We start from the raw sequence: 57,280 nt of genomic DNA on the forward strand, positions 1-57,280 counted from the left end.
AAAAAGCTACTGGGACACAAAGCCTTCGTAGGGTGCGCACCTGTGCGCACGCGGTCACAGCATGCTGGCTTACGGCTGCTGCTTCTCTACGCTGCCTTCGCGAACCGCGTGCGCACAGGTGCGCACCCTACGCCTTCTGTAAGCCGTGCGGCCCGATCACATCGCTCCGTTCATCTGCCCCGGCGACCGGCCAACTCCCCGTTTATGCGGTTTATCGGATAAGGGTAGCAAGCTGCATGCGGCCCAGCTAAATTAGCACCGTAGCCGAATTTCAGAGGACCTGCCGTGAAACACCCCAAACCCGCCAACTTCGCCACCTTCCTTGACGATCTCCAAGTCGCCTGCATGCATGTCCTTCGCGGACTCGGCCGGGCCGCGCGCACCATCGCCGCCCTGCCCTGGCCCGCCCTGCTGGTTGCCGCGCTGCTGTTCGCGCTCGTGCTCACGGTCGTGCCGCTGGCGCTGTTCATCTTCATCGTTTTCATGGCGGTCAAGTTAGCGGTTGCCGCCATCGTGGTCGATCGCCGCCGCAACCGGAGGGATTGAACATGCAGTCCCACCAGTTCGACCGTCTGCTTGACTTCGTGCGCGCCGCGTTCAACGAAGCGAACACGTTGTGGTGGAAGTTCTTCGACTGGCTCGCGGTGGTCGAGTGGCGCCAGCTGTACCTGACGTGGTTCCTCGTTTTCATGGCGTTAGGTGTCATGCTGCACACGCCCGAGCCCGCGTTCTGGTATATCCTGATCTCGTTCGGGGTCAAGGTCCTGGCCGGCGGCAAGCGCAAGGCCGAGCTGATGGCCCGGGAAGCGACGGTCAAGGCGGACGTGGCCACGCTCGAACGTCGCCTGATGGAAGCGCAGATGGCGACACTGCAGGCACAGATCGAACCGCACTTTTTGTTCAACACGCTCGCGCTGATCGGCCAGCTGATCGAGACTAATCCGCCCGAGGCAGCGCGCATGCACCAGCACCTGATCGACTACCTGCGCTCGACCCTGCCGCAGATGCGCGCGCGCGGCGGCGGCACGCTGGGCAAGCAGCTCGAACTGTCGCGCGCCTACCTCGCGATCATGCAGGCGCGGATGAAGGAGCGTTTGAGCGTCAAGTTCAACGTGCCAGATTTTCTCGGCAGCGCGCCGTTCCCGCCGATGATGCTGCAAACGCTGATCGAAAACGCGATCAAGCACGGGCTGGAGCCCAAGATCGAGGGCGGCACGATCGAGGTGCGCGCGCATGTGGAGGGCGCGACCCTGCACGTGGACGTGTGCGACGACGGCGTCGGCATCGACCCGCATGCCGACGAAGGCGTGGGCTTTTCCAACATCCGCGAGCGCTTGCAGCTGCTGTACGGCACAAGCGCCGAACTGGTGATCGAGGCATTGCCGCTCGGCGGCGCCTGCGCCTCGATCCGCCTGCCCTACAAAATGATGGAGGACGCATGATGGCTGCAGCAGAACGCCCGATCACCGCGCTGATCGCGGACGACGAGGAACCGATGCGCGACCTGCTGCGCGCACGCCTGCAGGCCGTGTGGCCGGAACTGTCGATCGTGGCCGAAGCGGCCAATGGTGTCGAAGCGGTCGCGCTGGCGCAGCAGCACCGTCCCGACATCGCCTTCCTCGACATCCGCATGCCCGGCATGAGCGGCATCGACGCGGCGCGGCAGCTGTACAACCGCTGCCATATCGTGTTCGTGACGGCGTACGACCAGTACGCGCTGGACGCCTTCGAACAGGGCGCGATGGACTACCTCCTCAAGCCGATAACGGCCGAGCGGCTGGCACTGAGCCGCGACCGCCTGCGCACGCGGCTGGCGCAGGCGCCGAAGGACATCGGCGAGCAGCTGTCGCAGCTGGCCACGCTGCTGCAACAGGGCACCGGCACCACCAAGCGCAGCTACCTGCGCTGGATCCAGGCCCAGGTCGGCGGCAGCCTGCGCATGGTGAGCACGCGTGAAGTGCTGTTCTTCCAGTCGGACGAAAAATACACGCGGGTGCAGACCGCGACCGCCGAGCTCCTGATCCGCAAGACGCTCAAGGAGCTTGCGGAAGAGCTCGACCCGGACGAATTCTGGCGGATCCACCGCTCGACCCTGGTGCGCGTGGACGCGATCGCCGAAGTGTCCCGCGACATGCGCGGGCGGCAGATGCTCAAGGTACGCAACTATCCGCAAGAGCTCGAAGTGAGCCGCAACCACGCGCACCTGTTTCAGCAGATGTAGTACAAGGATACCTTCGCCCGGCAATCGAAGGAGGTCCCCATGTCGCGTCCCGTTCACTTCGAAATCCACGCCTCCGATCCGCAGGCGCTGATGGACTTTTACGGCGAGCTGTTCGGCTGGGCCTTCAACAAATGGTCGGGCGGCGAATACTGGATGATCTCAACCGGGCCGGACGACCGGCCCGGCATCAACGGCGGCCTGCTGCCGCGGCACGCGCCCCGGCCGCCGGAGAACGTGACCCCGAATGCGTTCGTGATCACGGTCGACGTCGAAGACCTCGACGCCGCGCTGGACAAGGCGCACGCGATCAGCGACCGCGCAGCCGTGTGCGTTCCCAGGATGGCGGTGGCGGGCATCGGCTGGCTGGCCTACATGCGCGACCCCGACGGCAACGTGTTTGGTATGATGCAGCCGGACCCGAATGCCGCGTGACAGGCTGGAGAATGAGATGAGCAATGACGAACAGGAAATCCGCAACCTCGTCCAGACCTGGCTGCGCGCCACGCGCGAGGGCGACGTCGACACCATCATGTCGCTGATGACCCCGGACGTGGTGTTCCTGATGCCGGGAGCGCCGCCGATGATCGGCCGTGCTGCCTACGGCGACGCGCTGCGCACGGTGCTTGGCAAACATGTGATCGATGCGTCCAGCCAGATCGACGAGGTCGTCGTCAGCGGCGACCTGGCCTATACCCGTGCGCGGCTGAAGATCACGGTGACCACCAAACACGAAGGCACGCCCACGCTCAAGGAAGGACACACGCTGTCGATCATGCGCCGCTGCGACGACGGCAAATGGCGGCTGGCGCGCGACGCCAATTTGATCGCTCCGGGCGGCTGACGGCCTCACTCTTTTGATCGACACCGGAGGTTTCATGCTCGACCTGCGTCCCAACTGCGAGTGCTGCGATGCCGACATCGCGCCCGATTCGCGCGACGCTTTCATCTGCACGTTTGAATGCACCTTCTGCCGCGACTGCGTGGAAGGCGAACTGGGAGGAATGTGCCCGAACTGCGGCGGCGAGTTGGTGCGCCGGCCGGTGCGCAGCCCGGAAATGCTGCTCAAGTACCCGGCGCGCAAGGAGCGCACGGCGGTCAAGCGCAAGACGACCTAGCAACGTGCGCACGTGGTTCGCGAACGCAGCGTAGTGAAGCGGCAGCCGCGAGTCGGCATACGGTGACCGCGTGCGCACAGGTGCGCACCCTACGATGTGCGACGACAGGCCGTAGGGGGCGCGGGGCCGCCGAGGACCTGTGCGCACGCGGTTCGCGAAGGCAACGTAACGCAACCGCCGCCGCAAGTCAGCACGCGGATACCGCGTGCCCAGAAGGTCTTACTGCTTCAGATCCCACCCACCAAACGCATTCGGCAGCTGTCCCGCAGCCGTGGTCTCGAGGATGTCGCCCTTCAAATTGGTCAGCACCACCGGCAGATCATTCCCGCCCAGCTCCAGGACCACCTGGCGGCACGCGCCGCACGGCGCGATCGGGCCTTCGGTCTCGCCGATCACGGCCAGCGCCGTAAAGTCGCCCGGCTGGTAGCCGTGCGCGATGGCCGAGAAGAAGGCAGTACGCTCGGCGCAGTTGCACAGTCCGTACGACGCGTTCTCCACGTTACAGCCGCGGAATACACGCCCGTCCTTGCACTCCAGCGCGGCCCCGACCTTGAATTTGGAATACGGGGTGTACGCCAGCTCGCGCGCCGCACGCGCCTCATCGATCAACTTCGTGTATTTCATCTGCCTTTCCTTCACAAGCGAATGGTCCGGTAAATCATCGGTTCGACCGCAGCCGCAGATGCGCCGATCGCGTAGGCCGCCTGCACCTCGCGCACCGCCCGCTGCGCCGCCGCTTCGGTACGCGCGTGAACCAACGCCAGCGGCTGGCCTTCTTCGATTCTGTCGCCCAGCTGGACCAAATCGGTCAGGCCCACGGCATAGTCGATCGGGTCCTGCGGACGCACTCGTCCACCACCAAGGCCCACTACCGCGAGACCCAGCCCACGGCAATCGGTCGATGCGGCAAAGCCCGAGCCCAGCGCCGGCACCGGCACCACGACCGGCGCCTTGTCGAAGTAGGCATCCGGACGTTCCATCAGGTCAGCCGGTCCACCCAGCGCCGTGACCATGCGCGCAAAGCGCTCTGCCGCCTCGCCGGAATCGAGACCCGCCTGCAGTTTGGCGCGCGCCTCGTCGTCGCTGGCGGCAAGGCCGGACAGGACCAGCATTTCGGCGCACAGCGACATGGTCACCTCGTGCAGGCGTGCCGGACGCGACTTGCCGGTCAGGTAATCGATCGCGCAGCGCACTTCGACCGCATTGCCGGCGCATGGCGCCAGCGACTCGTTCATGCCGGTCAGGATCGCGGAGGTGCGGGTGCCCGCCCCGTTGCCGACCTTGACGATGCTCTCGGCCAGTTCCACCGACTTGTCATAGGTCGGCATGAATGCGCCGCTGCCGACCTTCACGTCCATCACCAGCGCGTCCAGGCCCGCCGCCAGCTTCTTGGACAGGATCGAGCCGGTGATCATCGCCACCGATTCGACGGTCGCGGTGGTGTCGCGGATGCCGTAGAAGCGCTTGTCGGCCGGCGCCAGTTGCGCGGTCTGGCCGATGATGGCCACGCCGACGTGGCGTACCACCTTGCGGAACAATTCCGGATCGGGGACGGTGCAGTAGCCGGGAATCGAATCGAACTTGTCGAGCGTGCCGCCGGTGTGACCCAGGCCGCGGCCGGAAATCATCGGCACGTAGCCGCCGCAAGCGGCGATCATCGGGCCGAGCATCAGCGACACGACGTCGCCCACGCCGCCAGTGGAGTGCTTGTCGACCACCGGGCCCGGCAGGTCCAGCGACTTCCACTCCAGGACCTGGCCCGAGTCGCGCATCGCCAGCGTGAAGGCGACGCGTTCGTCCATGTTCATGTCGTTGAAGTAAACGGCCATGGCGAGGGCCGCGATCTGGCCTTCGGTGACGCTGCCGTCGGGGATGCCGCGCACGAAAAATTCGATTTCGTCCGCCGTGAGCGTGCCGCCGTCACGCTTTTTGCGGACGATCTCTTGGGGTAAAAACATGGGCGTATTCCGCTTCCAAAAAGGCTAAAAAGGTAGCTCTCAAAAAGCCGTTCCCGCCTGGAGCGGGAACGACGAATTACTGCATTTGTTGTGGTTGAACCGTGCTGCTTACACGCCGTACGGAATCCAGACGTTCTTCACCTGGCTCGCATGCTGCAGCACCGCGCGGCCGCAGGCCTGCTGCGCGCTGAACCAGTCGCGGCCACGGCCGCCGCCGGTCCAGGTGCGCTTGAGCGATTCGGCCGACAGGCGCTCGACTTCGGCGCAGCCTTCCGCCGAACCGTCGTGGCGCCAGATCGCGTCCACGTCAAAGTGCGTGGCCAGCGTGCGCGCCAGTTCGTCGGCGCTGCCGGTGACGATGTTCAGCGCGCCGCCCGGCAGGTCCGAGGTGTCGAGCACCTGGTACAGGTCGGTCGCCGACAGCGGAGCGGTTTGCGAGGGCACCGCAATCACGCGGTTACCCAGCGCCAGCGCCGGTGCCACCAGCGAGATGAAGCCCAGCAGCGGGTTCTCGTTCGGGCAGATGACGCCGATCACGCCAACCGGCTCGTTCAGCGCCACCGTGATGCCATGCATCGGCGGCTGGTGCGCCAGGCCGTCGTACTTGTCGGCCCACGCAGCCCAGTAGAACAGGCGCTCGATCGACGCCTGCACTTCGCGCTCGGCGTTCTTGGCGCCGGTCTGCGCGGCGATGCGGGCGGCGAATTCATCGGCACGCGCCGCCAGGTTTTCGGCGATGTAGTACAGCACCTGGGCGCGGTTGTGCGCCGTGGTCTTGGCCCAGCCGGATGCCTTGTGCGCCGCCTCGACGGCGTTACGGATGTCCTTGCGGTTGCCCTCGCCCACGTCGGCCAGGAAGGCGCCGTTGGCGCCGGCGATCGCGCGGCTGTAGCCGCTGTCCGGGCGCGCCTGCTTGCCGCCGATGTACAGCTTGGCGGTGCGGTCGATCGCGAACGGGTTACCGTCCGTGGCCGGCTTGACCTTGCCCTTGTCCGCAGCGTTCGGCGCAGGCGGACGCGCATCTTCCGCCAGCGGCGTCAGGTACTCGTACATGCCTTCCTTGCCGCCTTCGCGGCCGAAGCCCGATTCCTTGTAGCCGCCGAAGCCGCAGGCTGCGTCGAACTGGTTGGCGGTGTTGATCCACACGACGCCGGCCTTGATCTGGGGAGCCATGTCCAGCGCCAGGCTGATCGACTCGGTCCACACGCAGGTGGCCAGGCCGTACACGGTGTTGTTGGCCAGCTGGACCGCCTCGCCCGGGGTGCGGAAGCTCATCGCGACCAGCACCGGGCCGAAGATTTCGGCCTGGGCGACAGTGGCCGTGGTCGAGGCGCCAGTGATCAGGGTCGGCGGGAACCACGAACCGGTTGCCGGAATTTCGCATGCCGGTTGCCAGACTTCGCAGCCCTCGGCGCGCGCCGATTCCACCAGGCCGTGGATGCGTTGCTGCTGCACCGGGTCGACCAGCGCACCGACGTCGTTCGACTTGTCCAGCGGCGAGCCGACGCGCAGGTTCTGCATGCGCGCCTTGACCTTGGCGATGAAGCGGTCGTACACCGATTCCTGCACCAGCAGGCGCGAGCCTGCGCAGCACACCTGGCCCTGGTTGAACCAGATCGAATCGACCAGGCCTTCGACCGCGGCGTCCAGGTCGGCGTCCGCGAACACGATGAACGGCGACTTGCCGCCCAGTTCCAGCGACAGCTTCTTGCCGCTGCCGGCGGTCGCCTTGCGAATGATGCGGCCCACTTCGGTCGAGCCGGTGAACGCCAGCTTGTCGATGCCCGCGTGGTTGACGATTGCCTCGCCCACGCTGCCGTCGCCGGTGACGACGTTGACCACGCCTGCCGGCACGCCGGCCTGCTGGCAAATCTCGGCGAACAGCAGCGCGGTGAGCGAAGTGAATTCGGCCGGCTTGAAGACGATCGTGTTACCGGCGGCCAGTGCAGGCGCCACTTTCCACGCCAGCATCAGCAGCGGGAAATTCCACGGCACGATCTGGCCGACCACGCCCACGGCGCGGTAATCGGCGAATTCTTCGGACTGCAGTTGAGCCCAGCCAGCGTGGTGGTAGAAGTGGCGCGCGGCCAGCGGAATGTCGGCGTCGCGCGTTTCGCGGATGGTCTTGCCGTTGTCGAGGGTTTCGACGACGGCGAACAGGCGCGAGTGCTTCTGCAGCAGGCGCGCCAGCGCGTACAGGATCTTGGCGCGGCCGTGGCCGCCCATCGCCACCCAGCCCGGCTGGGCGCGGCGCGCGGCTTCGACTGCGCGATCGACGTCGGCACTCGTACCTTGCGTCACCTGCGCCAGTTCGCTGCCGTCAGCGGGGTTGAACGAGGCGAAGGTCTCGCCCGGCTCGGTCCAGGCGTTGTCGATGAAGAGGCCGAAACGGCGCCCATGCTGCTCCAGCCACGCGTTCGCTTCTTTGGTGCTCTCGGGAGCGGGGCCGTAGTCCATAGTTTGCAGAATCTCTTGAATTGTTGGCATGACGGGTCCGTTCGGTATTTATGGTTGCGCGTGGCGGTGGGCAGCGGAGTAGCTGCCGGTCACGAAGTGCTCGATCTGGCGCTCGATGTCGGTGAGCAGGCTCGAAGCACCAATGCGGAACAGGTGCGGCTCCAGCCATTCGTTGCCCAGCTCTTCCTTCATCACGGTCAGGTACTGCAGCGCGGACTTGGCCGTGCTGACGCCGCCGGCAGGCTTGTAGCCGACCATGAAACCAGTTTGTTCGTAGTATTCGCGGATCGCGCGCACCATCACCAGCGACACAGGAATGGTCGCGTTCACGCCTTCCTTGCCGGTCGAGGTCTTGATGAAGTCGGCGCCGGCCATCATGCACACCCACGAAGCCTTGGCCACGTTTTCCAGCGTGATCAGGTCGCCGGTGGCGAGAATCGCCTTCACGTGCGCTTCGCCGCAAGCCTGGCGGTAGGCCACCATTTCGTCGTACAGCGCCTGCCAGTTACCGGTCAGGACGTGCTGGCGGGTGATCACGATGTCGATCTCGGTTGCGCCTGCGGCCACCGACAGCTCGATCTCGCGCAGCTTGGTTTCCATGCTCGACAGGCCGGCCGGGAACGCGGTCGACACCGCGGCGATCGGCAGGCGGCCTTGCAGCACCTGCGCTGCCGGCTGGATCATTTCGTGGTACACGCAGACGGCGCCGGTGGACAGGTTGGAGAGGCCCAGGGCCTGCATCAGGTCGGCGCGCAGCGGGCGCATCGCCTTTTTGCACAGGCGCTCGACGCGGCCCGGGGTGTCATCGCCCGCCAGGGTGGTCAGGTCGATGCACTGGACCGCCTTGATCAGCCATGCGGCCTGGTATTCTTTTTTCACAGTGCGTCGCGCGGCCAAGCTGGCGGCACGACGGTCGGCCGCGTTACGGTTGACCTTGAGGTGGTTGACCCAACCGAGGTCCAGGCCGACGGCTGTGTTGCGTTTGAAGTCCGGGTTCTGGGTCATAGCAGTGCAGTTCCGTTCGAGAGGGGTTTGACGCCGAGATGCTTGGCCAGCGTGGCGCCGATATCCGAGAAGGTGTTCGAAATCGGCAGCTCGCGCGGGGTAACAGCAGGGCCGAAGAAAATCATCGGGATGTGTTCCCGGGTGTGGTCCGAGCCGTTCCAGCTCGGGTCGCAGCCATGGTCGGCGGTGATGACGGCGATGTCGCCTTCCTTCATCTTGGCGATGAACTCGGGCAGGCGCGCGTCCAGTTCATGCAGCGCGTTCGAGTAGCCCGGGATGTCGCGGCGATGGCCGAACAGCTGGTCGAAGTCGACGAAGTTGACGAACGTGAGCGAGTTGTCCGGCGCCTCGTCGGCGGTGCTCAAGAGCGCGTCGAACAGGGCCATGTTGTCCGGGCCCTTGATCAGGCGCGTGACGCCCTGCCCCGCGAAGATGTCGCTGATCTTGCCCAGCGCGATAACCTCGCCGCCGGCCTCTTTGACGTGATCGAGCAGCGTGGGCGAAGGTGGCGGCACCGCGTAGTCGTGGCGGTTGCTGGTGCGCTTGTAGTCGCCGTTCGCGCCGACGAACGGGCGGGCGATCACGCGGCCGATGTTGTACGGCTTGACCAGTTCGTAGGCCGCCTCGCACACCTGGTACAGGCGCTCCAGCCCAAAGTGCTCCTCGTGCGCGGCGATCTGCAGCACCGAGTCGGCCGAGGTGTAGAGGATCGGTTTGCCGCTGGCAACGTGCTCGTCACCGAGCTCGTTGATGATCGTGGTGCCGGAGGCGTGGCAGTTGCCCAGCCAGCCGGCGACGCCCGTGATCTCCTGCAGCTTGTCGGTCAGCTCCTGGGGGAACGACGGCACCGTGCGCGGGAAGTAGCCCCAGTCGAACAGCACCGGCACACCGGCGATCTCCCAGTGGCCACTCTGCGTGTCCTTGCCGGTCGACTGCTCGCGCGCGGCGCCCCATGCGCCGGCAAAGCCGTCGCGCTGGTTAAAGCCCACCGGCCACTCGCCGCTGGCCTTGTGTGCGGCCGCCGCCAGGCCCAGGCGCTCCAGGTTGGGCAGGCGCATCGGCTTGCCCTGGCTGGCGGCCCAGGCCGCGATGTGGCCGAGGGTGTTGGCGCCTGCGTCGCCGTACTTGTCGGCGTCGGGCAGCGCGCCCAAACCGAACGAGTCAAGCAGGAGGATGAATGCACGGGACATGTCTATGCTCGATAAAAATCAGGCCGCGCGCGGCACTTGAGCCAAGCGCGCGATGAAAGCCTGGATCAGCGCGACCAGATCCTTGGCGCCGATCGCGGCGTACTTCAGGGTCTGCTCGTGCGACAGGGGGAACGGGGTCAGGCCTTCGGCCAGGTTGGTGATGACCGACACGCCCGCCACCTTCAGGCCGCAGTGGCGCGCCGAGATCACTTCCGGCACCACCGACATGCCGACCACGTCGGCGCCGAGCGTCTTGAACGCGCGGATTTCGGCGGCGGTCTCGAAGTGCGGGCCTGGAGCTGCCAGGTACACGCCTTCGTGCAGCGTGATGCCGCTTGCGGCCGCGGTGTCCTTGATCAGGTTGCGGATGTCGGCGTCGTAGGCGTTGGCCATGCTGAAAAAGCGCGGGCCAAAGCGTTCGTCGTTGGGGCCGGCCGTCGGGCTGGCGGGCAGGAAGTTGATGTGGTCGTTCAGCACGACCAGGCTGCCGGCGTCCACTTCCTGGCGCAGCGAACCGGCCGCGTTGGTCACGAACAGCATCTCGCAGCCGAGCAGCTTCATCGTGCGCACCGCCGAGGTCATCACGCCCCCACCGTAGCCTTCGTAGAAGTGGCCGCGGCCCTTCATGCACACCACCTGCACCCCGGCCAGCGTGCCGAGCACCAGTTCGCCCGCGTGGCCGTGCACGGTGCTGACCGGGAAGCCGGGCAGCTCGGTGTAGCTGATCGATACCGCGTCATCCATCTGCTCGGCCAGCACGCCGAGGCCGGAACCGAGGATCAGCGCTACGCGTGGCGCGAAGTCCGGCTTGCGGGCGCGAATAATGTCGGCGGCTTCGAATGGGGTATTGCTGGACATGCGTTTTTCCTTCTTGTGTTATGTCATGAGGCCGACGGCGGCGCGGGACGTGCGCCAGGTGTTCGCAGGGTTGCGGGGCCTTTCCTAGGGAATATGAGAACTATGCATTATCCCGGATATGTAGGGCAAATACCATTTTTCTTGCCGATTTATACGATCGGTGTATAAATGCAGGGTGGTTCGAGTCGTTGCGAAAATACAGTTGGCAATCGGTCCACTATCTTCATCGCCGGCCAGCTGATGATTGACCTCGATAAAACAATTGTTTAATATTGCCAAACATTTGTTTGACTGGCGGCGCCGTGATTGAAACCTCGAAAAAAGAACAGCTGTACGAACTGATCAGGGCCAACCCGTTCATTTCGCAACAGGACCTGGCAAGCCGCCTGGGCCTGTCGCGCTCGGCGGTGGCCGGCTACATCGCCGGCCTGATCCGCGAGCGGCGCCTGCTCGGGCGCGCCTACGTGCTGCCCGATCGCCGGCCGGTCCTGTGCATCGGCGCGGCCAACATCGACCGCAAGCTGCGCGCGGAAGATAGCCTCGCGATGGGCACCTCCAACCCCGCGCGCCAGAGCGAATCGTTCGGCGGCGTCGCACGCAACATCGCCGAAAACCTGGCCCGGCTCGGCGCGCCGGTGGCCTTGACCACCGCAGTGGGCATTGATGCGGCCGGCGCTGCCCTGCTCGCGCACGCACACAAGCTCGGCATCGATACCGGCGCCACACTCAAGCTGCCAGGCGCCAGCAGCGGCACCTACACCGCGGTCCTTGACCATGACGGCGAAATGGCTGTGGCGCTGGCCGACATGGCGCTCTACGACGCATTGACCCCCGACTTTTTCGCCGTCAGCCAGCAGCAGCGCGCCAACGCCGCGCTGGTGGTGGCCGACCTTAACCTGCCGCTCGATGCGGTCCAAGCGCTGATCACGGAAGCGGCGCAGGGCGAGGTGCAGCTTGTAATCGTGGCGGTATCCGAACCGAAGATGAACCGCTTGCCGGCTTCGCTGCATGGCGTGCGCCTGCTGATCCTTAACGAAGGCGAGCTCGCGGCGCGCGCCGGACGCGTACTGGAAAGCGATGCGGACATCGCCGCGGCCTGCCAGGAGCTGCGGGCACAAGGCGCACAAGACCTGATCGTCACCCGTGGCGCGCGCGGCGTGCTCTATACAATTGGCGACGGAATCGAACACCTGCCCGTCCCGGCAACAAGCGTGGTCGACGTGACCGGCGCCGGCGACGCCTTCGCGGCGGCCGTCTGCTGGTCGCTGCATCGCGGCGACGGCGATCTGGCTTTAGCCTGCCGCCGCGGCGTGCGGCTCTCAACGCTCACCCTCGGCTGCAATCACACGGTATGCCCGGACCTGACACCAAACAGCCTGGACGACATCGCCGGCGGCCCTTCCACCCTCATTCACCAGGACTGATCATGCAATCATTTCTCCTCTTTTCGCCTGAAGTCGCCAACGCCCGCGCGGCCGGCAAGCCGATCGTCGCGCTCGAATCGACCATCATTTCGCACGGCATGCCCTATCCCCAGAACGTGCAAACCGCGCGCGAAGTCGAACAGGTAATCCGCGATGCCGGCGCGGTGCCGGCCACGATCGCGATCATTGGCGGCAGGATCTGTATCGGCCTGTCGGACGAACAGCTCGAACTGCTGGGCACCTCGCAAGATGCGATGAAAGTGAGCCGGCGCGACCTGCCCTACGTGCTCGCACAAGGCAAGCTTGGCGCCACCACCGTGGCCGCGACCATGATCTGCGCGGACCTGGCCGGCATCGACGTGTTCGTCACCGGCGGCATCGGCGGCGTGCACCGCGGAGCCGAAACCAGCTTCGACATCTCGGCCGACCTGCAGGAACTGGCGCACACCAGCGTGGCCGTGGTCTGCGCCGGGGTCAAGTCGATCCTCGACATCGGGCTGACGCTGGAATACTTGGAGACGCACGGCGTGCCGGTAGTGAGCGTCGGCCAGCCGGGCTTTCCCGCGTTCTTCACCCGCGACAGCGGATTTACGGCCGACTTCCAGCTCGACACGCCGGAAGAACAGGCCAAGTTCATTCACACCAAGTGGCAGCTTGGCCTGGCGGGGGGCGTGGTGGTGGCCAATCCGGTGCCACACGAATCGGCGATGCTAAGCGCCGAGATCGACGGCATCATCGAACAGGCATTGAAGGAGGCAGGCCAGCAGGGCGTCACCGGCAAGTCGGTTACCCCGTTCCTGCTCGACCGGATCAAGCAACTGACTGCAGGCCGCAGCCTTGAGACCAATATCGCGCTGATCAAGCACAACGCGGTGGTTGGCGCGCGGCTGGCCGTGGCGATGAACGGACAATCTGCCTGACCCAAGCGAGCGCCCCATGTCGATCGACCTCAAACAGCTGAAGTACTTCCTCGCGGTGGCCGAAGAAAAAAGCTTCAGCCGCGCGGCCGAACGGCTGCACATTTCGCAGCCGCCGCTATCGCAGCAAATCATGAAGCTCGAAAGCGAGCTAGGTGTGCGCCTGTTCGCACGCACCACCCGCAGCTTCGAACTCACCGTCGCCGGCAAGGCGCTGATGGCCGAAGCGGCGGAACTGCTGGCCAAGATGCGCATGACGATCGACACCATTCGCCAGATCGACCGCGGCGAAGTCGGACGTCTGCGGGTGGGCATCGTCGGCTCGGCGATGTGGGGGCCGATCCCTGGCCTGCTGGAGCAGTTCCAGAGCCAATTCCCACGCGTGACCTGGACGCTGCACGAACTCGGTCCGAACGACCAGTACGAAGCGCTGCGCGGCAAGCAGATCGACGTCGGCTTCTGGCGCGAACCGCGGCTGGACCGGGACGAGCTCAAATTCGTGGGCCTGCGCCAGGACCTGTGCTTCCGCGAGAACTTCTGCGTGGCGATGCATGAACAGCATCCGCTGGCCAAGCAAAAGCAGATCGAACTGATCGACATCGCGAACGAGCCCATGCTCACCCTGCACCTGGACCAGTCGGCCGAACCGCGCTACCTGATCCAGTGCTGCGTCAACGCGGGCTTTCACCCGACGATCTTCCAGCAGGCGACCGAGCCGCAGACGCTGCTGGCGATGGTGGGCGCCGGGCTGGGCGTGGCGCTGATGCCGCAGACCACCAGTCGGATCGGCTGGCCCGGCGTGAAGTTCGTTCCGATCAAGACCAATCCGCCGTCGGCGAACCTGTATATCGCCTACCCGGTGCAGGACGACGCGCCGGTGGTGCGGGCGTTTCTGAATATTTTGAATCCTGAGGCGGAGTGACCCGTAGGGTGCGCACCCCGTGCGCACGCGGTCACGGCGTGCTGACTTGCGGCTGCTGCTTCACAACGCTGCTTTCGCGAACCGCGTGCGCACAGGTGCGCACCCTACGAAAAATTCTGGTTAATGCGTCGCGCCGCCGACTTCCACCACATCTGCTTCCACCGCCAACGCCACCTCGACCGCCGCGCGCAGTCCTTCCACGATATCCTCGAGCGCCATACTCGGCATTCCCGGAAAAGCCAGCGCCTGCTCCGGCAGGTAAGGCACGTGGATGAACCCTGCGCGCGCCCCGGCCCCGGCCATGTGGTGCATCAGCCCATAAAACACGTGGTTGCAGACGAACGTCCCGGCCGTCTGCGACACGCCGGCCACCAGCCCCCGCGCGCGCATCTCGCGCACGATGGCCTTGATCGGCAGCGTCGCAAAATACGCGGCCGGCCCGCCGTCTACAATCGTGCGGTCCACCGGCTGCTGCCCGGCGTTATCCAGAATCGCCGCATCGTCGACGTTGATCGCCACCCGCTCCACCGACAGCTCGGCGCGCCCGCCGGCCTGCCCTACCGCGATCACGAGATCGGGCTTAAGCAGGTCGACCGCGTCCCGGACAACCTGGTTGGCCAGCCCGAACACGCATGGCAGCTGGCGTACCTCGACGGTGAAGCCTTCGCCCCTCCATCCCTGGAGCGCGCGTACGGCTTCCCATGCGGGATTGATCGTCGCCTCGTTAAAGGGCTCGAACCCGGTCAGCAGAACGGTCCTGGTCATGGTTACTGGTGCATCAAGAAGTAGAGAAGGAAGATATTCGCGACCAGCAGCGGCAGGGCTGTCGGCACCTGCGCCTTGATCACGGCATGCCTGTCCGGCAGCTCGAGGAGCGCCGCGGGCACGACATTAAAGTTGGCCGCCATCGGCGTCAGCAGGGTTCCGCAATAAGCGCTGAACATGCCAATCGCCGCCATCACTGCCGGATTGGCGTGATAGACGCCGACCAGCACCGGAATGCCGACCCCGCCCGCCACCACCGGAAAGGCCGCAAAGCCGTTGCCCATCACGATCGTGAACAACGCCATTCCCAGGCAGTAGACGGCGCAGGCCACGAAACGCGAATCCATGTTGATGTACGAGGTCGTGATGTAGGCCACCGCCTTGCCCACGCCAGTTTCGGTGAACAGCAGCCCGAGCACGGCCAGCAGGTGCGGCAGCACCAGCGCCCAGCCGATCGCATCGAGCAGGCGGCGGAATTCGCGCACGCCCTGCACGGGGGTGGAGCGCGTGAGCAAGCATGCGGCCAACAGCGCCAGCACGGCGGCCACGCCCAGGCTCACCAGGGTCAGGTTCTTGGGATCGAGGACGAACAGCCCGCCGAGCTTTACGTCCTTGAGCAGGGTGGAACCGGCGATGGTCACGAGCGGAATCAGTAACGCCGGCAGGAACAGCTTGTGGCCCAGGCGTGCGGCGCTCGTGCGCCGTTCTTGCTCGGGCAGCGCCTGGTGCCGGCCGTGGCCGACGCCGCCAAGGCCAGCGATCAGCGCCATCGCGATCATCATGGCGCCCGCAATGGCCGGCGGCAGCCGCTCGCCAGCCAGGTAGGCCAGGGCGTACAGTCCCCAGAACAGCGCCGTGGTGAAGCGCCGCGGGTTGGCGCGGTCAAACGCGGACAGCAGCGCCATCGCGGCCAGCAGCAGCCCGATCAGCAGGTAGAAAATCTCGAGGGAGAAGATCACTCGGCCTTCCCTTCATCCCGGATGTGCACATCGAGCCGCCGCAAATTCCAGCTGTGGATGACGAATGCGCAGATCGCGGTCGGCAGGCCCCACAAGGCCATGTGCAGCGGGCTGACCTCGATGCCTTCGGCGCGCAGGATGGTCTGCATCAGGACGATGGCGCCGAACGCGACGAAGATGTCCTCGCCGAAGAACAGGCCGACGTTATCCGTGGCCGCGGCCATCGCGCGGATGCGGTGGCGCAGCCGGTCGGAGAGCTTGCCGGCGGCGCGCGCCTCGGCCGCTCCTTCAGCCATCGGCGCGATCATCGGGCGTACCATCGAGGCGTGCCCGCCCAGGCTGGTGAGGCCAAACGCGGCGGACAGTTCGCGCACGAACAGGTAGACCACCAGCAGGCGGCCGGTGGTGGCCGAACGTATTTTCGCGATACTGGCCTGAGCGTGTTCCTTCAGGCCGAAGCGCTCCAGAAGGCCGATCGCGGCCAGCGGCAGCAGATAGATGAGCGGCAGGTTGCGGGTCTTGATGAAAGCCGCGCCGAGCGACTCGAGGATGGCCTGCACCGGCATCGCGGCCGCAAAGCCGGTGACGCCGCAGGCCGCAATCACCACCAGGGCCGGGTTCGCGCGCAGCACGAAGCCGGCGATGATGACCGCCACGCCGGCGAGCGGCCACAGATTCACTGCCGCCATGCCTTAGTCGGGCTTGACAGGCGTGAAGGCGTCGTTCCCGACCACCGTGTTCCACTGGCGTACGCGCCAGCTCGTCACCAGGCCATGCCTGACGTACGGATCGGCCGCGGCAAAGCGTTCGGCCGGTTCCGGGGACTGGCTGGAGAACAGCAGCACGGCCATGTCCGAAGGTTCGGCCAGCGCTCCGGCCAGCACCATCTCGCCGCGCTCCTGTGCCTGCCACGCAAGCTTGAGGTGTTCAGTGCGAAATTCACCGCGCCGCTCCAGGTAGTCGGGAGCGAGCTCATACATCAGCAAGTAATGCATTGTGCGTCCAGGTAATCAATCGATCCGGCAATGTTACCCGATCCTCGGGCAGTTACAACTTGCCGTTTCGGAAAACTTTACAATGAGTGCTTTGCTTCGGTTCCTTATGCCGCCTTCAGTCGACATCCGCCGTGCGCTGGCCGAGGATGCTCCTGCCCTCACCGCACTGATGCACGCCAGCGCCGCCTATCGTGGGGCGTACGCCGCGATTCTCGACGGCTATGCGGTCACTCCCGCCCAGATCGGGCGCGACCTGCTGTATGTCGCTCTCAAGGACGGGCAGCCGCTCGGCTTCTATTCCCTCGTGCACGCCACCTGCGAGCCGGAGCTGGACCTGATGTTTGTCTCCGATACGGCCCAAGGGTGCGGCGTGGGCGCACTGCTGTTCCAGCACATGCAGGAAAGCGCCCGGTCGCTTGGCATCGGCCGCGTGAAGATCGTCTCGCATCCGCCAGCCGAAGCATTTTACCTGCGCATGGGCGCCCAACGCATCGGCTCGATCCTGCCGGCCGGCCGCGTGACATGGGCGCGGCCCTTGTTGAGCCTGCCGGTCGAGCCTGGTCAAAGTCAGCAATAACGCGGCCAGTCCACACGGCTTTCAGCGATCCCGTCACTTCCGCGCAGCAGTCGTAACGCTGCCTTGATCGTGCTCATGGGCGGCGGTCGGTGCGCCCCTAAGCTTCGTGGCGTATTCGACCACGGAGACGACTATGATGCGCCGACCCGCCCTGCCCTCACGATTCACGCGCGTGACCAGATGGGTTCTGCCTGCCCTGCTGGCGCTTGCCGCGCCCGGTTGCGGCGGAGGATTTGTGGCGATCGGTTACTACGACGATGGCGACGGCTACCATGAGCATGACCATAACCATGACCAGCCCCCGCCAAAACAGCCGGACCCGGCGCCATCCGGCACCGGCCTGTTCCTGTTCGCGGGAGATGTCTGCCAGTGCGACGGCACGCTGGACGGTACCGGCCCGAGCGCGCGCCTGGACGGGCCTGCGGGAATGACCACGGACAGCCAGGGCAACTTGTTCGTTGCCGAACGCAACAGCTCCACCATCCGCAAGGTCACGCCGCAGGCGGTGGTGACGACGGTTGCCGGCGCCGCCGGCACGCAGGGCAGCAGCGACGGCGTCGGCCAGGGCGCGCGCTTTAATGGCCCAACCAAGCTGCAGGTGGACCGCAACGGGGTCCTGTACGTGGCCGATGCCGGCAACTCGACGATCCGCCGGGTCTCGCCGGAAGGCGTGGTGACCACGATTGCCGGTACGGCAGGCGTGTGCGGCAGCGTCGACGGCATCGCCAGCCGCGCCCAGTTCTGCAATCCGCAAGGCATCGCGCTCGACCAGCGCGGCAATATGTACGTGGCTGACACCCAGAACAATACCGTGCGCAAAATCGACGCCGCCGGCAACGTCACCACCATTGCCGGCGCGCCGGGCCTGTGCGGCAGCGCGGATGGCCGGGGCACCGCCGCCCGGTTCTGCCAGCCGCAGGCCATTGCGCTGGACGCGCTGGGCTACCTTTACGTGGCGGATACGGCCAATTCGACCATCCGCATCATCAGCCCGCGCGGCGACGTCAGCACCCTGGGTGGCCGCCCGAACGACTGCGGCAGCGCCGACGGCAATGCGGTCACGTCGCGCTTCTGCCGCCCGGGCGATGTCGAGGTCGATGCCGCGGGCAACCTGTATGTGGCCGATACCGGCAATGCAACGATCCGGAAAATCAGCACGCGCGGGACGGTGAGCACCGTGGCCGGCGTGGCGGGCCGCAACGGCACCGTGCTGGGGCCGTTGCCGGGCGGCCTGGACAAGCCGCAGGGCATGGCGGTGACGGGCAAGAACACGCTCGTGGTCACGTCGAACAACCTGCTGTTGAAACTCGTCCTGGCGCCCTGACCGGCCGGCGCCCCGAACTGAGCATGGCTGCGTTGCGGCTCCTGGCCGCGCAACTGCCCCCGCCGCGCCTTGCCCTGCTCATATTGAAAAAACGCTTACTTCCGCTGCATGATGCGATAAGTTTCCTTGCTCAGCCGTTGTAAAGACACGACTGCAGGCACCAAACCGACCAACCCTTGCGCCGTTTGCTATCTGGCGCACGGAGCAAATTCCATTGCCGAGGTAGACTGGTGTCATGAACACCACGTCCAAAAAGGTCGCTGCGGGCATGGCTGGCTTTGCCAGCGTGCTGTGGCTTGGCTTGACGGCCGCGGTGGCCGCCAGCCAGCGGCGGCTGGTGTTCAATCCCACCGTCAAGCGCGAAGTGCAAAGCCCGCGCAGCAGCGGCCACCGCACCCGTCCGGTGGTGCTGCGCGCCAAGGACGGCACCCGCCTGTGCGGCTGGCTGATGACGCCGCCGCTGCCCGGCCCGCAGCCGGCAGTGCTGTATTTCGGCGGCCGCTCCGAGGAAGTGTCGTGGGTTGCGCGCGACGCCGGCAAGTTATTCCCGGGCATGACCGTGCTCGCGATGAACTACCGCGGCTACGGCGCGTCGCAGGGCGACCCGGCCGAAACGCACATGGTCGACGATGGCTGCATGCTGTTTGACTGGCTGGCCGCGCGCGCCCATGTCGATCCGCGCCGCATCGCGGTGGTCGGGCGCAGCCTCGGCTCCGGGGTTGCGGTCCAGGTCGCCAAGGAACGGGCGGTCCATTCGGTCGTGCTCATCACGCCCTACGACTCGATCCTGGCCATCGCCAAGCGGCGCTTTCGCGCCATGCCGATCGAATACATGCTGCGCCACCGTTTCGAATCGATCAAGTACGCGCCCTCGCTCACGGCGCCCACCTATGTGCTGCGCGCCGCGGTCGACGACGTGATCCCGCACTCGCACACCGACCAGCTGGTGGCCAAGCTCGCCCAGCTCAAGGGCGACGACATCATCCCCGACTCGGACCACCTGAACATCCCCTACCTCGAGGCGACCCAGCAGCGGATCGCCACCTTCCTGCACGGCCAGTTCAGCCTGCCGGCGATGATCGCGGCGGAGCACCGGCTGCCCGGCTGAACTGCCCCCGCACGGCTGTTCCGTAGCCGGCACGCGACACAAAATCCGGAAAGTTGTCTCAATTTATATTTGCTCGAAATAAATTGCGAAGTAAAATCGTATTTGCCATACATAATCGGGCTGATGCATAGTGGCAAGGCTGAGCTGCGAAAGGCTGTCAGCGCGACCACGATATCAATCGTCGAGGCCTCACCAAACTGGCCTGACAGCATCCGCACGGCGAGCCGACGGCGGCACCGCGCTTGCTTGGCAGTGGCGATAAAGCTTGAGCAGTCCCACCCAAGCGGCTATTGCGGCAGGTACAATATCGGATATTCCAGGAGCCAACTCATGAAATTTAAGCAACTCAGCATGGCGGTCGCGGCGCTGTGCATCGCCGGCAGCGCAATGGCGGCAGCCGCGCCGAAACTGGGCATCGTGTACGACGCCGGCGGCAAGTTCGACAAGTCGTTCAACCAGTCCGCCTACGAAGGCGCGGAACGCTTCAAGAAAGAGACCGGCATTTCGTACCTGGAAGTCCAGGCCAACAGCGACACCCAGGCCGAGCAGATGCTGCGCAACCTGGCGCGCAAGAAGCTGGACCTGATCGCCGCCATCGGCTTCTCGCAGACCCAGGCCGTGCAGAAGGTCGCTGCGGAATTCCCGAACGTGCGCTTCGTGATCATCGATAGCATCGCCAAGGGCAATAACGTCAACTCCGTGATGTTCAAGGAACAGGAAGGTTCCTACCTGGTCGGCGTGGCGGCGGCGATGGCATCGAAGAGCAAAAAGCTCGGCTTTGTCGGCGGCATGGATATTCCCCTGATCCGCGCCTTCGCCTGCGGCTACGCCCAGGGCGCCAAGGCCGAAGACAAGAAGGTTGAAATCCTGCAGAACATGGTGGGCACCACCAGCGCGGCCTGGAACGACCCGGCCAAGGGCGGCGAACTGGCGCGTGCGCAGTTCGACCGCGGCGTGGACGTGGTGTTCGCAGTGGCCGGCGGCAGCGGCATGGGCACGCTGCAGCAAGCCAAGGAAAAGGGCAAGCTGGCGATCGGCGTGGACTCGAACCAGAACTACCTGCACCCGGGCACGATGCTGACCTCGATGGTCAAGCACGTCGACGTCGCCATCTACGACGCGTTCATGCAGGTGAAGAACGGCACCTGGAAGCCGGGCATCACCTACAAGGGCCTGGCCGAAGGCGGCGTGGACTGGGTGCTCGACAAGGACAACCGTGCCGTGGTGACCCCGGCCATTGAAAAGCGCGTCAACGCCATCCGCGCCGACATCATCAACGGCAAGATCAAGGTCGTGGATTACCGCGCCAACAGTTCCTGCCCGATCTGATCCCTTTTGTAGCCTGAGGGGTAGCCTGACGACGGGCCACCAAAGCCAAAAACCCACCGCGCCGGTACTTGCCGGCGCGGTGCGCTTTTGAATGAATGGTTTTTATATTTACTACTGATCGCAATGCAGCCAGCCGTAGAATTTCGCAACATAAGCAAGGCCTTCGGGCCGGTGCAAGCGAACGCTGACGTCAGCTTCTCGATCGCCAAGGGCTCGATCCACGGCGTGATCGGCGAGAACGGCGCCGGCAAATCCACCCTGATGAGCATCCTGTACGGCTATTACAACGCCGACAGCGGCCAGCTCCTGATCGACGGCCAGGAGCGCACCATCCGCACCAGCCAGGAAGCGATCGCGCTTGGCATCGGCATGGTGCACCAGCACTTCATGCTGGTCGAGAACATGACCGTGCTCGACAACGTGATGCTGGGCGCCGAAGGCGGCTTCAAGCTCGCCGGCCAGCGCGCGCAAACCGAAGCGAAGCTGCGCGAAATCTGCGAGCGTTATCGCCTGGACGTCGATCCGCTGGCCACGATCTCGGACCTGTCGGTGGGCGCGCAGCAGCGCGTCGAGATCCTCAAGCAGATCTACCGCAGCGCCAACATCCTGATCCTCGACGAGCCGACCGCGGTCCTGACCGCGCAGGAAACCGCGTCGCTGTTCGAAATCCTGCGCCTCTTCAAGGAACAGGGCAAGACCATCATCCTGATCACCCACAAGCTGCAGGAGATCATGGACATCACCGACCAGGTGACCGTGATGCGCGCCGGCCGCGTGGTGGGCGCGGTGGCCACCGCCGACACCTCCCGCGAGCAGCTGGCCGGCATGATGGTCGGCCGCCCGATCCAGAGCGAACTGCCGCGCGCGCCCTACAATCCGGGCGCCGCAGTGCTCCAGGTCTCCGGCCTGCAGCTGGAAGACAAGAACAAGGTCAGACTGCTGGCCGACATCGACCTCACCGTGCGCGCCGGCGAAATCGTCGCGATCGCGGGCGTCTCGGGCAACGGCCAGAGCGAACTGATGGAGATCCTGTCCGGCATGCGCCTGCCCAGCAGCGGCCGGGTCGACTTCCTGGGCAAAGAGCTGCCGTTCGACGGCCGCTCCAACGCCGACGGCCTGCCCGCCACATTCCGCAACCTGGGCATCGGCCACGTGCCGGAAGACCGCCTGCGCGATGGCGTGATCAAGGACTTCTCGGTCATGCACAACACCGTGTTCGGCTACCACGACCGCGTCACCAACGGCTGGGGCCTGTTCAACTTCGACGCGATCGCCAAGCGCTGCGCGCACCTGATCGAAGCGTTCGACGTGCGCCCGAAAAACGCGGACATGCGCATTGGCCTGCTCTCCGGCGGCAACCAGCAGAAGGTCGTGATCGCGCGCGAAGTGTCGGCGCAGCCGAAGCTGCTGCTGGTCGGCCAGCCGACGCGCGGCGTGGACATCGGCACCATCGAAAGCATCCACACCCAGCTCCTGCGCCTGCGCGACGAAGGCGTGGCGATCCTGCTGGTGTCAGTGGAACTGGAGGAAGTACGCGCGCTGGCCGACCGCATCGTCGTGATGTCGGGCGGCCGCATCACGGGCGAGCTGCAGATTGACGAATTCGACACCACCCGCATTGGTCTGTTGATGGGCGGGATGCACAAATCATGAAAACGACTGAACTCCCACGCTGGGCCACTGGCGTTGTCCTGCCCCTCCTGAATTTGCTGTCGGCGCTGCTGGTGGCCGCGCTGGTGATCCACCTGCTCGGCGAAAGCCCGGTCGAATCGCTCGGCATCCTGTTCGATAGCGCCGTTCTCAACCCGGAAGGCCTGTCCTATACGCTGTTCTACGCCAGCACCTTCATCTTCACTGGCCTGGCGGTTTCGGTGGCGATGAAAGCGGGCCTGTTCAACATCGGCGCCGAAGGCCAGATGTACTTCGGCGGCCTGGGGCTGACGCTGGCCATGCTCGCGTTCGACCACACCCTGTCCGCCTGGCTCCTGATCCCGGCGGCGATGCTCGGCGCCGCCCTGTTCGGCGCGCTGTGGGCCTTCATCCCCGGCTACCTGCAGGCCAAGCGCGGCAGCCACGTGGTGGTCACGACCATCATGTTCAACTTCATCGCCGCGAGCCTGATGAACTTCATCATCGTCAAGTACCTGATTCCGGACGGCGAGCAGAACCCCGCCTCGCGCGTGTTCACCCACGCCGCCGAGATGCCGCGCCTGTCGAGCTGGTTCCCGGTCCTGGGCGATACGCCGCTGAACGTCAGCTTCCTGATCGCGATCGCCGCGCTGGCGATCTACGGCGTGATGGTATGGCGCTCGTCGTGGGGCTACCAGCTGCGCGCCACCGGCCTGAACCAGCATGCCGCCCACTACGCGGGCGTGAAGATCAGCCGCATGATCGTCAATGCCATGCTCATTTCCGGCGCGCTGGCGGGCCTGGCCGCGGTCAACTCGATCCTCGGCTCGACCCACTACCTGTCGCTGAACTTCCCGGCCGGCGCCGGCTTCATCGGCATCGCGATCGCGCTCATGGGGCGCCAGCACCCGATCGGCATCTTCCTCTCGTCGGTGCTGTTCGGCGCGCTGATCCAGGGCGGCTTCGACCTGTCGCTCGAAAAACCGAACATTCCGCAGGAGACCTTCATCTTCATCCAGGGCCTGATCATCCTGTTCTGCGGGGCGATGGAAAACCTCTACGCGCCAGCCATCCTTAAACTGATCAACGTAACACGCAAGGGATAAGCCATGCTGGAAGACCTTCATATCGCCAGTATCGTGGTCTCCACGATCCGCAACGCGCCGGTGCTGATGTTCGCAGCCATGGCCGGCCTGTTCGCGGAAAGGAGCGGCGTCGTCGACATTGGCCTCGAGGGCAAGATCCTCGCCTCGGCCTTCGTCTCGGCAGCCGTCGCCTACGTCACCAAGAATCCTTACTACGGGGTGCTCGCGGCGATCCTGGTATCGAGCGCGCTCGCCATGATCCAGGCCTTCGTCTCGATCACCCAGAAGGGCAACCAGCTGGTGGCCGGCATCGCGATCAACATCGCCATGAGCGGCCTGACCTTCGTGGTGGCGCAATTCTTCTTCCAGCAAGGCGGCCGCACGCCGGAGCTGGGCGACGCGCGCCTGCCCGAGGTGATCCTGCCCGGCGCCGCGGCGCTGGAAAACGTGCCGTTCATCGGCTGGTTCTACGGCCATGTGATCGGCGGGCACTCGATCCTGGTGTACCTGGCGTTCCTGCTGCTGCCGATCGTGCACTGGGTGCTCTACCACAGCCGCTTCGGCCTGCGCCTGCGCGCCTGCGGCGAGAACCCGCACGCGGCCGACGCGGCCGGCGTATCGGTCGAGCGCACGCGTTACATGGCCATGCTGGTGGCCGGCGTCCTGTGCTCGTTCTCGGGCGCCTACCTGGCGATCGTCCAGAGCGGCTTCTTCCTGCGCGACATGTCGGCCGGCGCCGGCTACCTGGCGCTGACCGCGCTCGTGTTCGGTAACTGGCGTCCGCTGCAAACGGTGCTCGGCTGCCTGATGTTCGGCTTCTTCTCCGCAGTGCAGATCCAGATCGAAGGTGTCGACCTGCCGGTCGTGGGACGCATTCCGGGTTCGCTGATCCAGATGATCCCGTACGTCGTGACCGTGGTCGTGCTGGCCGGCCTGATGGCCAAGTCGGTGGCGCCGAAGGCGATCGGCAAGCCGTTCGTCAAATCCCGCTAAGCCGCGGTATTGGCCAGGGTGCGCTTTTTCTGAGCGCACCCTGGGCGCAGCCTGTCCTACCTCTCCTGCCCTGCCGTTGTAATCTCTTCCGATCTTCTTGCCGCTCACGCCCATCGCGTGCAGCACATGCTCGTTGCCGCTTTTGCAGGACCCACTTCTGCTAGGCGTGGACCTTATTGGCGGACGCGTCCCAGCCGCCCATTGTGCTGCCGCCAGCACCGCCGCCGATCTTCTGTTGCGTGTACGTGGATTTGATCCTGGCGTAAGCCAAGTGAACCGTCTCAGCAAGCGTTCCGCCGTTGCCGCTGTTCGGATGGAACTTGGAAATCATCACGTTCTCCAGTTCCAGCTTGAAGTAGCAGATCGGCTTGCCTTCGCCATCGGCCCGATAGAACTCGAACACTGCCTTGGGGATCGTCTTGCCCATCGCGCAGTGCTGGAACAGAATCGGGGAAGCCAAGTCGGCCAGCTTGTCGAAACTGACCACGGACAGGTCAGCCTTGGCGTTGGTGTGACCGCCGGCTGTCGAAATGGACGTGGCCCGCGGCTGGTTCACGCTCCAGTCCACGTTCCTGACCTCGATCCATCCCTTGTGCTTCTCGTCGTTCGATTCGCCCTTGATGTCTGCGATTTGCAGGTATGCGTCGATTGCCATTGCTGTCTCCAATTGAAGTAATGGGAACAACAATGTTGCCAACTTGGCCAGCCTCCCGTTTGATGTTAATCATCTTCTACGGGGAAAAAAGGACAAGGGGACTAGACTGGCAGTGGCGGCATTCTTGGGGACCGCTCACGTAACGTGAATCAACCGCATGTCGAAGGCGTGACTATGCCTCGCCGAAACATGCGATAAAGAAACGCAAAACGCGATGCAATGTTGGCCAAGCGCCACCGCTGGCGCCTCTAACCGTGAATTGCGCTGCGTTTTGCGTGATTCATCCTACGGGGCGGCACGTCGCTTTGCAATGCCCGTTAGGGTGGGCGGGTTTCCCGCCCACGCGTTCAACTAACAGGGAAACTGTTCGGATATGGCCGGTGATCGCTGAACGCGTGGGCAGGAAACCTGCCCACCCTACAACGGCGCATAGACCAGAAGGAGCGAGTCGTTGGGGGCTTCGCGCGCAGTTCATGGGGACGCCAAAACGCCCCCAGGCACACGCACAAATATTACGGCCAGATCGCCTTGAGCACGTCGGCCAGGTGATAGCCGCCCTTGATCAGCTGGGTCTTGGCGATCGCGGAGCTGGGCACCGGATAATCGTTCGGCACTTCCAGGTTCCACGTGTAGTAGGTGTCGCCCTTCTTGCTCGTCTGCTTGGTCAGCTTGCCCGCGGTGACGCCGGCGTAAGCATGCTTCGACACAGCCAGCGCATCGTCAGCCCACTGGTACGGCCAGGTCGAAACGTCGCCCGTGTTCTTGGCAAACTCCGGCTGGCTGGCGATCGCGGCTTGCGCGAACTTCTCCGGGGTCTTGGTACGGATGCGGCGGAAAGCATAGTCGACCGTGGTGCTGTCCCAATACGAGTGGAACGGCTTGGTCAGTGCCGCAGGCACGCCTTCCTTGATCGGCTTCGGTTCGCCCGGCGGGATCAGGGCTGCGCTCGTTTGCTCGAGCTTGGCGTTATCCATCAGGAAGTTGTTGCCGCCGCGCGAGTCGAACACCGCGAGCTCGTCCACTTCCGCCTGTTTCTTCGGCACCACGAACTGGCCTTCCTTGTTGACGAAGGCCGCGCCCACGTGCAGCGGCTGGTGGATGTCGCCGGTCATGTGGGTGATCAGGATCAGCGCCTGGCGCTTGGTGAACTTGTGCGGATTGGTCTCTGGCGTGTCCTTGCCCTGCAGGACCGCGATGCACTGCTTGAGCGTCTGCACAATATCGTCTTCGGCAGTGCCGACGTCGTGGTCGTGGTAGTGCTCCAGCTGGAACGGCACGTCGGTGTAGTGGTACTCATGGTGCTTCGGATTGGCGTTCACGTAGTCGACCATCTCCTGCGACTGCGGGCCGCAGTAGTTGCCCTTCACGCAGTCCGGCCAGTTAGCGATCGATTCGAGCGTTTCGCCCGGCTGCAGCAGCGCGGCGACCTGCTTGCCGGCGTTGGTGCCCTTGAGCAGTTGGTCCGCGATCGCGCCGACCGCGCGGTGACCGTCGTTACCCCACGCCAGCGCGTCCATCGACACGAAGGCGGCGGACAGCGCGAGTACACAAGCTAGTTTCTTCATACAGTTCCCTTGTTATGGAGGTTGTCGTTCAGCGCACTTTCTGGATGCGCACGGACGGGGCAAGCGAGGCGTTTGGCGCGCCCACGCCCGGGTTTTTGGCGAGGTAATCGATCAGCGCGTCGAGGTCATAGATCTTGGTTTCGATGCGCTTCGTCCCTTTGGCAAACTCGGCGAAATGGTCGCCGCCTTCGGCCAGGAAGTTATTCACGGCTATGCGATAAGTCTGGGCATCCTCGAGCGGCACACCGTTCAGCTTAACGCTGCCGGGCACCACGCGGCTACCCGCCGGCTTGCTGCTGTCCCAGGCATAGGAAAAGCCGTTCGAAACTTGCAACACAATCGGGTCCGATGCGGCCGGACGATCCCACTGCTGCTCGATCAGACGGTGAAGCTGTGCGCCGGTCAGGTCCATGACCACCAGCGTGTTCCCGAACGGAAGCACTGCCTGCGCCTGGCCGAAGCTGGCGACCAGGTCGGCGCCGGCTTCCAGGTCCTTGCGGATGCCGGTGCCGTTCATGAAGCCGATCTGCACGCCTTGCGCGCGGGTCGCCGCGACCACCGCATCGGCGACCACGTCGCCCAGCGGCGATTCGCCGGCTTCGTTCTGGTGGCGCAGGATCGGGGCGGCGCCCAGGCGCGCAACCGGTCGCGCCAGCGCGGCCTGGCTGCGCTCCTTGACGCTGGCCACGTACTCCGTGAGCCTGGTGTCGGGCGCAAAGTCGCCCTCCTTCATCACCACGTTGCGCACGTCGATGCCCTGCACGCCGCCGGTGGCCGGATCAACAGTCATCTTGATGCGCGAGAGCAGGTGGCCGAAGGACGCAGCCTGCGTCACCACGCGGCCATCCACATTGCACAGGTAGCCCTGGTGCGAATGGCCGGTGATTATCAGGCGGATCGCCGGGTCAAGCTTTTGCACGATCGGGACGATCGCGCCCTCCAGCCGCTCGCAGCCGACCTTGTCAGGCGACTCGTCGGTCTTGCCGCCCTCGTGGATCAAGACCACGAACACCTGCGCGCCTTGCTTGCGCATTTCGGGAATGACCTTGTTGATCGACTCCGCCTCGTCGTGGAACGACAGGCCCGCGACCGCTGATGCGACCGCCACCGAGGGCGTCCCCTGCAGCACCGCGCCGACGAAGCCGACCTTCACGCCCTTGACGGACTCGATGCGGTACGCCGGTACCAGCAGCTTGCCGGTCGCGCTGTCGGTGACGTTCGCGGCCAGGTAGCCGAATTTGGCGCCGCCGAAATTCGGCGCCAGCTGGCAGGCCTTGGACGGACGCGGCGAATCGCAGCCGCCATGCTGCTGGCGCAGCAGCTCCTTGCGGCCGCCGTCAAATTCGTGGTTGCCCAGCGAGCTGACGGACAGGCCCAGCATGTTCAATGCGGAGATGGTCGGCTCGTCCGCCCACATCGACGATACCGCGGGGCTGGCGCCGATCAGGTCACCGGCGGCGACCAGCAGCAGGTCCTTGTCTTCGCGCCGCCATGCGGCCAGCGCGCCGCCCAGCGTGTCGATGCCGCCGGCACGCAGCGACTCCTTCTTGCCGGTGACGGCGTCGGTATAGGTGTACTTGCTCGGCTCCAGGTTGCCGTGGAAGTCGTTGAGCGCGACCAGGTTGATGTCAATGGGAGCGCGCTGCTGCACGCTGGCGCAGCCGGCCAGTGCCAGCGCGACAGCCAACGCGGGAATGCTTGCCCGAAGGGGGCGCGGGACGATCATCGTCAGGATACCTTTTGAAGAATGCAAACTCTAAAGCCAACTGAGGCGAGGCGCATTATTGCATCAACGGGTAGCAATCGGGTCTTTACAGTTGCCGTTACGCCTCACTACCCACTCACCCGTAAACGAAAAAACGGCCGGTGTCGCCACCGGCCGTTTTCATGTCAAGCAGACGAACTCAGGAAATTAGAATTCGTACTTGGCGGTCATCTGGATTGCCCACTGCGATTCGCCCTTGTTCTGGCGGATATCGTAAGGCTTGACCTGGTTGCGCATCGAGTACACGTAACGGCCCTGCGCATCGATACCGGCGTAGTCGACGAAGTTACGCACCTGGCCGCCGTTCGAGGTGAACACCATCTCGTTGATATGGCCCCACTTCTTGTTCAGCAGGTTGCCGACGTTGAAGATGTCCAGGCTCAGGAAGCCCTTGTTACGCTTGAACAGGCCCGGGATTTCCTGGGAAAGGCGCATGTCGAAGCTGTTGGTCCACGGCGAGAAGTCGCTGTTGCGACCCACCACGCCACCGGCAGCATTACGCAGCACCTTGTTGGCGTTGACGATGTCCCAGAACTTCTGCTCGTTGGCGTGGCTGGTCGCGGTGTCGCCTGCGAACACAACTTCACCCGAACCGAATGCCTTCGGGATGTACATCAGGTCGTTGCCGGCAGAGCCGTCGCCGTTCATGTCGTTGGCAAACGTCCAGCTGTACGGCTTGCCCGAGCGGCCTTCGTAGAACAGGCCAAAGGTGGTCTTGTAACCTTCGAAGAAATTGTGCTTCCAGTCGACCTTGGCGTTGACACGGTTCTTGACCAGGTAGGCCGAGTTGGCGGCCACGTCTTCGTTCGGGTTGAACACCGAACGGGCAGCCCAGTTCGAGTTCGCCACCGACGAAGTCAGCGGCGACACTTCGGTTGCGCTGGTGTGGCTATAGGCGACCGACCAGCCGTAACCCTTGGTGAGCGGACGGGTCAGCGACATGGTCAGCACGTTCGAGCCGCCTTCGCTGGTGCGCTTGGCCATCTGCACGTTGCCGTAGCTGTTGTTGCTCAGCGCCTTGTTGGTATTGGTGCAGCCTGCCGTGGTGCTTACCGAACCATTACCGATCGTGTAGCAAGCCGCGGACAGGCCATTGGCGTTCCAGAACAGCTGGCGGCCGTCCGGACCGATCTTGGTCGGCGCGCCCAGGTTCATGTTCTCGTAGTAGAGGCCGTCCTTGGTCTTGATGGTCAGCGCCTCGGCGCCGAAGACCAGGCCGTACCACGGCAGTTCGCTTTCGAACGCCAGGTTACCCTTCCACACCGACGGCTGACGCAGTTCAGACGACAGGTAGTCGACGTTCGCGGCCGGGATCGCGCCGTTGACGGTCTTCTGCTTGTCCGGATCGGGGCTGAAGGTGCCGTCCGTGGTCGGGCACTGGGTCGCGCCGGAACCGCTGCAGCTGATCACGCGGGTGGCCACGCCCGGGTTCGAGAACGGGTTGGACAGCCAGACCGACATCGCCGCGCCCTGGAACAGGCCGGCGCCGCCGCGCAGTTGCATCGCACGTTCGGTGTCGAAGCGGTAGTTGAAGCCCACGCGCGGCTGGAACAGCTTGGTGCCATCCAGGGTCACGGTGTTGTCGTAGCCGAAGCCGCCGGTCGCGCGCACGAAGGTTGCCGCGTTGCCTGCGATGACCGGCTGTGCAGCGGCAGTGTTTGCGATCGGCTTGTTGCCGACATTGAGCAGATCGAGGCGAACGCCATAGCTCAGCGTCAGGTTCTTGTTGAAGCTCCAGGTGTCCTGCAGGAACAGGCCGGTGGTCTTCATCGTGAACTGGGAAACCCCATCATTGAGCGCATACCCGGCCGCCGGCACCTGGACACTGTACGACGACGGACGGCCACGCTTGAAGTTCTCGTACACCGCGCTTTCCACGTCGGCGAGGGTCGCCTTGTTGCAGTCGGCGATTTTGCCGCCCTTGAGGAAATCGTACGTGAAGCGGTTGTCGCACTGGAACGTGTAGTTGCCGAACACGTTCTGCAGGTAGGCGTTGTAGATCGAGTTCTTGTTGTAGTCCGCACCGAACTTGATCTCGTGGTCGCCCACGGTCCAGTTGGCGCCGCCATACAGGTCGGTGGTTTCGGTGCCCAGCACGTTCATCTGGCGTGCATACTCGGTACCCGAGTTGATGAAGCGGCTACCGGTGCGGGTGCCGGCCGGTGCGTCGGCCGGCAACGGGCCGCCAAAGCCGAACGAGATCGACGGCATGCGCGCGCTGTTTTCCGGGACCGAGCTGTAGTTACGCTGCGAAGCCTTGAATTCGGTCGAGAAGGTCGGGGTCCAGTCCGAGAATACCTGGGCCACGGTGGTCTCGATGCTCTTCACGTTCTTGTAGAACTGGGAGTCGAGCGTGACGCCGGTGGCCGAGAAGGACGGGAACACCGGATCGCTCTGCGAGGTCTTGGCGTAACGGACGTTGGCGCGGTGGTTGTCGTTGATGTTCCAGTCGACCTTGAGCATCTGCTCGCGCGAGACGAACTGCGAACCGGCCGGCACGTCGGTGCTGCCCAGGTTCAGGTTGTAGGAGCTCTTGGCGATGTCCTGGAGCTTGGCGATTTCGGCCTGGGTGATGCCCACGGTGGTGCCGGCGTTGCTGCCGATCACGCCGAAATCAGGCGTTGCGCGCGAGCTCTTGCTCTCTTCCAGCAGGGCGAAGAAGAACAGCTTGTCCTGGATCAGCGGGCCGCTGACCCATGCGCCCTTGGTGTTTTCCTTGAACGCCGGCGCGCTGCTGTAGGTGTCGGCGGCGGTGTTGTAGCGCTTGCCGACCAGGTTGTCGTCACGGGTCACGAAGTACGCCGTGCTCTTCCACTGGTTGGTACCGGACTTGGTGACGGCGTTGATGTTGCCGCCGGTATAGCCCTTCTGGGTCACGTCGTAGTTGGCAACGTTCACCTGGACCGACTGGATCGCTTCGATCGAGATCGGCTGGCGTGCGGTCGGGCTGCCGTTGGCTTCCAGGCCGAAGGTGTCGTTCACGTTCACGCCGTCGATGGTCATCGAGTTAAAGCGCGAGTTCTGGCCGGCCACCGACATCTCGCCGCGCTCCTTGTCGGTCTGCGACACGCGCGGGTCGGCGCGGGCGTAGTCCTGCAGGTTACGCTGGATCGACGCCTGGCTCGCCAGTTCGCTGGCGCTGATGCTGGTGCCCGTGCCCATGTTGTTGCGCGAGAAGACTTCGGAACGGGAGGCGCTGCCGGTCACCGTCACGGTCTGCATCTGCTGGCCCAGGGTGGCGTCGACCGAAGCGGTCTCGGCGAGCTGGAGGAAGACGTTTTCACGTTTCTCCGAGACACCGTTCTTGGTGATAATGATCGTGTACGGGCCGCCTGCGCGCAGGCCGCGGGCCACATAGCGGCCTTCCGCGTCGGTCGTGACGTTGCTGACAGAACCGGACTCGGTGTGGATGACTTGAACGCTTGCGCCGGCTGCCGGAGCGCCGTCAGCGTTGGTGATGCGTCCGCCGACGGCCGACGTGGTGTTCTGCGCGAAGGTCGGCGCCGCCGACAACGCAATCGACAAAGCCAGCGCCAGCTTGGTGAGCCGGATCTGTTGTTGAGTGATCATTATATAACCCCAATTTGACTTAATTGTTATTGGTCGCCCCGAAGGACTTCCCTCTTACAGTACTGCAACCCTGTTTTGCTGCATGCGACGCTACCCCGGCACACCGCAGGTGCCGGAATTGTAAGTGCTCAATATGTCAGGAACGTTACGTATCGGAAAAACAACATCAACGGCCCGGATGTTGAAATCGAATATGACATTAGCGTTACCAAGATGACAAATACCTTTTCTCTTCCGGATTTATAGCTTGTGGATATAAATCCACCCGAAAAACCGTCCGGCGCGCACCTCGTGCGTGGGTCTCCCCAGCAAAATCTTAAGGCGCGATTATAAAGGAGGCATTCTTAGACGAAATCCATTCGGGAAATATTTCTCCAAAGGACCCGGTCGGAAGGAAGATTTGTCGCAGGAAGGCCACACATGAGGCCAAATGTGAAGGATTTCCGCCGAAGGTTTGCGATTTATCAAAGCAAAATCTGCAACATCGAGGAGCGCACGGCCAGCCCGGCGGACGGGCCGTGCGAAATTGGCGGGATGCTATTTGGAGCTTGCCTTTTTTACCACGCCGCGCGCCGCAGGCTTGTCCAGCGTGGCGATCTCCGCCTCGAAACGGGCGAAGCGTTCATCGAGCTGGCGCGTCAGGCGCGCCTTGTCGGCGTCGGCCAGGAACGAATAGCGGATGCTGTTGTACGAGGCCTTCTTCACCTCCGCATAATCCGGCTTGTAGCGGCTCGCGAACAGCACGTACTCGTTGGCCAGAGTGTGGCGGGTGACGCCGGCGTCGTCGGTCGAGATCACGTACGGCACCCCATACCTGCGGTACAGCGTGATCGGATGGTTCTCGCCCCGGACCCCGTTGATGAAGCCGTTCGAAGTCAGGTTGATCTCGACCGGAATGCCCTTCTCCTTCATCGTCTTCATGATCCCGATCGCATTCGTCTCGTGCGCCAGGTCGATGCCGTGGCCGATGCGGTCGGCGTGACCGAGCATGAGCGCCTGGTCGATGTGGAACTGCAGGCCTTCCGGCGGCACGTCGCCCAGCGCCAGCTCACCCGCATGCAGCGCCACCTTCACGTTCGGATAGCGCGCCTTCAGGAAGCGGAACATCTTCATGTGCAGCGTGTAGTCGCGCATCGACACCATCTGGCTTTCCTGGCCGACGATGTTCACGCCCACGATCTTGTCGCTGGCCTGTGCCGCCTTGAAGCCGGCCACCATCGACGAGAACACCTGCGACGGGTTCAACAGGCGCAGCACATAGGTCTGGTAGCGCATGGTGAAGCGCTCGTCGTCGATGCCCTTGGCCGCGTCGTCGATCTTGGCGACGAACTCGGTGATCGAACGGAGGTACGCCGGGTCCTGCTCCAGTTGCGCCATCCAGCTGCGCATCTGCGCGTCGAACGCGGCGTCGTCGTTGGCGTTCTGCCAGGCCGCCTTGTCGAAGTCGGGATTGGTCACGAACGGCGACATCTTGAACATCGTCTCGATGTAGGCCACGTTGCTCGCGATCGCGCGCTCTTTCAGCGTCAGCAGGCCTTCATGGAAGTTGGTGTTCGAGACCGCGCCGAAGTAGCCGAAGGTCTGGAAGAACTGGCGGTCCGGCGGCGGCTGGATCGTGCCGTGGTTGTCGAAGTCCTTGCTCGACCAGCGCTTGAGCAGTTCGCGGTAAGTGTGGTCGTCGGCATACACGTCGCCGCTCACCAGGCAGCTGCGCTGCGCGGGTGGTTTGGCGCTCTCCGCCTCGACCACCGCCTTGTCGGTCACGATCCGGAAGCTCTGCTTGTCCACGCACCAGCCCTGCTTGTCGAGCCAGTCGACATACTGCTCGGCGTACAGCGCGCCCGAATAGTGGTGGTGCAGGTCGCCGCCCTTGGGCATCTGCGAGAAGAACAGCGTGAGCTCGGCCAGTTTCGGTTGTGCTCCGGCGATCAGCGCCGCGTAGTGGCGTGCGGTGGCGGCCTCGTTGGCCCGGCCGGCCGCGCCCGGCGTGGCAGCTTGCGCGCTGCCGGCAAGGGCGAGCGCGATCAGGAGGCTGTGGCGAAGTAGCGTGTGCATGGCTTGTGGTTCTCTCGGTGAGGTTAAGACGGCAGGCGGCTGTGCACCAGGTTACCGGCCGCGTAGGTGGCGCGGATGGCGCGGTCGTCGCCCAGCAGCGCCAGCGCAAACAGCAACTCCTCGAGAGAATTGGCATGCGACGTGCGCCGCGCCAGCAGCGGCGTCGCCTTCGGATCGATCACGATAAAGTCGGCCTCCGCGCCGGGAGCGAAGCTGCCGATCGTCCCCTCGAGTTGCATGCTGCGTGCCGCGCCGAGCGTCGCCAGGTAGAACATGCGCAGCGCCGGCAGGTAGCTGCCTTTCAATCGCGCAACTTTATACGCTTCATTCATCGTTTGCAACATCGAGAACGAGGTCCCCCCGCCGACGTCGGTACCCAGCGAGAGCAGCGCGCCCGCGCCGTCGGCCGTCTCGAAATCGAACAGGCCACTGCCGAGGAACAGGTTGGAAGTCGGGCAGACCGCGGTCGCGGACTGCGTGTCGGCCATGCGCGCCCAGTCTTCGCCGTCGAGCCATACGCAGTGGCCGAACATGGTGCGCTGGCGCATCAGGCCATAGTGTTCGTACACCGACAGGTAACTGCGATGGTTGGGGAACAGCTCGCGCACCCAGCGGCACTCGTCGACGTTTTCCGAGACGTGAGTCTGGATGAAGGTGTCCGGGTAGCTGCGCGCCAGTTCGCCCGCCAGGGCAAGCTGCTCCTCGGTCGAGGTGGGCGCGAAACGCGGCGTGATCGCGTACAGCTGGCGGCCGTGCTTGTGCCACTTGTTGATCAGCTCTTCGCTGTCGCGCACGCCCTCAACACAGGTGTCGCGCAGGAACGGCGGGCAGTGACGGTCCATCAGCACTTTGCCCGCGACCATGCGCAGGTTGCGCGCATGGCTCGCTTCAAAGAACCCGTCCACCGACTCGCGGTGCACGCTGCAGTAGACCATTGCCGTGGTGGTGCCGTTCCTGAGCAGCTCGTCGACGAAGAACTCAGCGACGGAGCGCGCATGGGCCAAGTCCTCGAACCTGCGCTCAGTGGGGAAGGTATAGGTTTCCAGCCATGGCAAAAGGCCGGGCCCGGGCGAGGCGATCATGTCCGTCTGCGGGAAATGCAGGTGGGTGTCGATGAAACCCGGGGTGATCACATGGCCGCGATAATCGGCGACCGCAACGCCGGGCGGCAGGGCCGAAGCGAGCGACGCGTAGTCGCCGGCTGCCTTGACCTTGCCGTCTTCGACCAGCAGCAGGCCGTCTTCAATCCAGGAATGGGCATCGCTTGACAGGGCCGGATCGGCGTGAAAATGCAGCAAGCTCGCTCGGTAGGCTTGCATGGGCTGTGTTACGGTCGACATTAGATTCTTTCTGAGGCTACTAGTCTGAAACTGGGGGCCGAGGGCTCGGATGCGGCGCCGGCCGCGTCCCGGGATTCCCACAACTGGAGAAGCTGCGCCGCCACCGAGGCGGCGATCACGGCTGGCGCCTTGCCGGCAATCCCAGGCACGCCGATCGGGCAAACCATGCCGTCGATGCGCGCCGGGTCGATGCCGCGTGCGCGCAGCCGGTGCTCGAACTGCTTGCGCTTGGTGTGCGATCCGATCAGGCCGAACCAGTCCGCGCCGGGACGCGACAGTATCGCGTCCGCCAGCCGCTGGTCAAGTGCATGGCTGTGCGTCATCACCAGAAAGCAGGTTCCCGCAGGGGCGCGCGCCGCCAGCGCTTCCGGCATGTCGGTCGCTTCCACGCTGACGTTGGCCGGCACACTGGCCGGGAACTGTTCATCGCGCTCGTCGACCCAGGTGACGCGGCACGGCAAATCGGCCAGCGCGCGCACGATCGCCGCGCCGACGTGGCCGGCGCCGAACAGCATCAGGTGCGCGCCCGGCGGCGTTACCGGATCGACCAGCCAGCGGCGGCCGTCCTGTTCCTGCATCACGTGGGTGCCGCGGTGGCGCGCGAACATGGGCGCGCCCTCGCCCGCCAGCTGGCGCGCGTTGGCGTCGAACAGGGCGGTGTGCGGCGCGCCATCCAGCGCCGACAGGCGCCACACGTCTTCGTGCCGGTGCCGCGCGAGCAGCGCGGCATGCGCGGGCTCGAGCAGTTCGAACGCAAGATGCACCACCCCGCCGCAGCACTGGCCGAGGCTGGGGCCGAGCGCGAAACGCTCCAGGCGCCGCGGCTGGCCGTCTTTCAACATGTCGCGTGCGATTGCTATCGCGCGCAGCTCGAGGTGGCCGCCGCCGATGGTGCCGTTCAGCGCATCGGCGCTAACCAACATCTTCGCGCCCGGCTCGCGCGGACCCGATCCTTCAACCATGGCGACCGTGACCAGCACGGCCGGCCCCTCTGTCAGCCAGCCGTCCATGTCACGCCGTCCGCGCGCACGCCGCCCGCACGGCGGCAATCGAATTGACGATTTCTTCGCAGGTCGCAGGCGCATTCAACGGCGGATTGACCCGGTGATCGCCGACGCTGGAAATCGCGTCGCGGATCGCAAAGAACACCGAGAACGGCAACAGCAGCGGCGGCTCGCCCACCGCCTTGGAACGGTGGATGCTGTCCTCGACGTTGCGGTTGTCGAACAGGCGCACGCGGAAGTCTTCCGGGCAGTCCGAAACTGTCGGGATCTTGTACGTCGACGGCGCATGGGTCATCAGCTTGCCCGCCGGATTCCACCACAACTGCTCGGTGGTTAGCCAGCCCATGCCCTGGATGAAGGCGCCCTCGACCTGGCCGATGTCGATCGCGGGGTTCAGCGAATTGCCCGCGTCGTACAGCGCGTCGGCGCGCAGCAGCTTCCATTCGCCCGTCAGGGTATCCACCACCACTTCCGACACCGCCGCGCCATAGGCGAAATAAGAGAACGGACGGCCGGTCATGCTCTTCGGGTCCCAGCTGAGGCCTGGCGTGGCGTAGTAGCCGTCGGACCAGAGCTGCACGCGCGCCAGATACGCCTTGGCCACCAGCTGGGCGAACGCAATCTCGTGGCCGCCCACGAACACCGTGTCCGCCGCAAAGGACACCTCGTGCGCCTGGCCGCCGTACTGCGCGGCCGCAAACTGCGCCAGCCGCTCGCGGATCTGGCGCGCCGCATCCTGCGCCGCCTTGCCGTTCAGGTCCGCGCCGGTGGAGGCGGCGGTGGCCGAGGTGTTGGCCACCTTGCCGGTGTTGGTGGCCGTGGCGCGCACCCGCGCGATGTCCACGCCCAGTTCGTGCGCCACCACCTGCATCACTTTGGTATTGAGGCCCTGCCCCATCTCGGTGCCGCCGTGGTTGACGATGATCGAGCCGTCCACGTACACATGCACCAGCGCGCCGGCCTGGTTCAGGTGGGTCACGTTGAACGCGATGCCGAACTTGACCGGCGTGAGCGCCAGCCCTTTCTTGAGCACCGGGCTGGTGCGGTTGAAGTCCTCGATCGCCTGGCGCCGCGCGCGGTATTCGCTCGACGCCTCCAGCTGCGCCACCAGCTCGTGGATCACGTTGTCCACCACCTCCTGACCGTAAGGCGTCACGTTGCGTTCCTGCCGCCCGTAGAAGTTCAGGCGCCGGATGTCCAGCGAATCGCGCCCGAGGTTGCGCGCGATCTCGTCGATCACGTACTCGATGGCGATCGCGCCCTGCGGACCGCCGAAGCCGCGGAACGCGGTGTTGGACTGGGTGTTGGTCTTGCCGCAGGCGGCCAGGATCTCGACGTCGGACAGGTAATAGGCATTGTCGAAGTGGCAGACGGCGCGCGTGGCCACCGGCCCGGACAGGTCGGCCGAAAAGCCGGCGCGGCTGACCATGTCGACCTTCGCCGCCACGATCCGGCCCTCGTCGTCGTAGCCGACTTCGTATTCGTAATGGAAGCAGTGGCGCTTGCCGGTGACGAGCATGTCGTCGTCGCGGTCCGCGCGCAGCTTGACCGGGCGCTTGAGGCGCGCCGCCGCGATCGCCGCCGATGCCGCCCACAAGGCCGACTGCGACTCCTTGCCGCCGAAGCCGCCGCCCATGCGCCGGCATTCGACCACCACGTGATGCGAATGCAGGCCAAGCGCGTGCGCCACCACATGCTGCATCTCGCTCGGGTGCTGGGTCGAGCAGTACACCAGCATGCCGCGATCCTCACCGGGAATCGCGTAGGCGATCTGGCCTTCAAGGTAGAACTGCTCCTGCCCGCCGACGTGCAGCTCGCCCTTGACCCGGTGCGGTGCGCGCTCGAACGCTGCTTGCGAATCGCCGCGCGCAAGGCGCATCGGCGGCAGCACGTAGGATTGCGCGGCGCGCGCCGCCTGCGGAGTCAGGATCGCCGGCAGTTCCTCGTAGCTCACCTGCGCCAGGCGCGCCGCCCGGCGCGCGTTGTCGTGGGTGTCGGCCACCACGATGAAGACCGGCTGGCCCACGTACTGGACCAGCCCATCGGCCAGGATCGGATCGTCGTGGATGATCGGGCCGCAATCGTTCAAGCCGGGGATGTCGGCGGCGGTGAACACCGCAACCACGCCCCGGCTGGCCCGCACGGCGGTCAGGTCGATGGCCGTGATCCTGGCGTGCGCCTTGGTCGATAACCCAAGCGCGGCATGGAGCGTGCCCTGCACTTGCGCGATGTCGTCCGTGTACGTGGCCTGGCCACGCACATGCAGATCGGCCGATTCGTGCGGACGGGACAGGCCGACCGCGGTCCACGCGGCCTGGCTCAGCTCTGGTACGCCTGCGTCGTTCATGTCAGCCTCCCTCATGCCCGCACCGCGAATGCATTCAATGCCTGGGCCGGTAGCGGATCCTCAAGGCGTGTCTCGAACCAGAAGCGGCGCAGCAGGTTCTGCGCGGCCTGCAGCCGGTAATTGTTCGTGGCGCGCATGTCGGACAGCGGGGCGTAATCCTGGGCCAGCGCCGCTGTTGCCATGTCCAGCGTCTCCTCGCTCCAGCGGCGCCCTGCCAGCAGTGCCTCCGCCGCGGCGGCGCGTTTCGGTGTCGCGGCCATGCCGCCAAAGGCGATGCGTGCGGAACGGATGACGTCCCCGTCGAGTTCAAAAGCGAACGCGGCGCACACCGCCGAGATGTCCTGGTCAAAGCGCTTGGCAAGCTTGTAGGTACGGAACCGCACGCCGGCGCGCGGCAACGGCACGCGCACGGACTGCACGAATTCATCCGGCCGCAGGTCCTTGCGCTGGTAGGCCAGGTAAAAGTCTTCCAGCGCCAGCACCCGCTCGCCGCCGGCGCCACGCAGCACCACCTGGCTGCCCAGCGCGATCAGCCACGGCATCGAGTCGCCGATCGGCGAGCCGTTGGCCACGTTCCCGCCCAGCGTGCCGGCATTGCGCACCGGGAGCGAAGCGAAACGCTGCCACAGTTCCGACAGCTCGCCCGGATAATGGCGGCACAAGGCGGCGTAGGCATCGTTCAGCGAAACGCCGGCGCCGATCTCGATCATGCCGTCCGACTCGGTGACCAGCTTGAGCGCATCCACATTGCCGAGGTAGATGATCTGACCCAGTTCGCGCATCTGCTTGGTGACCCACAGCCCGACGTCGGTCGAACCGGCGAGCAGCAGCGCGTCCGGGTGTTCGGCGCGCAGACGCACCAGTTCTTCCAGGGTGCGCGGCGCGTAGAAGCGTTGTTCGCCGCGCCCGTGCGTGGCCAGCTGGTCGCGCGCCAGTTCGCGCAGTTGTTCGGCCAGCGCGTCGCGGTCGAATTGGACGCGCGGCAGCTCGCACATGCGGTGCGCGGCGTCGATGATCGGCCGGTAGCCGGTGCAGCGGCACAGGTTGCCCGAGAGGGCGTCATCGATGTCGCGCCGGGTCGGGGCCTGCCCGTCCTGCCCGAGGTACATGCCCCACAGGGACATCGCGAACCCCGGCGTGCAAAAGCCGCACTGCGAGCCGTGGCACTCGACCAGCGCCTGCTGCACCGGGTGCAGCGCGCCGTCCGGCTGCTGCAAGTCCTCCACCGTGAACAGCGCACGGCCGTCGAGCGTGGGCGTAAACTGGATGCAGGAATTGACCGCCTTCAGCTCCACCTTGCCGTGTTCGAGCGATCCGATCACGACCGTGCAGGCGCCGCAGTCGCCCTCGGCGCAGCCTTCCTTGGTGCCCGTGCAATGCAAATCCTCCCGCAGGTGCTGCAGGATGGTCTGCGTGGGCGCGGCATCGGCCACTTCATGCACTGCGCCACGGTAATAAAAACGAATCGGATCTGGCATCATTATCTCGGATTTAACCCAGCATAAAGGCTAACACTCAGCAACCGGACAATTATAATCAACGGCTTATATTGCTCATCATAAATTTACCATACTACTCACCAGCGGAACGCGGCCCCACGACCAAACTTGCTATGCTTGACCCATGGCGTCAGGAGAGAAAATGTCATTGCACATCGTTCACTTCATCGGTCCGATCAACCACACCTCGGCCTGCACGGTCCGCAACCTGTGCCTGCAGGCGCTGCAAAGCGGCGCCAGCGAGATCGCACTGCACATGTCCAGCGAAGGCGGCAACATGACGGCCGGTTTCGCGCTGCACTTCTTCCTCAAGTCGCTGCCGCTGCCGCTCACCACCCACAACATCGGCAGCGTGGAATCGGTCGCCGTCGTGATCTTCCTCGCCGGGCAGAAACGCTACGCCTGCCCTGGCACGCGCTTTCTCGTGCACCCGCTGCACTGGGGCTTTGGCAACCTGGTGGCGGCCGACCACGCCCGCGTGTCCGAGTGGCGCGACTGCCTCGACTTCGACGCCGAGCGCTATGCCGCCATTTTTGAAGAAGCCACCCGCGGCGCCCGGGTCGGCACCGACATCCGGTTCCACCTGACCGGCAATGCCCGCATCTACACCGCCGACCAGGCGGTCGACGCCGGCATCATCCACCAGGCGATCCAGGCCCGGCTGCCCCAGGCAGGCACCACCTCGCACTGGTGGAATTGAGGCAGCCGGCGAGGCGCGGCCGGCGAGGCGAAACTTGCAAGGGAAATAAGCTTGCCTTAGAATCGGCCTCTGCTGTCGCGAAAATCCGCGGCGGCACCGCGCTGGCCTGCGCCAGCACCCCTTTCAAGCATCTTTACGGTGAGCCTTGGATACCGTACCCCTTTGGGTGCTCTTTTCCGCACTCGTCCTGCTGATCCTCTGCTCGGCCTTTTTCGCGATGGCGGAAACCGCGCTGATGGCAGCCAACAAGTACCGCCTGCGCCACCTTGCAAAACGTGGCAACCGCGGCGCCATCACCACCCTGTGGCTGCTCGAACGCACCGACAAGCTGCTGTCGCTGGTGCTGATCGCCAATACGCTGATCAATGCGATGGCCACCGCGCTGGTCACCACCATCGCGATCCTGTTCTTCGGGCGTGAAGAAAGCGTGATCACGATTGCAACAGCGGTCGTCGCTTTCCTGCTCATCGTGTTCGCCGAGATCACGCCCAAGGTGATCGGCGCCACTTACCCCGAACGGATTTCGCTCGGCACCAGCCTCGTGCTCAAGCCGCTGATGGCCGTGGCCAAGCCGGTGATCTGGTTCGTCAACCTGTTCGTGTCGGGCGTGCTCAAGCTGCTGCGCATCCGCGCCGGCAGCAGCGAGCACCAGCACCGCCTGTCGCCGGAGGAGCTGCGCTCGATCGTGCTCGAAGGCGGCAATTTCATCCCGCAAAAGCACAAGAGCATCCTGCTCAACCTGTTCGACCTGGAAACCATCTCGGTCGAAGACATCATGACGCCGCGCGCCCAGATCGAGGCACTGAACCTGGCCCTGCCGGTGGCGGCGATCAAGAACGAGCTGGCCACCTGCTACCACAACAAGCTGCCCGTCTACGAAGGCGAGATCAACCGGATCGTCGGCATCCTGCATGTGCGCAAGGCCGTGGCGCTCCTGAACCAGGACGACGACTTGACGATCGAGCATTTCCGCGAGCTGCTCACCGAGCCTTACTTCATCCCGCAAGACACCGGCGTCTTTACCCAGCTTCAGTATTTCCAGGAAAACCGGGAGCGGCTCGGCATCATCGTCGACGAATACGGCGAGGTCCAAGGACTGGTCACGCTGGAAGACATCATCGAAGAGATGATCGGCGACTTCACCACCTCGATGCCGGGCGCGAAACGGAGCGACACCTTCGGCTGGAACGCCAACGGCGAATGCCTGCTGGAAGGCTCGACGCCGCTGCGCGACATCAACAAGCGGCTCGACCTCGACCTGCCGCTGGACGGGCCCAAGACCGTCAACGGCTTGCTTCTCGAACAACTCCAGGACATTCCCGATTCGCCAATCTCCCTGAAGATCGGAAACTGTATAGTAGAAGTGGTGCAGGTACAAAACCAGGCCATCAAGGTCGTCAAACTGTTGCGCCCGCCGGGAGCCCGGCGTGCCCAGGCAGCCTGATATCCTGCGCGTGGCGTGGTATGAACGCCTCTGCCGAGCGCGACACGCTTTACAAATTTGATGCCCAGAGGCATCATCCAGACAATCCGGACGGGCTGGCTATCCCCTGCCCGGCGTTTTTGTTGTTCTCCTGGCACTTAATCCACGGCTCATATGGCAGCAGTCCTACCCAACGCGACTTCAGGCACGCCGATGGCCGGTCTGGCGCGTGCGCTGGTGCAGGCGGGACGGCTGGACATGACCCAGGCCGACACCATCCAGAAAAAGGCGGCCGCCGAGAAGAAACCCTTCATTGACGCGCTGCTCGCCAGCGGCGGCATCGACGCCCGCGCCCTGTCCGTGTTCTGCGCCGAAACCTTCGGCTATCCACTGCTCGACCTGTCGGCCTGCTCGGCCGAGGCCCTGCCCGCCGGCGTGATCGACATGCGCCTGATGCAGGCGCAGCGCGTGATTGCGCTCGCCAAGCGCGGCAACAAGCTGTCGGTCGCGATTTCGGACCCCACCAACACCCCGGCCCTGGACCAGATCAAGTTCCAGAGCGAGGCCGCGGTCGAACCGGTGATCGTCGCCCACGACGCGCTGTTGAACCTGTTGGCCGCGCTGGGCAAGAGCGCCGAACAGAGCCTGAACGACCTGGTCGGCGACGAGGGCGAGATCGAGTTCGCCGAAGACGAGCCGGCGCAGGCGACAATGGAGTCGGCCAACGAGGTCGAAGACGCGCCGATCGTCAAGTTCCTCAACAAGATCCTGATGGATGCGGTCTCGATCGGCGCCTCGGACATCCACTTCGAGCCGTACGAGAAGACCTACCGGATCCGGATGCGCATCGACGGCGTGCTGCGCGACCACGCCGCGCCGCCGGTATCGATCCGCGAGAAACTGGTCTCGCGCATCAAGGTGCTGGCCAAGCTCGACATTTCGGAAAAGCGCGTGCCGCAGGACGGGCGCATGCGCCTGATCCTGTCGCCCACGCGCACCATCGATTTCCGCGTCAGCACCCTGCCCACCCTGTTCGGCGAAAAGACGGTGATGCGTATCCTGGACGCGACCCAGGCCCAGATGGGCATCGACGCGCTCGGCTACGACCCGGATCAAAAGGCGCTGCTGCTGGACGCGATCCAGCGTCCCTACGGCATGGTGCTGGTGACCGGCCCGACCGGCTCGGGCAAGACGGTGTCGCTGTACAGCTGCCTGAACGTGATCAACAAACCGGGCATTAACATCTCGACCGCGGAAGACCCGGCCGAGATCAACCTGCCCGGCGTGAACCAGGTCAACGTCAACGACAAGGCCGGCCTGACCTTCGCCGCCGCGCTCAAATCCTTCCTGCGCCAGGACCCGGACGTCATCATGGTCGGCGAGATTCGCGACCTGGAAACCGCCGACATCGCGATCAAGGCCGCCCAGACTGGCCACATGGTGTTTTCCACGCTGCACACCAACGACGCGCCGTCGACCCTGACGCGCCTGATGAACATGGGCGTGGCGCCGTTCAACATCGCCTCGTCGGTCATCCTGATCACCGCGCAGCGCCTGGCGCGGCGCCTGTGCAGCTGCAAGCAGCCGCTCGACATCAGCCGCGACGCGCTGCTGTCTGCGGGATTTCGCGCCAGCGACTTGGAAGACGAGTGGCAGCCCTACGGCCCGGTCGGCTGCGAACGTTGCATGGGTACCGGCTACAAGGGCCGGGTCGGCATCTACCAGATCATGCCGATCACCCCCGCCATCGAAAAACTGATCCTTGCCAACGGCAACGCGATGGAGATTGCCGCCCAGGCCGAGCAAGAAGGCGTGAACTCGCTGCGCCGCTCCGGCCTGCTCAAAGTAAAACAGGGCATGACCAGCCTCGAAGAAGTGCTTGGCTGCACCAACGAATAGGAAGCATATGGCAACCTCCGCATCCTCCAGGAACACCGGCGGCGTCCAGGTCAAGGAATCGGTCTACGCCTGGGAAGGCAAGGACAAATTCGGCAAGACCGTGCGCGGCGAATTGCGTGCGGCCGGCGAGGCGATCGTCACCGTGACCCTGCGCCGCCAGGGCATCATGGTCACCAAGGTCAAGAAAAAGGCCTACCGCGGCGGCAAAAAGGTGAGCGAAAAGGACCTGACCCTGTTCACCCGCCAGCTGGCGACCATGATGAAGGCCGGCGTGCCGCTGCTGCAGTCGTTCGACATCGTCGGCAAGGGCCATGCCAACCCGTCGGTGTCCAAGCTGATCATGGAACTGCGCGCCGACATCGAGACTGGCACCAGCCTGAACAACGCATTTCGCAAGTACCCGCTGTATTTCGACCCGCTGTTCTGCAACCTGGTGGCGGCGGGCGAACAGGCCGGCATCCTCGAAGACCTGCTCACGCGCCTGGCCGTCTACAAGGAAAAGACGCTCGCCATCAAGGGCAAGATCAAGTCTGCACTGATGTACCCCTGCGCCATTTTGGCGATCGCCTTCATCGTCACGGCGGTCATCATGATCTGGGTGGTGCCGGCTTTCAAATCCGTGTTCGAGAGCTTCGGCGCCAGCCTGCCGGCGCCGACGGTCCTGGTCATGAACATGTCCGAATTCTTCGTCGACTACTGGTTGCTCATCTTCGGCACGGTGGGCGGCAGCCTCTATTTCTTTTTCCAGGCCTGGCGCCGCTCGCTCAAGGTGCAGCACTTCATGGACCGCCTGCTGCTCAAGGTGCCGGTGTTCGGCCCCGTCATCCGCAAGGCCACCATTGCGCGCTGGACCCGCACGCTGGCGACCATGTTCGCGGCCGGCGTGCCGCTGGTCGAGGCGCTCGATTCGGTCGGCGGCGCCGCCGGCAACGTGGTCTACCTCGATGCGACCAAAAAGATCCAGACCGAGGTCAGCACTGGCACCAGCCTGACCACCTCGATGGTCGCCTCCAACGTGTTCCCCAACATGGTCACCCAGATGGTGGCGATCGGCGAGGAATCGGGCGCGCTCGACGCGATGCTGGGCAAGGTCGCCGACTTCTTCGAGGATGAGGTCGACGAGGCGGTGGCCGCATTGTCGTCGCTGATGGAACCGCTGATCATGGTCGTGCTGGGCGTGCTGATCGGCGGCCTGGTGATTGCGATGTATTTGCCGATCTTTAAGCTGGGGTCGGTGGTGTAACGCCACCAAATGTAGCTTTTCAGAAAAAATTCGCAGTGACTCGGAGAACTTGGCAGTAAAGTCGCAGTGTTCTCATATAGCTTGCAGTAGATTCGCAGGGCAAGGGGTAGGCAAAACCTTGCCCAGTTGCCTCGTCCCGAGAAACAAAGTCCGGCCCGCGACAGGCAGCCACCGCCCGAGAATGGGCATCCCAGCCTTCTGCCGAGTCCGTAAAGCCTGTGACCTTGCAAAAAGTGCGGCCTCAAATGCGCATGAGTGCGGAACTTGGCTACTCAAGACCAAACGGGCTGCGGTAACGGTACCTCACTCTTCTTCCTCTCGATACACGCTCTAAGCGTCGAGGCGTCTGGGTCACATCAGCATCACCGCTATCGCCACGACACCTGATCGAATTCAATTCCTCCCAACCTGAAAGCCCGACAATGGCTCAGTTCGCTTCACGGCCCTCTTCCGGCTCATAAACGAAAACTTGCCTCAAACCATACAGCAAAAAAATCGATCATGCTCCAGATCACGAAAACCCAGATGGAGTTTCTTACCCGTCAGGCTTTCGGGCAAACCGTGCTGGATTTGGCCGACGCTTTATCCGAGCATTTTGACCGGGAAGATCGACACCCGGCAGTCAACTGGCCAGCTCTGACGCGGGAGGATCGGGTGCGCTTAGTGGATCAAATTGCGACAATTGGTGCAAAGCATGGGTTTGCGCTGCGTGGGGAGCTATATGCACTAGCTGAAGCCTGTGTCACAGTCGGGCCACGAGGCCTGTTGGTGGACACAGTTCTTGAGCATCCAAACCTGACACCACGGGAGAAGGTCAATGTCATGCTTGACCTCTACAACCAATGGGGCGCACCCTTCCGGGGACCAAACTAATGGCTGCCGGAATTACCAGCCCAAATAGTTCTGCAGGCGCCGTTCAACCCTGCGCGCAGGCGGCTTCCAAACCGTGCCAGGGCCAGGGAATGTCTGCCGAAGCTCAAATAAATGGTTTTTCCAGCGGCATGGCGGCTCTGCAAAAAGACTGGCCAAAGCTGAAACCTGCGCAACGGCAACAAAGGCTACAAGCTCTTGCATCCGCACAAGCGCAAGCCAACGGATCCCCTTCGCCTAGATTGGTGAAAATGACCGAGAAGGAATTGAAGGATGATCCGCAGAAGAATGGCATATTCAGCTATAAGGAATGGCAAATCAAGGTTAACCCGAATCTACTGCAGCACAACGAGCTGAGCGCGCAACAAGCCGCCGCGCTCGGCGACACTATTTATCATGAAACGCGCCACGCGGAACAATGGTACCTGATCGCCAGGCGCCAAGCCGAAACTGAGGGGAAAGCGTCTACCATCCTGAAAACATTCCCTCCGCCCGTCGCAAAAAAGGCCGCCTCACAGCCTCTCGGAGCATCCGATTGCCGTCGTCTATGTGCGGACCAACTGTACACGAGCGTATGGGGTGCAGGCTCACAATCCCGCAACACGACGCTCCACAATCTGGGCCCGCAAACGAAGGCATATTTAGAGGCGAAAAAAGCGCATGAAGCGGCGACAAAGTCGGGCGACCAAGCGAAAATAGCGCAAGCAGCGGCCCGGTTGGCAGCTACTCAGCAAACGTATGTGGCGACTTACGCGGCTTACCGCGCCCTTCCGGAGGAAGCGGACGCCTGGGACTGCGGTGGCCGGGCAAAGAAGGGCATCGAGGACGCTTTGAAGCCGAAGGGTAATCATTGATGAGTACACTAGCTGCGCGGGCTTTAGTCGTCCTTTTTGCAGTCGCCACGGCATTCGCCTGCGATATGGCTCCTACTGAGAGATCGGGAAAAATGATGCAGGATTCAACGAAAATCGAAAGTTTGGTTAAGCAACTTGGCCTTGGTAATCACAGCCCAAGGGCAGTGGCTCAGTTGCTGGGCGGAAGGGTTACGGAAGACGAAGGGGAATATACAGTTGATATTGGAAGGCATCCGTTCAAATCCGCCGTCGTTAGCCGTTTCGGGGATCAGATTGATATCGAATTCACTCTCTCGGCTGACTCGCTACCTTTATGTGACATAACTGGTGATGTTCAGGCTTGGGAGGGCGGCCCGCTATCGCCGGACTCCAGCCATCGGGATCTGCACCGCGATTGGGAGTGGAGGACCGTTACAGTCCGGTGCGTCGCCCGCATGGCTCGAATGAGTGGACCACAGCCAGTCAAAGACGATTTGGTACAGAGCGTAGGCTGCCACATATATCCCAAGTAGCAGTTTGGAACAGCTGTTCCAGTCGCATCGCCAGACAGTCGCCGGCAGTAAGCTGCCACCGACCATCGGTGGCAACGCGACGGTCACGCCTGGAAGACATTTCCCACAATGTCGACCATGGCTGGTTCCCCCTCAGCACTGATTCGTACATGAGGGCCTGCTGCGCCAGCAATGAAAGCTTAACTATCGACCTTTAGCTGTTTTGGTCTGCAGTGTGATGCGGCGTACGCCTTCGATCGAATGAAGCTTTGCAGCAAGCGAAGCCATCGTCTCCTGGGGCGCGCCACGTACGAAGCTGAGGTTGATCCAATCCACAGTATCGCCGTGCGTCAGCGTCATTTGTTGCACCGCGAGTCCTGCGGCTGCAATCTCGGACTCGATTCGCTCCAGCGGCAGCGATCCCCGATCGGCTTCGATCCGAAAATGGCGGTGTTGATTGCGGAAAAGTCGCCGCTCCAGCGGCTTGACCAGTGCAAGAATGATCAGGATAAGCGCCGTGGTCGCGACGGCCGCGACATATAAACCGCCGCCGACGGCCAGGCCAACGGCCGCAACGGTCCAAAGGCTGGCTGCGGTGGTCAGGCCACGAATCACTTCCTGACGAAGGAAAAGGATCGTTCCCGCTCCGAGAAAGCCGATCCCGCTGACGACTTGGGCAGCCACCCGTGAAGGGTCGAGTACAACGTGACTGCCGACCAGAGCGTCGGAGAAACCGTATGCCGAGACCAGCATGACCAGCGCGGAACCCAGGCCCACCAGCATGTGCGTGCGCAGGCCTGCGACCGATTCGAGGCGTTCGCGCTCCAGCCCGACCACTCCGCCGAGAATGGCCGCGATCACCAAACGAAGCACGACTTCCCCATGACTTAGCATCAGGGTTGCCAGTCAACTGTAATTATGGGAGTCCTATTGTAGCCTGCTTCGATAACTGGCTGCGGCACCCGTGCAAGCACTTACAAGGCTGATTTGGCAGCCCCGCCGGGATCGCTGTCGCGGATTTCATGGGCACCCGCCGTGGGATTACCGGCGTCGTCGGTCGGCACAAGCTGCTGTGTGAACGCCGTAAAATATGCCGCCCAGTTGTCTAGTCCAAGATCGACCAGCACGGCGCCGTCCTGCCACACGTCATTGTGGTCAATGCGGTCGTTGCCATTGTTGAGAAAGTGCGGCCCGGTCGACCCCTGGTTCATGTGAATGTCGTGAATTCCCGGCTCCCCGTCCCGATAGGTGCGGCCGAACAGATAGACGTCGCAGCCACCCTCCTGCGCCCGGTGCAACAGGCGCGAGAGCGAGGCTGGCGGCTCAGCATACGCGGTGCCATCCATGACATCGCTGTCGCGCCAATGGCCGGTTCCGTTCAGGATGTCCGAACGCAGAAAATCCAGTGCGGGAAGCTGTCGCGCCCGCAATTCGAGAAAGCCGGAATCCATCGCGCGCAGGTTTTGGCATATTTCGTGATGGAAGTCATACGCCAGCCGATAGCGCAGCAAATCATCGGCATCGTCCGTGCCGACGTTGACGGCGCTGTCCCACTGCTCCGAACCGGCCTGCAACCTGACATGCATGTGGTATTGCGTTTCATGCTGCGCCTGCAGGAATTTTGCTTTCATTACCGGCGCGCCAATGACTTTCGCCTTTACTACCCCATAGGTCAGAGCCATGATTCCCTCCAATAAAAGCATGCGTCTTGAGAGTAGTTCCTGGCCTGGCCCCACCACAAGTGAGACCTTGGTGCTGCCCGCGGCGCCCCGCGATGGGAGCTCTGGCGGCCACACGGCGAACGCCCGGCTGGCACGGTGCTTCGCCAAAACGGATAAAGCGCCTAAAATATGTTGATCTAGGGAATGTCCTCACACCGAACAACAGGAGAGCTATGTCACCCGAATCACTCTTATTCGCAGCACCGGGCTCGCTCGGCGCGACGATTGTCGCCTGCGTATTCGGCTTACTCATCGGCAGCTTCCTGAATGTGGTGATCTACCGGATTCCGAAGATGATGCAGCGCGAGTCCGACAATTACGTCGCGCACGAGCTGGGCAAGGAGCTGCCGCACACGGACCGCTTCAACCTGGCGGTGCCGCGCAGCGCCTGTCCACACTGCGGACACCAGATCACTGCACTGGAGAACATTCCAGTCATCAGCTGGCTGGTGCTTGGCGGGAAATGCAGCGCCTGCAAGGCGCCGATCCCGGCGCGCTACCCGGCCATCGAACTGCTCACCGGCCTGCTGTCGGCGCTGTTGGTGTGGTCCTTCGGCAGCGGCTGGACCGGGCTGGCGGTGCTGCTGTTCGCCTACCTGCTGCTGGCGATGACCTTCATCGACTTCGACACCCAGCTGCTGCCCGACGACCTCACCTATCCGCTGCTGTGGGCAGGCTTGCTGGTCAACCTGAATGGCATGTTCGTGCCGTTGCATGACGCCGTGATCGGCGCGACGGCCGGCTACCTGGCGCTGTGGTCGGTCTATTGGCTGTTCAAGCTAGCGACGGGCAAGGAAGGAATGGGCTATGGTGATTTCAAGCTGCTGGCGGCGCTCGGCGCCTGGCTCGGCTGGCAGATGCTGCCCACGATTATCCTGCTGTCGTCGGTGGTCGGCGCGCTGGTCGGCATCAGCCTGATCGTGTTTGCCAAGCGCGCACGCGACAAGCCGATCCCATTCGGCCCCTACCTCGCGGCCGCCGGCCTGATCGCCATGCTGTATGGCGCACCGATCAGCCGCTACGCACAAACCCTGATCGCACAAGGCTGAACCTAGTGTCCTGAATTGCAGATTCGTTGAATAAATATGGCGACAATCAAACTGATACCGCGTCACAAATGCGCGCAATGCCTCGGCCTTGCTGTGCTTTGTTCCTTGTCTCAGCTCGATTTCGCCACATTTATTACTCAACGAACTAGCAATTCAGGACACTAGCCGGGAGGAGCGCATGGAACAAGCCAGGGCAAACGCATTCACGGTCGGCCTGACGGGCGGCATCGGTTCCGGCAAGTCCACGGTGGCCGATATGTTCGCCGAACGGGGCGCCACGGTGATCGACACCGACGTGATCGCGCACTCGCTGACTGCGCCCGGCGGCGCGGCCATGCCCGCCCTGGTTGCCGAGTTCGGCCCCGAATTTGCCACGCCTGACGGCGCGCTCGACCGCGCACGCATGCGCCAGCTGGTATTTGCCGACCCCGGCGCACGCACCCGCCTCGAAGCCATCCTGCACCCGCGTATCCGCGAAGCGACCAATGCCGCCGCCGCGCTGGCGACTGGCCCCTACACGATCTTTGTCGTGCCCCTGCTGGTCGAATCCGGCGACTGGCGCGAGCGCGTCACGCGCGTGCTGGCGGTCGACACCCCGGAGGCGCTGCAAGTGCAGCGGGTGATGGCCCGAAACAGCTTTCCCGAAGCGCAGGTGCACGCGATTATGGCGGCGCAGGCGAGCCGCCAACAGCGGCTGGCGGTGGCCGACGACGTGGTGCTTAATGACGACGGGTTAGAGGCGCTGGTGCCCCAGGTCGAACGCCTGCATGCGTTTTACCTGTCGGAAGCGCAAAGAATGGCAATAATGCATATAGAGCGTTTGTAATTTTGAGCGGCTTGGTTCAGAATCACGGGGTTGCTCGCCAGCCTACATTCAAAGGAATGTCATTTTGATCGTCTACGAATATCCTTTCAACGAGCGCATTCGCACGTTGTTGCGGCTGGAAGACCTGTACGAAAAATTCAAGTTCTTTGTGCAGCAAGAACATCCGATGCAACACCATGTGGCGCTCTCGACGATCTTCGACATGCTCGAAGTGGCTGGCCGCGCCGATCTCAAGTCCGACCTGCTCCAGGAACTCGAGCGCCAGAAACAGAGCCTGCTCGCCTACCGCACCAATCCCAACGTCGCCGTGGACATGCTCGACGCCGTCTTGGGCGAGCTGGACCAGGTCAGCAGCGCGCTGGTCGCGGCCCAGGGCAAGACCGGCCAGAACGTGCGCGACAACGAATGGCTGATGAGCATCCGCGGCCGCACCATCATCCCGGGCGGCGCCTGCGAATTTGATTTACCCTCGTACCACGCATGGCAGAAGCGCCCTGCCGAGCAGCGCCATGCGGACATCATGAACTGGTTTGCACCGCTGACCCCGCTGTGCGCCGCGCTGGCCCTGGTGCTGCGCCTGCTGCGCCAATCGGGCGCGCCGATCAAGCTGGTCGCGGTGGCCGGCAGCTACCAGCAGATGCTGCAGGGAAAGGTGTACCAGATGCTGCGCCTGTCGGTGGATGAGACGCTGGGGGCGATCCCGGAGATCTCCGCTAACAAATATATGCTGTGGGCGCGCTTTACCACTCAAGGCGGGGACCTGAAGCCCAAGCCGCTGGAAGGCGACGTGCCGTTCGAGCTCACGCTTTGTAATTTCTAGGATAGCTGTATTGCCATGACCGTTGTCTCCTGCCCGACCTGCGGCAAAAAAGTCGAGTGGACCGAAGCAAACAAGTACCGCCCGTTCTGTTCCGAGCGCTGCAAGAAGATCGATCTGGGTGCGTGGGCGGAAGAAAAATATTCGATTCCCGGCGCTGCGCCAACCGACAATCCGGACGAGCCGCCGACTGAAGGCTAACCCGTGCCGGAGGCGTTGGGGTGCGCACCAGTGCGCACGCGGTCACTGCATGCCGACTTGCGGCTACTGCATCGCTACGCCGCGTTTGCGAACCGCGTGCGCACAGGTCCTCGGCGGCCCCGCGCCCCCTACGATTCTGCATCCGCAAACAGGTGGGGTTTGCTCCGCGTCTTATTCCAGCGGTTCCTGGCTCTTGGCCTGGCCGAGCAGCTCGAGCGAGCGCACGGCAACGTGACGGACACGCGCCCACAGCGTGTCATGTTTGAAGGATGCACCAGCATACGCGCGCTCGCCCTGCACCAAGGATGTCAGCATATTTCCTCCGCAATGAGATAATTAGTCCTGGTCATCATAATGACGAGGCCTATTGGCGGCCAATTTTCTTTGACCATACGCAGTATTCAATCCGAGAATAATCGCCGCCGCCCCCATGACTGTCGAGGATATCTGTCGATGAATTTTCAAACGTTCGACCTGAATCTGTTGCGCATTTTTGACGCGGTAATGACCGAGCAAAACATCACGCGCGCTGCGGAGCGCCTTTCCACTACCCAGCCCGCCGTGTCGAACGCCCTCAAGCGGCTGCGCGAAGCGGCCAACGACGACATCCTGGTGCGTACCGCGCGCGGCATGAAGCCTACCGCGCGCGCGCTGGAAATCTGGCCGGCGGTGCGCTCGGCGCTGGCCACGCTGGAAGGCGTGATGAATCCGGAACGGTTCGACCTGGCCTCGACCAAGGCCAGCTTTCGCATCGCGATGGCCGATTCGACGGCCACCCTGCTGCTGCCTCAGGTAATGGAACGCATCCGCAACGAGGCGCCCGAAATCGATATCCGGCTGGTGCCGCTCACCGGACGCGACCCGCGCCCGATGCTGTTCAATTCGCAGGCGGACCTGGCGGTCGGTTCCTTCCCGGGCGTGCTGGCCCAGCTGCGCGACGGCCAGCAGCGCGACATTACGCTGCACCACCAGCGGCTCTATAGCGGCGAGCCGGTGTGCATCATGCGGCCCGGCCATCCGCTGGCGAACGAGGAACTGACGATCGACCGCTACTGCGACGCGCTGCACGTCTTGGTCAGCTTTTCCGGCAGCCCGACAGGGCCGGCGGACGACCAGCTCGCCGGGCTGGGACGCACGCGCCGGGTGGCGCTGACGGTGAACCAGTTCTCGACCGCGTTCCACATGGTCGCGTGCAGCGACCTGATCTCGGTCGTGCCGCGCCACCTGATCGAGGCCGACAGCGCTGGCAACCGCCTGATCATCAAGACCCTGCCGTTCCAGCTGCCGATGGTGTACGTGGACATGCTCTGGCACGAGCGCGACATGACGCGCCCGGCGCACAAGTGGCTGCGCGAGACGATCATGCGCATTCCGGCGGTGGCGGCGCACGACGGGTGATCGCCCCCGCCGCGCGCGCCGCGGCGATCAGGCGGTGACGCTGATGCCCTGCGGGACCAGCACCGGCTTGTTGATGCTGCCGTAGCGGTCCATGAACAGCCCTTCCAGGCTGATCTCCGGCTGGCGTCCCGACACCAGGTCGGCGGTCACCCGCGCCGAACCGCACGCCATGGTCCAGCCCAGCGTGCCGTGTCCGGTATTGAGGAACAGGTTGCGCAGCGGGGTCGGTCCCACCACCGGGGTGCCGTCCGGGGTGTTCGGGCGCAGCCCGCACCAGAAGCTCGCCTGCGACACGTCCCCGCCCTGCGGGAACAGGTCGGTCACCGAATGCTCGAGGATTGCGCGGCGCTCAGTGCGCAGCGTCAGGTCGTAGCCCGCGATTTCGGCGGTGCCGCCCACGCGGATGCGGTCGCCCAGGCGGGTGATCGCCACCTTGAAGGTCTCGTCCATCACGGTCGACTCGGGCGCGCCCGAGGCATCGGCGATCGGCACGGTGATCGAATAGCCCTTGACCGGATAGACCGGAATCTTGATGCCGATTTGGCGCAGCAGGAACGGCGAATAGCTGCCCAGCGCCAGCACGTAGGTGTCGGCCTTGAGATCGCCCTGCGAAGTGACCACGCCGGTGACCTTGTCGCCTTCGGTTGCCAGCCGCTCGATCGTCACGTTGTGGCGGAACTTGACGCCCAGTTCCCTGGCCATTTCGGCCAGCGCCTGGGTGAACTTGAAGCAGTCGCCGGTCTCGTCGCCCGGCAGCTGCAGGCCGCCGACGAACTTGCCGCGCACCCGCGCCAGCGCCGGCTCCGCCGCCTCGCAGCCCTTCGGGTCGAGCAGGTGGTACGGCACGCCGGACTGCTGCAGCACGGCGATGTCGGTGGCGGCGGCATCGAGCTGCTGCTGGGTGCGGAACAGCTGCAGCGTGCCCTCGGTGCGCTCGTCGTACTGGATGCCGGTGTCAACGCGCAGCTGCTTGAGCACGTCGCGGCTGTACTCGGCCACCCGCACCATGCGGCTCTTGTTGATCTCGTAGCTCTTGTGGTTGCAGTTGGCGAGCATCTGCAGCATCCAGCTCCACATCTGCATGTCGAACTTGGGGCGCACTACCAGCGGACTGTACTTCATCATCAGCCACTTGATGGCCTTGAGCGGCACGCCGGGACCGGCCCACGGCGTGGCATAGCCGGGCGAGATCTCGCCCGCATTGCCGAAACTGGTTTCCATGCCGGCGGCCGGCTGGCGGTCGATGACCGTCACCTCATGACCGGCCTTGGCGAGGTAGTACGCAGACGTGGTGCCGATGACGCCGCTGCCCAAAACGATGATTTTCACGGATATCCTTCAAACAGATGGGTTAACTGCCTGTCCTTGCATAGCGCAGCTGATCGAGCCATTCAAGCAAGGGGATGGTTGCGGGCAGCAGCGGGGTAACGTCCACTAGCCCTTGCCACGCAAAAGCCTGCCCTTCCAGGCTTTGCGGTTCGCCGCGCCAATCGCGGCTGATGTAAAAATACAGGCGCACATGCGCGTGCTCGTACACGTGCTCGACGCAGCACCACGGCTCGGCGCTGACGATCGTCACGCCCAGCTCTTCGACGAATTCGCGCTGCAGCGCGCTAAAGACGTCCTCGCCCGGCTCGACTTTCCCGCCCGGGAATTCCCAGTAGCCTGCGTACGGCTTGCCGGCCGGCCGCTGGCCCAGCAGCACATCGCCGTTCTCGCGCGTCAGGATGCCAACCGCGACGTCGACCGGCTTGGCCTTCGCCTCAAGCATGCCGCGCCCCGTCCGGCAGGCGTCCGGCGTAGTCCTTCGCGAACTGCCAGGCCACGCGTCCGGAACGCGACCCGCGCGCGAGCGCCCAGCGCAGCGCCTCGGACCGTGCGTCCTCGATCTGCTGTTCGCTGCAGCCGAAGCTCTCCAGCCAGTGGCCGACAATCGACAGGTAGTCGTCCTGGCGGAACGGGTAGAACGAGAGCCACAGGCCGAAGCGCTCGGACAGCGAAATCCTCTCCTCCACCGTTTCGCCCGGGTGCAGGTCGCCGTCCTCGCCCGCGGTGTAGCTGGCGTTGTCGGACATCCGCTCCGGCATCAGGTGGCGGCGGTTGGAGGTGGCGTAGATCAACACATTGTCCGACTGCGTCGATACGCTGCCGTCGAGCGCGACCTTGAGCGCCTTGTAGCCGGCTTCGCCCTCCTCGAACGACAGGTCGTCGCAAAAGATGATGAAACGCTCCGAACGAGCAGCCACCAGGTCGACGATATCCGGCAGGTCGACCAGGTCGGCCTTGTCCACTTCGATCAGGCGCAGGCCGTCGTCGGCGAACTGGTTCAGGCAGGCCTTGATCAACGACGACTTGCCGGTGCCGCGCGCGCCGGTCAGCAGCACGTTGTTGGCCGGGCGGCGACGCACGAACTGGCGGGTGTTCTGCTCGATCGCCGCCTTCTGGGCGGCGACGTGCATGAGGTCCTCCAGCCGGATGGTCGACGGGTGCAGCACCGGCTGCAGGTAGTTCCCGCCGCCAGCCGCGCGGCGGCGCCAGCGAAAGGCGAAGCTGCGTTTCCAGTCCGGTTCGCGCGGCACCGCCGGGGGCAGCACTGCCTCCACCCGCGCCATCAGCGCTTCGGCCCGGGTCAGGAACTGTTCGAGCGGAGTCATGAAACTTACGAACGGTAGTCGGCGTTGATGCTCACGTAGTCATGCGACAGGTCGCAGGTCCAGATGGTGGCGCTGGCCTCGCCCCGGCCGAGCTTGACCCGGACCAGGATCTCAACCTGCTTCATCACGCGCTGGCCGTCCTCTTCCCGGTAGTCCGGGTTGCGGCCGCCGTTTTTCGCGACCCAGACGTCGTCCAGGTACAGGTCGAGCTTTGCCGTGTCCAGGTCGTCCACGCCGGCATAGCCGATCGCGGCCAGGATGCGGCCCAGGTTGGGGTCGGATGCGAAGAACGCGGTCTTGACCAGCGGCGAGTGCCCGATCGAGTAGGCGATCTTGCGGCATTCCTCGATGTCGCGGCCGCCTTCCACCGTGACCGTGATGAACTTGGTCGCGCCTTCGCCGTCGCGCACGATCTGCTGCGCCAGGTTGCGCGAAATGTCGGTCACCGCATCGCGCAGCGCCGCGTATTCGGGGCTGTCGGTGCTGTTCACGGTAAGCGTGCC

The 57,280-nt window shown here is 64.1% G+C and carries 53 protein-coding genes (1 of these 53 cut by a window edge); 27 read left to right on the forward strand and 26 right to left on the reverse strand.

Annotated elements, in window-relative coordinates; translation table 11 throughout:
* The first annotated feature begins 285 nt into the window (after positions 1-285).
* Genes E4O92_RS09590 through E4O92_RS09615 form a run of 6 tightly spaced genes read left to right on the forward strand, consistent with a single transcriptional unit; the run spans position 286 to position 3,336 of the window.
* Complete coding sequence (locus E4O92_RS09590) at positions 286-546, forward strand: hypothetical protein (protein WP_229483215.1); 261 nt, start codon at positions 286-288, stop codon at positions 544-546.
* Between the two features lie 2 nt (positions 547-548).
* Positions 549-1,442, forward strand: a complete 894-nt coding sequence (locus E4O92_RS09595; RefSeq protein ID WP_135189541.1) for a sensor histidine kinase — start codon at positions 549-551, stop codon at positions 1,440-1,442.
* Positions 1,439-2,221, forward strand: coding sequence for a LytR/AlgR family response regulator transcription factor (locus E4O92_RS09600; protein WP_135189542.1), 783 nt, complete (start codon positions 1,439-1,441; stop codon positions 2,219-2,221). The genes E4O92_RS09595 and E4O92_RS09600 overlap by 4 nt, the downstream gene beginning before the upstream one ends.
* A gap of 39 nt (positions 2,222-2,260) precedes the next feature.
* Complete coding sequence (locus E4O92_RS09605; protein ID WP_135189543.1) at positions 2,261-2,653, forward strand: VOC family protein; 393 nt, start codon at positions 2,261-2,263, stop codon at positions 2,651-2,653.
* 16 nt (positions 2,654-2,669) lie between these two features.
* The gene (locus tag E4O92_RS09610) at positions 2,670-3,062 is read left to right on the forward strand and encodes a YybH family protein (protein WP_135189544.1); all 393 of its coding nucleotides are present in this window, start codon (positions 2,670-2,672) and stop codon (positions 3,060-3,062) included.
* Positions 3,063-3,096: 34 nt separating this feature from the next.
* Entirely contained in the window at positions 3,097-3,336 is a 240-nt protein-coding gene (locus E4O92_RS09615; protein ID WP_135189545.1) for a DUF1272 domain-containing protein, read from the forward strand.
* Positions 3,337-3,555: 219 nt separating this feature from the next.
* On the opposite strand, the gene E4O92_RS09620 is transcribed toward E4O92_RS09615, so the two are convergent.
* From E4O92_RS09620 to xapA, 6 genes are all read right to left on the reverse strand, one after another.
* Positions 3,556-3,960 carry a cytidine deaminase gene (locus E4O92_RS09620; RefSeq protein ID WP_135189546.1) on the reverse strand — a complete coding sequence of 135 codons (405 nt, stop codon included), beginning with the start codon at positions 3,958-3,960 and terminating at the stop codon, positions 3,556-3,558.
* Between the two features lie 11 nt (positions 3,961-3,971).
* Positions 3,972-5,294: a thymidine phosphorylase gene (gene deoA / locus E4O92_RS09625; protein ID WP_135189547.1), complete on the reverse strand. Its 1,323-nt coding sequence runs from the start codon at positions 5,292-5,294 to the stop codon at positions 3,972-3,974.
* Between the two features lie 108 nt (positions 5,295-5,402).
* Positions 5,403-7,781 carry an aldehyde dehydrogenase family protein gene (locus E4O92_RS09630; protein WP_370659999.1) on the reverse strand — a complete coding sequence of 793 codons (2,379 nt, stop codon included), beginning with the start codon at positions 7,779-7,781 and terminating at the stop codon, positions 5,403-5,405.
* Positions 7,782-7,799: 18 nt separating this feature from the next.
* On the reverse strand, positions 7,800-8,756 hold the full coding sequence (gene deoC / locus E4O92_RS09635; RefSeq protein ID WP_135189548.1) for a deoxyribose-phosphate aldolase: 957 nt from the start codon (positions 8,754-8,756) through the stop codon (positions 7,800-7,802).
* Entirely contained in the window at positions 8,753-9,946 is a 1,194-nt protein-coding gene (locus tag E4O92_RS09640) for a phosphopentomutase (protein ID WP_135189549.1), read from the reverse strand. The genes deoC and E4O92_RS09640 overlap by 4 nt, the downstream gene beginning before the upstream one ends.
* An 18-nt stretch (positions 9,947-9,964) precedes the next feature.
* Positions 9,965-10,804 carry a xanthosine phosphorylase gene (gene xapA / locus E4O92_RS09645; protein ID WP_135189550.1) on the reverse strand — a complete coding sequence of 280 codons (840 nt, stop codon included), beginning with the start codon at positions 10,802-10,804 and terminating at the stop codon, positions 9,965-9,967.
* A 302-nt stretch (positions 10,805-11,106) separates the two neighbouring features.
* On the opposite strand from xapA, the gene E4O92_RS09650 reads away from it, so the two are divergent.
* Genes E4O92_RS09650 through E4O92_RS09660 form a run of 3 tightly spaced genes read left to right on the forward strand, consistent with a single transcriptional unit; the run spans position 11,107 to position 14,067 of the window.
* Positions 11,107-12,228 (forward strand): carbohydrate kinase, encoded by a 1,122-nt coding sequence (locus E4O92_RS09650; RefSeq protein ID WP_135189551.1) that lies wholly within the window; start codon positions 11,107-11,109, stop codon positions 12,226-12,228.
* Between the two features lie 2 nt (positions 12,229-12,230).
* Positions 12,231-13,148 carry a pseudouridine-5'-phosphate glycosidase gene (locus tag E4O92_RS09655; protein ID WP_135189552.1) on the forward strand — a complete coding sequence of 306 codons (918 nt, stop codon included), beginning with the start codon at positions 12,231-12,233 and terminating at the stop codon, positions 13,146-13,148.
* 16 nt (positions 13,149-13,164) lie between these two features.
* Positions 13,165-14,067, forward strand: a complete 903-nt coding sequence (locus E4O92_RS09660) for a LysR family transcriptional regulator (protein ID WP_135189553.1) — start codon at positions 13,165-13,167, stop codon at positions 14,065-14,067.
* 120 nt (positions 14,068-14,187) lie between these two features.
* Here the strand turns inward: E4O92_RS09660 and pcp are convergent, their stop codons facing one another.
* The 4 genes from pcp to E4O92_RS09680 are packed head-to-tail and all read right to left on the reverse strand — an operon-like array spanning position 14,188 to position 16,786.
* Complete coding sequence (pcp, locus tag E4O92_RS09665; protein WP_135189554.1) at positions 14,188-14,832, reverse strand: pyroglutamyl-peptidase I; 645 nt, start codon at positions 14,830-14,832, stop codon at positions 14,188-14,190.
* Between the two features lie 2 nt (positions 14,833-14,834).
* A complete protein-coding gene (locus E4O92_RS09670; protein WP_135189555.1) occupies positions 14,835-15,791 on the reverse strand; it encodes a DUF979 domain-containing protein in 957 nt (318 codons plus the stop codon).
* Positions 15,788-16,480 carry a DUF969 domain-containing protein gene (locus E4O92_RS09675; RefSeq protein ID WP_135189556.1) on the reverse strand — a complete coding sequence of 231 codons (693 nt, stop codon included), beginning with the start codon at positions 16,478-16,480 and terminating at the stop codon, positions 15,788-15,790. The genes E4O92_RS09670 and E4O92_RS09675 overlap by 4 nt, the downstream gene beginning before the upstream one ends.
* Positions 16,481-16,483: 3 nt before the next feature.
* Positions 16,484-16,786, reverse strand: a complete 303-nt coding sequence (locus E4O92_RS09680; RefSeq protein ID WP_135189557.1) for a YciI-like protein — start codon at positions 16,784-16,786, stop codon at positions 16,484-16,486.
* Between the two features lie 106 nt (positions 16,787-16,892).
* Here E4O92_RS09680 and E4O92_RS09685 point away from each other — a divergent pair, with 106 nt between their 5' ends.
* The 7 genes from E4O92_RS09685 (at position 16,893) to E4O92_RS09715 (ending at position 24,831) form a co-directional block, all read left to right on the forward strand.
* Positions 16,893-17,363, forward strand: a complete 471-nt coding sequence (locus E4O92_RS09685) for a GNAT family N-acetyltransferase (RefSeq protein ID WP_135189593.1) — start codon at positions 16,893-16,895, stop codon at positions 17,361-17,363.
* 133 nt (positions 17,364-17,496) lie between these two features.
* A complete protein-coding gene (locus tag E4O92_RS09690) occupies positions 17,497-18,687 on the forward strand; it encodes an NHL domain-containing protein (protein ID WP_135189558.1) in 1,191 nt (396 codons plus the stop codon).
* A gap of 235 nt (positions 18,688-18,922) precedes the next feature.
* The gene (locus tag E4O92_RS09695) at positions 18,923-19,795 is read left to right on the forward strand and encodes an alpha/beta hydrolase (RefSeq protein ID WP_135189559.1); all 873 of its coding nucleotides are present in this window, start codon (positions 18,923-18,925) and stop codon (positions 19,793-19,795) included.
* 330 nt (positions 19,796-20,125) lie between these two features.
* A complete protein-coding gene (locus E4O92_RS09700) occupies positions 20,126-21,124 on the forward strand; it encodes a BMP family lipoprotein (RefSeq protein ID WP_135189560.1) in 999 nt (332 codons plus the stop codon).
* 123 nt (positions 21,125-21,247) lie between these two features.
* The gene (locus E4O92_RS09705; RefSeq protein WP_135189561.1) at positions 21,248-22,777 is read left to right on the forward strand and encodes an ABC transporter ATP-binding protein; all 1,530 of its coding nucleotides are present in this window, start codon (positions 21,248-21,250) and stop codon (positions 22,775-22,777) included.
* Positions 22,774-23,859: an ABC transporter permease gene (locus E4O92_RS09710; RefSeq protein ID WP_135189562.1), complete on the forward strand. Its 1,086-nt coding sequence runs from the start codon at positions 22,774-22,776 to the stop codon at positions 23,857-23,859. The genes E4O92_RS09705 and E4O92_RS09710 overlap by 4 nt, the downstream gene beginning before the upstream one ends.
* Positions 23,860-23,862: 3 nt before the next feature.
* Positions 23,863-24,831 carry an ABC transporter permease gene (locus E4O92_RS09715; RefSeq protein WP_135189563.1) on the forward strand — a complete coding sequence of 323 codons (969 nt, stop codon included), beginning with the start codon at positions 23,863-23,865 and terminating at the stop codon, positions 24,829-24,831.
* A gap of 160 nt (positions 24,832-24,991) precedes the next feature.
* On the opposite strand, the gene E4O92_RS09720 is transcribed toward E4O92_RS09715, so the two are convergent.
* The 9 genes from E4O92_RS09720 to xdhA all read right to left on the reverse strand — a co-directional run bounded on the left by E4O92_RS09720 (position 24,992) and on the right by xdhA (position 40,610).
* Positions 24,992-25,486, reverse strand: coding sequence for an Hcp family type VI secretion system effector (locus E4O92_RS09720; RefSeq protein WP_135189564.1), 495 nt, complete (start codon positions 25,484-25,486; stop codon positions 24,992-24,994).
* Positions 25,487-25,998: 512 nt separating this feature from the next.
* Positions 25,999-27,051 carry a S1/P1 nuclease gene (locus E4O92_RS09725; protein ID WP_135189565.1) on the reverse strand — a complete coding sequence of 351 codons (1,053 nt, stop codon included), beginning with the start codon at positions 27,049-27,051 and terminating at the stop codon, positions 25,999-26,001.
* Positions 27,052-27,079: 28 nt separating this feature from the next.
* Positions 27,080-28,777, reverse strand: a complete 1,698-nt coding sequence (locus E4O92_RS09730; RefSeq protein WP_135189566.1) for a bifunctional metallophosphatase/5'-nucleotidase — start codon at positions 28,775-28,777, stop codon at positions 27,080-27,082.
* Between the two features lie 186 nt (positions 28,778-28,963).
* Positions 28,964-32,386 (reverse strand): TonB-dependent receptor, encoded by a 3,423-nt coding sequence (locus E4O92_RS09735; protein ID WP_135189567.1) that lies wholly within the window; start codon positions 32,384-32,386, stop codon positions 28,964-28,966.
* Positions 32,387-32,923: 537 nt separating this feature from the next.
* Complete coding sequence (locus E4O92_RS09740; protein WP_135189568.1) at positions 32,924-34,441, reverse strand: amidohydrolase family protein; 1,518 nt, start codon at positions 34,439-34,441, stop codon at positions 32,924-32,926.
* A 23-nt stretch (positions 34,442-34,464) separates the two neighbouring features.
* On the reverse strand, positions 34,465-35,781 hold the full coding sequence (gene guaD / locus E4O92_RS09745) for a guanine deaminase (protein ID WP_135189569.1): 1,317 nt from the start codon (positions 35,779-35,781) through the stop codon (positions 34,465-34,467).
* A complete protein-coding gene (gene xdhC / locus E4O92_RS09750; protein WP_135189570.1) occupies positions 35,781-36,791 on the reverse strand; it encodes a xanthine dehydrogenase accessory protein XdhC in 1,011 nt (336 codons plus the stop codon). The genes guaD and xdhC overlap by 1 nt, the downstream gene beginning before the upstream one ends.
* Position 36,792: 1 nt before the next feature.
* A complete protein-coding gene (xdhB, locus tag E4O92_RS09755) occupies positions 36,793-39,132 on the reverse strand; it encodes a xanthine dehydrogenase molybdopterin binding subunit (protein ID WP_135189571.1) in 2,340 nt (779 codons plus the stop codon).
* A gap of 11 nt (positions 39,133-39,143) precedes the next feature.
* On the reverse strand, positions 39,144-40,610 hold the full coding sequence (gene xdhA / locus E4O92_RS09760; protein WP_135189572.1) for a xanthine dehydrogenase small subunit: 1,467 nt from the start codon (positions 40,608-40,610) through the stop codon (positions 39,144-39,146).
* Between the two features lie 163 nt (positions 40,611-40,773).
* On the opposite strand from xdhA, the gene E4O92_RS09765 reads away from it, so the two are divergent.
* The 6 genes from E4O92_RS09765 (at position 40,774) to E4O92_RS09790 (ending at position 47,620) form a co-directional block, all read left to right on the forward strand.
* Positions 40,774-41,331: a ClpP family protease gene (locus E4O92_RS09765; protein WP_135189573.1), complete on the forward strand. Its 558-nt coding sequence runs from the start codon at positions 40,774-40,776 to the stop codon at positions 41,329-41,331.
* Between the two features lie 145 nt (positions 41,332-41,476).
* Complete coding sequence (locus tag E4O92_RS09770) at positions 41,477-42,775, forward strand: HlyC/CorC family transporter (protein ID WP_135189574.1); 1,299 nt, start codon at positions 41,477-41,479, stop codon at positions 42,773-42,775.
* Positions 42,776-42,928: 153 nt separating this feature from the next.
* Complete coding sequence (gene pilB, locus E4O92_RS09775; RefSeq protein ID WP_135189575.1) at positions 42,929-44,653, forward strand: type IV-A pilus assembly ATPase PilB; 1,725 nt, start codon at positions 42,929-42,931, stop codon at positions 44,651-44,653.
* A 7-nt stretch (positions 44,654-44,660) separates the two neighbouring features.
* On the forward strand, positions 44,661-45,896 hold the full coding sequence (locus E4O92_RS09780) for a type II secretion system F family protein (RefSeq protein ID WP_135189576.1): 1,236 nt from the start codon (positions 44,661-44,663) through the stop codon (positions 45,894-45,896).
* 501 nt (positions 45,897-46,397) lie between these two features.
* Positions 46,398-46,769, forward strand: coding sequence for a hypothetical protein (locus E4O92_RS09785; protein WP_135189577.1), 372 nt, complete (start codon positions 46,398-46,400; stop codon positions 46,767-46,769).
* A gap of 89 nt (positions 46,770-46,858) precedes the next feature.
* A complete protein-coding gene (locus tag E4O92_RS09790) occupies positions 46,859-47,620 on the forward strand; it encodes a hypothetical protein (protein WP_135189578.1) in 762 nt (253 codons plus the stop codon).
* A 695-nt stretch (positions 47,621-48,315) separates the two neighbouring features.
* On the opposite strand, the gene E4O92_RS09795 is transcribed toward E4O92_RS09790, so the two are convergent.
* Together E4O92_RS09795 and E4O92_RS09800 are read right to left on the reverse strand one after the other, a co-directional pair.
* Complete coding sequence (locus E4O92_RS09795) at positions 48,316-49,005, reverse strand: MgtC/SapB family protein (protein ID WP_135189579.1); 690 nt, start codon at positions 49,003-49,005, stop codon at positions 48,316-48,318.
* Positions 49,006-49,085: 80 nt separating this feature from the next.
* Complete coding sequence (locus tag E4O92_RS09800) at positions 49,086-49,793, reverse strand: DUF2278 family protein (protein ID WP_135189580.1); 708 nt, start codon at positions 49,791-49,793, stop codon at positions 49,086-49,088.
* A gap of 212 nt (positions 49,794-50,005) precedes the next feature.
* Between E4O92_RS09800 and E4O92_RS09805 the strand changes: the two genes are divergently transcribed.
* The 4 genes from E4O92_RS09805 to yacG all read left to right on the forward strand — a co-directional run bounded on the left by E4O92_RS09805 (position 50,006) and on the right by yacG (position 52,725).
* A complete protein-coding gene (locus E4O92_RS09805) occupies positions 50,006-50,881 on the forward strand; it encodes a prepilin peptidase (RefSeq protein ID WP_135189581.1) in 876 nt (291 codons plus the stop codon).
* A gap of 178 nt (positions 50,882-51,059) precedes the next feature.
* Complete coding sequence (gene coaE, locus E4O92_RS09810; RefSeq protein WP_135189582.1) at positions 51,060-51,707, forward strand: dephospho-CoA kinase; 648 nt, start codon at positions 51,060-51,062, stop codon at positions 51,705-51,707.
* A gap of 64 nt (positions 51,708-51,771) precedes the next feature.
* The gene (gene zapD / locus E4O92_RS09815) at positions 51,772-52,527 is read left to right on the forward strand and encodes a cell division protein ZapD (RefSeq protein WP_135189583.1); all 756 of its coding nucleotides are present in this window, start codon (positions 51,772-51,774) and stop codon (positions 52,525-52,527) included.
* Between the two features lie 15 nt (positions 52,528-52,542).
* Positions 52,543-52,725 carry a DNA gyrase inhibitor YacG gene (gene yacG / locus E4O92_RS09820; protein WP_135189584.1) on the forward strand — a complete coding sequence of 61 codons (183 nt, stop codon included), beginning with the start codon at positions 52,543-52,545 and terminating at the stop codon, positions 52,723-52,725.
* Between the two features lie 171 nt (positions 52,726-52,896).
* Here yacG and E4O92_RS24795 read toward each other — a convergent pair whose 3' ends face one another.
* On the reverse strand, positions 52,897-53,040 hold the full coding sequence (locus E4O92_RS24795) for a hypothetical protein (protein WP_167759748.1): 144 nt from the start codon (positions 53,038-53,040) through the stop codon (positions 52,897-52,899).
* 138 nt (positions 53,041-53,178) lie between these two features.
* On the opposite strand from E4O92_RS24795, the gene E4O92_RS09825 reads away from it, so the two are divergent.
* Complete coding sequence (locus E4O92_RS09825) at positions 53,179-54,123, forward strand: LysR family transcriptional regulator (RefSeq protein WP_135189585.1); 945 nt, start codon at positions 53,179-53,181, stop codon at positions 54,121-54,123.
* Between the two features lie 27 nt (positions 54,124-54,150).
* On the opposite strand, the gene E4O92_RS09830 is transcribed toward E4O92_RS09825, so the two are convergent.
* The 4 genes in view from E4O92_RS09830 to argJ are tightly spaced (at most 22 nt apart) and all read right to left on the reverse strand, a layout consistent with a single transcriptional unit that may run on beyond the window.
* Positions 54,151-55,452 (reverse strand): D-amino acid dehydrogenase, encoded by a 1,302-nt coding sequence (locus E4O92_RS09830; RefSeq protein ID WP_135189586.1) that lies wholly within the window; start codon positions 55,450-55,452, stop codon positions 54,151-54,153.
* A 22-nt stretch (positions 55,453-55,474) separates the two neighbouring features.
* Positions 55,475-55,894: an NUDIX domain-containing protein gene (locus E4O92_RS09835; RefSeq protein WP_135189587.1), complete on the reverse strand. Its 420-nt coding sequence runs from the start codon at positions 55,892-55,894 to the stop codon at positions 55,475-55,477.
* Positions 55,887-56,777 (reverse strand): ATP-binding protein, encoded by an 891-nt coding sequence (locus E4O92_RS09840; protein WP_135189588.1) that lies wholly within the window; start codon positions 56,775-56,777, stop codon positions 55,887-55,889. The genes E4O92_RS09835 and E4O92_RS09840 overlap by 8 nt, the downstream gene beginning before the upstream one ends.
* Positions 56,778-56,782: 5 nt before the next feature.
* A protein-coding gene (argJ, locus tag E4O92_RS09845) for a bifunctional glutamate N-acetyltransferase/amino-acid acetyltransferase ArgJ (RefSeq protein ID WP_135189589.1) crosses the window boundary here: on the reverse strand, positions 56,783-57,280 show its 3' end. It continues 729 nt past the right edge of the window; 498 of the gene's 1,227 nt are visible here — the last part of the coding sequence; its start codon lies beyond the right edge, outside the window; the stop codon is at positions 56,783-56,785.

Source organism: Massilia horti (assembly GCF_004614195.1).
Lineage (GTDB): Bacteria > Pseudomonadota > Gammaproteobacteria > Burkholderiales > Burkholderiaceae_D > Telluria > Telluria horti.

Coding starts and splice junctions, on each gene's coding strand:
- E4O92_RS09595 (WP_135189541.1), top strand. CDS start 549: ATGCAGTCCCACCAGTTCGACCGTCTGCTTGACTTCGTGCGCGCCGCG.
- E4O92_RS09600 (WP_135189542.1), top strand. CDS start 1,439: ATGATGGCTGCAGCAGAACGCCCGATCACCGCGCTGATCGCGGACGAC.
- E4O92_RS09605 (WP_135189543.1), top strand. CDS start 2,261: ATGTCGCGTCCCGTTCACTTCGAAATCCACGCCTCCGATCCGCAGGCG.
- E4O92_RS09610 (WP_135189544.1), top strand. CDS start 2,670: ATGAGCAATGACGAACAGGAAATCCGCAACCTCGTCCAGACCTGGCTG.
- E4O92_RS09615 (WP_135189545.1), top strand. CDS start 3,097: ATGCTCGACCTGCGTCCCAACTGCGAGTGCTGCGATGCCGACATCGCG.
- E4O92_RS09620 (WP_135189546.1), bottom strand. CDS start 3,960: ATGAAATACACGAAGTTGATCGATGAGGCGCGTGCGGCGCGCGAGCTG.
- deoA (WP_135189547.1), bottom strand. CDS start 5,294: ATGTTTTTACCCCAAGAGATCGTCCGCAAAAAGCGTGACGGCGGCACG.
- E4O92_RS09630 (WP_370659999.1), bottom strand. CDS start 7,781: ATGCCAACAATTCAAGAGATTCTGCAAACTATGGACTACGGCCCCGCT.
- deoC (WP_135189548.1), bottom strand. CDS start 8,756: ATGACCCAGAACCCGGACTTCAAACGCAACACAGCCGTCGGCCTGGAC.
- E4O92_RS09640 (WP_135189549.1), bottom strand. CDS start 9,946: ATGTCCCGTGCATTCATCCTCCTGCTTGACTCGTTCGGTTTGGGCGCG.
- xapA (WP_135189550.1), bottom strand. CDS start 10,804: ATGTCCAGCAATACCCCATTCGAAGCCGCCGACATTATTCGCGCCCGC.
- E4O92_RS09655 (WP_135189552.1), top strand. CDS start 12,231: ATGCAATCATTTCTCCTCTTTTCGCCTGAAGTCGCCAACGCCCGCGCG.
- E4O92_RS09660 (WP_135189553.1), top strand. CDS start 13,165: ATGTCGATCGACCTCAAACAGCTGAAGTACTTCCTCGCGGTGGCCGAA.
- pcp (WP_135189554.1), bottom strand. CDS start 14,832: ATGACCAGGACCGTTCTGCTGACCGGGTTCGAGCCCTTTAACGAGGCG.
- E4O92_RS09675 (WP_135189556.1), bottom strand. CDS start 16,480: ATGGCGGCAGTGAATCTGTGGCCGCTCGCCGGCGTGGCGGTCATCATC.
- E4O92_RS09680 (WP_135189557.1), bottom strand. CDS start 16,786: ATGCATTACTTGCTGATGTATGAGCTCGCTCCCGACTACCTGGAGCGG.
- E4O92_RS09685 (WP_135189593.1), top strand. CDS start 16,893: ATGCCGCCTTCAGTCGACATCCGCCGTGCGCTGGCCGAGGATGCTCCT.
- E4O92_RS09690 (WP_135189558.1), top strand. CDS start 17,497: ATGATGCGCCGACCCGCCCTGCCCTCACGATTCACGCGCGTGACCAGA.
- E4O92_RS09695 (WP_135189559.1), top strand. CDS start 18,923: ATGAACACCACGTCCAAAAAGGTCGCTGCGGGCATGGCTGGCTTTGCC.
- E4O92_RS09700 (WP_135189560.1), top strand. CDS start 20,126: ATGAAATTTAAGCAACTCAGCATGGCGGTCGCGGCGCTGTGCATCGCC.
- E4O92_RS09705 (WP_135189561.1), top strand. CDS start 21,248: ATGCAGCCAGCCGTAGAATTTCGCAACATAAGCAAGGCCTTCGGGCCG.
- E4O92_RS09710 (WP_135189562.1), top strand. CDS start 22,774: ATGAAAACGACTGAACTCCCACGCTGGGCCACTGGCGTTGTCCTGCCC.
- E4O92_RS09715 (WP_135189563.1), top strand. CDS start 23,863: ATGCTGGAAGACCTTCATATCGCCAGTATCGTGGTCTCCACGATCCGC.
- E4O92_RS09720 (WP_135189564.1), bottom strand. CDS start 25,486: ATGGCAATCGACGCATACCTGCAAATCGCAGACATCAAGGGCGAATCG.
- E4O92_RS09725 (WP_135189565.1), bottom strand. CDS start 27,051: ATGAAGAAACTAGCTTGTGTACTCGCGCTGTCCGCCGCCTTCGTGTCG.
- E4O92_RS09730 (WP_135189566.1), bottom strand. CDS start 28,777: ATGATCGTCCCGCGCCCCCTTCGGGCAAGCATTCCCGCGTTGGCTGTC.
- E4O92_RS09735 (WP_135189567.1), bottom strand. CDS start 32,386: ATGATCACTCAACAACAGATCCGGCTCACCAAGCTGGCGCTGGCTTTG.
- E4O92_RS09740 (WP_135189568.1), bottom strand. CDS start 34,441: ATGCACACGCTACTTCGCCACAGCCTCCTGATCGCGCTCGCCCTTGCC.
- guaD (WP_135189569.1), bottom strand. CDS start 35,781: ATGTCGACCGTAACACAGCCCATGCAAGCCTACCGAGCGAGCTTGCTG.
- xdhC (WP_135189570.1), bottom strand. CDS start 36,791: ATGGACGGCTGGCTGACAGAGGGGCCGGCCGTGCTGGTCACGGTCGCC.
- xdhB (WP_135189571.1), bottom strand. CDS start 39,132: ATGAACGACGCAGGCGTACCAGAGCTGAGCCAGGCCGCGTGGACCGCG.
- xdhA (WP_135189572.1), bottom strand. CDS start 40,610: ATGCCAGATCCGATTCGTTTTTATTACCGTGGCGCAGTGCATGAAGTG.
- E4O92_RS09765 (WP_135189573.1), top strand. CDS start 40,774: ATGTCATTGCACATCGTTCACTTCATCGGTCCGATCAACCACACCTCG.
- pilB (WP_135189575.1), top strand. CDS start 42,929: ATGGCAGCAGTCCTACCCAACGCGACTTCAGGCACGCCGATGGCCGGT.
- E4O92_RS09780 (WP_135189576.1), top strand. CDS start 44,661: ATGGCAACCTCCGCATCCTCCAGGAACACCGGCGGCGTCCAGGTCAAG.
- E4O92_RS09785 (WP_135189577.1), top strand. CDS start 46,398: ATGCTCCAGATCACGAAAACCCAGATGGAGTTTCTTACCCGTCAGGCT.
- E4O92_RS09790 (WP_135189578.1), top strand. CDS start 46,859: ATGTCTGCCGAAGCTCAAATAAATGGTTTTTCCAGCGGCATGGCGGCT.
- E4O92_RS09795 (WP_135189579.1), bottom strand. CDS start 49,005: ATGCTAAGTCATGGGGAAGTCGTGCTTCGTTTGGTGATCGCGGCCATT.
- E4O92_RS09800 (WP_135189580.1), bottom strand. CDS start 49,793: ATGGCTCTGACCTATGGGGTAGTAAAGGCGAAAGTCATTGGCGCGCCG.
- E4O92_RS09805 (WP_135189581.1), top strand. CDS start 50,006: ATGTCACCCGAATCACTCTTATTCGCAGCACCGGGCTCGCTCGGCGCG.
- coaE (WP_135189582.1), top strand. CDS start 51,060: ATGGAACAAGCCAGGGCAAACGCATTCACGGTCGGCCTGACGGGCGGC.
- yacG (WP_135189584.1), top strand. CDS start 52,543: ATGACCGTTGTCTCCTGCCCGACCTGCGGCAAAAAAGTCGAGTGGACC.
- E4O92_RS24795 (WP_167759748.1), bottom strand. CDS start 53,040: ATGCTGACATCCTTGGTGCAGGGCGAGCGCGCGTATGCTGGTGCATCC.
- E4O92_RS09825 (WP_135189585.1), top strand. CDS start 53,179: ATGAATTTTCAAACGTTCGACCTGAATCTGTTGCGCATTTTTGACGCG.
- E4O92_RS09835 (WP_135189587.1), bottom strand. CDS start 55,894: ATGCTTGAGGCGAAGGCCAAGCCGGTCGACGTCGCGGTTGGCATCCTG.
- E4O92_RS09840 (WP_135189588.1), bottom strand. CDS start 56,777: ATGACTCCGCTCGAACAGTTCCTGACCCGGGCCGAAGCGCTGATGGCG.